Source organism: Metabacillus rhizolycopersici, assembly GCF_020075705.1.
In genome coordinates this window covers 57,672-115,342 of sequence record NZ_JAIQUM010000008.1, presented here as the reverse complement: position 1 = coordinate 115,342, position 57,671 = coordinate 57,672, and the positions used below count along the sequence as shown (strand labels likewise).

Below are 57,671 nucleotides of genomic sequence, written 5' to 3'. Positions count from 1 at the left end.
AGGAACTGCTGAAAATCTAAGTGACCTTTTAATCCAGTTAGATTTATCCGGAGCAACAATAATAGAAGCTGAAGAAAGCTTCGCCGAGAAAGTTGCAAGGTTTGTTACACATCCCGTCGTTGTCCCAATCCTCCTTACAATCGGAAGTATCGGTTTAATCGCTGAACTGTATTCACCGGGTTTTGGAGTCGCAGGAATAATGGGATTGACATCGCTGTTTTTATTTTTTTATGGACATTTAGTAGCTGGTTTAGCAGGTCTTGAATCGTTAATCTTATTTGTCTTAGGAATTATCTTATTAATAGCTGAATTATTTGTTCCGGGTGGTATAATGGGAATATTGGGCCTTGTCAGCATGATTACAAGCCTATATCTTGCTTCTGGTGATTTCGTCCATATGACGATTTCATTAATCATTGCAATTACGTGTTCAATTGTAGTATCTATTATACTAGTAAAGGTGTTTGGGAAACGTATGAATATTTTTAAAAAACTTATCTTGCGAGATTCAACAAATACTGAAAGTGGTTATGTTTCAAACAAATCGCGAATTGATCTTCTAGGTATTGAAGGTGAGGCTTTAACGACACTTAGACCTTCTGGTACTGCAGTAATTGCTGAAGAACGTGTGGATGTTGTAACGGAAGGTAGTTATATCAATCAAGGTAAAAGGGTCAAAGTTGTCAAGGTGGAAGGCTCTCGGATTGTTGTGAGAGAGGTCTAATAGATTGTTAAGTAGGGTAGATAATCGAATGTTAATTTTTCACAACATCAAGTTTTAAAACGGTTTTTATACTAGAGGGCTCAATGACGTTCATTCAAGGTCATAATAGAGCAATCATTAGGAGGATTTATATGGATGGATCAATAATTTTATTAGTTGGACTTGTCATATTGTGTGTGATCTTATTAGGTATTTTCTTTACCTTTGTACCAATTACACTATGGATTTCTGCACTTGCAGCTGGTGTGAGAGTTAGCATCTTTACGTTAATTGGAATGAGGCTTCGTCGTGTAATTCCAAGTAGAGTTGTTAACCCGTTAATCAAGGCGCATAAAGCAGGGCTCGGTATCACAACAAATCAACTAGAAAGTCATTATTTAGCAGGTGGTAATGTAGACCGTGTTGTAAATGCGTTAATTGCAGCTGAACGTGCAAATATTGAATTAACCTTTGAACGTGCAGCAGCTATTGATCTTGCAGGTCGTGACGTTTTAGAGGCTGTACAAATGAGTGTAAATCCTAAAGTCATTGAAACACCTTTTATTTCAGGTGTTGCGATGGATGGGATAGAAGTAAAAGCAAAAGCAAGAATCACTGTTCGAGCTAATATCGAAAGGTTAGTTGGAGGAGCTGGAGAAGATACAATTATCGCCCGTGTCGGTGAAGGTATTGTCAGTACGATTGGATCGCAAAAAGATCATAAAAAGGTATTAGAAAATCCAGATATGATTTCTCAAACGGTTTTAGGAAAAGGTCTTGATTCAGGGACTGCTTTTGAAATTCTCTCAATTGATATTGCAGACGTTGATATCGGCAAAAACATTGGTGCAGAATTACAAACAGAGCAAGCGGAAGCAGATAAGAAAATTGCCCAAGCTAAGGCTGAGGAAAGAAGAGCAATGGCTGTCGCGCAAGAACAAGAAATGCTTGCCCGCGTACAGGAAATGAAGGCGAAGGTTGTGGAAGCAGAAGCAGAGGTGCCACAAGCAATGGCAGAAGCGCTTCGTTCTGGAAATATTGGTGTTATGGACTATATGAACATTCAAAATATTAACGCAGATACAGACATGAGAGATTCAATTGGTAAAACGAATAAAGAAAATAACGATCCTGAACAATATTAATAAATAGACTATACCATCTTAAATAAGGTGGCGGATGGGAGCTAGGCTAGTTGTAAGACACAAAGGCTTACTTAGCTTCGATCCTTTCCTTCATTTAAAAGGAGGGAGCGGCAATGGATATTACAGAACTATTATCAAACCCAATTGTTTGGGGACTTCTCGTCTGGTTGTTCTCACGGTTTTTCACGTCTAAAGACAAAGAAGAAAAGTCTCCAACAACAAAACACACTACTAGACCAGAAAAACCAGTAGACTCTCGACCACCATCAAGGCCGAAACCAAGTCCTGTCATGACGACAGTTGAACATGAGTCTCGAAAACCAAAAAATCAAACGCTACAAACTGTTCAAGAAGCATATGAAAGAATGAAGGCTCGTGAAGTAGAAAAACCTGATCGCATCGAGCTTGTAGAGGCACACGGGCATCAGTCTCATCGCCTTGTTCCGAGAGAAGGGACCTTACCTAAATTAAACCGAAATGTGAAACAGAATCACCTGCTTGTGGATCGCCAAAAAGCGGCTCAGGGTGTTGTTTGGAGTGAAATCTTAGGTGCTCCAAGGTCCCAAAAACCACATTATACAAGAAATAGAAGACATTCGTAACTTCTCGAATAATCGTGTTATAAGACTCCAATTCCTCTCATACATATGAGAGGAAAGGGGGTCTTTTTTTATGGCGAAAAAATGGCGTCAGCAGCTAACAAGATGGATCACAAATACAATCGAATTACCGCCGGATGTCATGATGGATCTTCCTAGAATTACGATGGTTGGACAGCTTCATATTTACATAGAAAATCATCGCGGACTCCTTACTTTTACAGATACTGAACTTCGGCTTTTATTAAAGCAAGGGCAACTGTTAATTAAAGGTGAGGCCTTTGTCATAAAGACGATTCTACCGGAAGAAATCTTACTTGAAGGTAAAATAAATCAGGTTCAATTTCTTGAAGCAACGTAAATAGATAGTTTGTCATTGCTGCCTGTTACAACGTATGCATGAGTCGATACGACAGGTGTACGAAAATAGTCGTAGGTGTAATACCGAATGTTTTTAAGGTTTTAAATCGCAAAATGGCTGCTGTGTATTTACTGGAATGAATTTTTTCTTACACAGCAGAAAGATAATGAAAATGACTGAAAGTTGGTAGTGCTATACGATTAGGGGGATGAGGATGAAAAATCAATGGACGAGTCTTTTGTTTGGTATGGTTAAGGTGAAAATCGAAGGAAGAGGTACAGAACGTTTTTTAAATGACTGTATTCGCGGAGATATTATCGTTTGGAATGTAAAAAGAGGGAAAAGTGGTGGAATAAGTTTTTATATTCGTCTAAAAGATGTACATGCTTTACGAAAGGTAGTACGGAAAAATGAGTGTAAATGCCGATTTGAAAAAAGGTTAGGTTTTCCCTTTTTATTGAGAAAATCTTGGCGGAATAGTGGATTTATTATCGGGCTACTTGCCTTTTTAGTTGTTATTTTTGCTTTATCAAACATGATTTGGGGAATAGATGTTGAGGGGGCATCTCCTGAAACAGAGCATTTAATTAAAAAAGAGCTTTCACAGATTGGAGTTAAAAAGGGAAAGTTTCAGTTTTTTGTGGAGGATCCCGATGAAATTCAAAAATCGTTAACTGATAATATCCAACAAATAACATGGGTTGGAGTGGAATTAACAGGTACAACTTATCATCTTAAAGTTGTTGAAAAAAACCAACCAGAAGAAGATGAATTAGTGAGTCCACGGCATATCGTTGCAGAGAAAGAGGCGGTCATTTCTAAAATGTTTGTGGAGCAGGGTCAACCACTTACAACTTTGCATGAGCATGTAAAAAAGGGACAAATATTAGTGTCAGGTTTGATTGGAAAAGAGGATGAACAGAAAAAAGTAGCTGCAAAAGCTGAAATTTTCGGTGAAACATGGTATAAATCAACAATATCAATTCCTTTAAAGACGACGTTTCATGTCTTTACTGGAGAGGCAACGGTTAAACATTATCTTCAATTTGGTTCCTTTAAGCTTCCAATTTGGGGATTTAAAGGTCCGGCGTTTACATCATTTGAAGTCGAAGATGATGTTCGGTATGTGAACTTTTTAAACTTTACAATGCCAATCGCATACGTAAATGAAACTTTTCGAGAGAGGCAGGAAGTAAGTAGAGACTACACAGAAAAACAAGCAAAGGAAGCAGCTTTAGATAGAGGTAGAAAAGATATTGAGAATAAATTAGATAAAGATGAAAAAGTAATTGGAGAAAAAGTTTTGCACGAGACGAATGAGAATGGTAAAGTAAAATTAACAGTACTTTACCAAGTGCTAGAAAACATAGTGAAAACTACACCTATTGTTCAGGGAGATTGAATAAATGCCAGAAGAATTAGTGACCATGAATCAACAATTAGAAAATCCAAATGAAGCAATTGCATTATTTGGTAACAATGATGTTCATTTGAAGAGGATTGAAGAAGAACTCGATGTTTCGATCGTAACGAGAGGTGAGGGGGTTTTTGTCTCTGGAGATTCCATGCATGTTAATCTTGTAGATGATCTGCTTAAATCCTTACTTCTTATTATTCGTAAAGGGATTAACATTAGCGAAAGAGATGTTATCTATGCGATTAGTATGGCGAAAAAACAGCAATTAGATCAATTTGAAAATCTTTATGTCCAAGAAATTAGCAAAACTGCCAAAGGGAAATCGATTCGAGTTAAAACCCTTGGTCAACGTCATTATATTGCTGCGATTCAAAACAAAGATTTAGTTTTTGGGATTGGTCCAGCAGGTACTGGTAAAACATATTTAGCTGTGGTTATGGCAGTAAATGCTTTAAAAAATGGTCAAATTAAACGAATTATTTTAACGCGACCAGCTGTTGAAGCAGGTGAGAGTTTAGGGTTTTTACCAGGTGATCTTAAAGAGAAGGTTGATCCATATTTAAGGCCGCTCTATGATTCTCTCCACGATGTTTTAGGTATGGAGCATACCGAAAGACTGATAGAGAGAGGTACAATTGAAATTGCTCCACTAGCTTATATGAGAGGTAGAACATTAGATGATGCATTTGTTATTTTGGACGAGGCTCAAAATACGACTCCAGCACAAATGAAAATGTTTCTGACAAGGCTAGGATTTGGATCTAAAATGGTTATCACCGGGGATGTTACTCAGGTTGACTTACCGAAGGGTGTTAAATCAGGATTAACTGTAGCACAAAATACACTTGCACATGTTCAAGGTATATCATTTGTCGTGCTAGAGCAATCTGATGTGGTCAGACATCCGCTTGTTGCAAAAATTATTTCAGCATATGAAAACGCAAATGAAGGATAAGTGACCCGAGCCCCCGACGTCGGGTCACTTTTCTTATCGTTTAGAAAACTATAACATTCTTGTACTGTGGATAAGCCCACGACATCCATCTCTAGTGCTTTTGTTCAATAGTATCGATGTACACAGTGAGTGGATTTCAGCTCCAAGGCATCGGATGTGTTAGTGCTGTAAGAATGATGGGCGGTCGTAGGTGAATTTGTTGTAAAAGGTGGTGCATCTTGTGAAGAATAAGAAACAGAAGGACAAACGAAAATCAAATCAATTTATGGAAAAGCTAAAAAACTATAAATTTCTGTATGTTTTTCTTTATGCTATATTAGCTGTGATATTATATGTATCACTTTATAGTAATATAAAGCCAGAAACGATCGATATTGATCTCTTTACGATTTCTCCCGAAACAATCTATGCACCAACAACAGTTGCAGATAAATTCGAGACTGAAGTTAAGCAGCAAGAGGCATATGATTCAGTTGAGGATCAGTATGTTTTAAAAAGGGAAATTTCTGAAAAACAGGTGGATTTAATTTCATCAATCTTCGATACAATCATTGAGGTTAGGAAAGAAGATGAAGTAGAAAATAAAACGCTAGACTCCGCTACGACGACGTTGTCATCTGATGAAATGGTCGATCGTTTACAAGACAAGTTAACACCATCCATAAATGAAAAAATTTCAAAAGAAACCTTTTTGCCGCTAGTCAGTACGACTGATGAGGAATTGGAACTAGCAAAGGATGCGGTGGTTACAGCTGTTAACAATATTATGAACAAGGAAATACCGATTGTTCAGTTAACAGAAGCAAAGGAACAAGTTGTAGAAGAATTACAATATGCACCCCTTCGGAAAGAAGTGCTTCAGTCGGCTACTGAATTGGCTCGTTTTGCGATTACACCAAACTATGTATTCGATTTAGAAGCAACAGATGAAAAACGACAGCAAGCAATTGATGGTGTGAAGGAAGTGCAAATAAAACAAGGGCAAATTCTAGTAGAAGCGGATGAACTAATAAATCGAGAAGCATATCGAAAGCTTGGTCTAGTAGGTTTACTTGATGATCAACAAACCTTCAAACCTTTTATTGGCTTAGGGCTATTAATTTTGTTAATTCTGACAGGTGTTGTGTACTATTTCGAAAAGAAAGACGTTCCTTTCCTTAAGAAAAACAACTCCTTGTTGCTATACTGCATCATTTTTGCCATTACCATGCTGTTAATGAAGATTGTGAGTCTATTCCAGAAGATTGACTACACTTATATTGGTTACATTGCACCAGTTGCAATGGGGGCGATGCTGGTTAAGCTTTTACTTAATGAACGATTAGCGATTTTAACGAGTATGATTTTTGCAGTTTGCGGGAGTGTCATTTTTAATGAGGGAGTGACAGGTAGCTTTAACTTTTCAATCGGGATATACTATTTATTCGGTTGTCTAACGGCAGTTTTATTTTTAGGAGAACATAATCTACGGTCAAAAATACTCCAAGCAGGATTATTTGTATCTGGTATGAATGTCCTTGTGATTACGGCGATTATGTTGATTAGAAATGGTGGCTACTCAAACATTGAAATTGGTTCCTATTTTATTATGGCATGTGTGGCAGGACTTGTTGCTTCTGTCTTAACAGTCGGATTTATGCCATTCTTTGAAACTGGATTTGGTATCTTATCTACAATGAAGCTTATCGAGTTGTCCAATCCAAATCATCCATTGCTAAGAAAAATTTTAACTGAAACTCCGGGTACATACCACCATAGTGTTATGGTTGCAAATTTATCTGAATCTGCTTGCGAGGCTATTGGAGCAAACGGATTATTAGCAAGAGTGGGAGCGTATTATCATGATGTTGGTAAAACAAAACGTCCCCAGTATTTTATCGAAAATCAAATGAATATTGAAAATCCACATAATAAGCTATCAGCACAATTGAGTAAAAATGTCATTCTTGCCCACGTCACAGATGGTGTAGAATTATTGAAAAAGAATAAAATGCCAAAAGAATTTATTGATATTGCAGAACAACATCATGGAACAACTTTATTAAAATATTTTTATCATCAGGCGAAAGAATCGAATGATATGATTTACGAAGAAGAATTTCGCTATCCTGGTCCAAAACCACAAACAAAGGAAATTGCGATCATTTCAATTGCAGATAGTGTGGAAGCAGCTGTTCGTTCAATGTCAAATCCAACACCTGATAAGATTGAAAAACTTGTTCGATCAATCATTTCCGGAAGATTGCAGGACAAACAATTAGATGAATGTGATTTAACGCTCAAAGAGATTGACATAATTGCTAAGTCTTTTTGCGAATCATTAAAAGGAATTTTTCATTCGAGAATTGAGTACCCAGAATTAACTAAAAAACAGAAGGTGAAGTAAGAATGTTATTAACGATTGATTTAATAGACGAAACGAATGAAATATCTGAAGAGCAGCTGAAAACAGTCGAGGATTTACTGCAGTTTGCTGCCGCAGAAGAAAGGATAGCTCAAGGTTCTGAGCTATCCGTCACATTTGTTTCAAATGAACGTATACAAGAAATAAATCGTGAATATCGTGATAAGGATCAACCGACTGACGTCATTTCATTTGCACTAGAAGAAATGGGTGAAGGTGAAATCGAAATCGTTGGATTGGAGCAGCCGCCAATGCTAGGTGACATTATTATATCGATCCCTCGTGCGCATGAACAGGCTATTGAGTATGGGCATTCGTTTATGAGAGAGCTAGGCTTTTTAGCAGTACATGGCTTTTTACACTTATTAGGTTATGACCATATGAATGATGAGGATGAAAAAGTGATGTTTACAAAACAAAAGGATATTTTAGACCGTTATGGACTTAAAAGACCGACGAATCTCTGAGTGGAAGCGATTTTACGAAAGCTTTAAATTTGCTTGGAGCGGTATTTTCCAAACATTTAAAGCGGAGCGGAATTTTCAAATACATGTTTTTATTACGGTTCTTGTTTGTATTGGTGGCTTAGCTCTTCATTTTACAAAGTTTGAATGGATCGTCATCCTGTTTTTAGTCGGTGGGATGCTAGCTTTCGAATTGATGAATACTGCGTTAGAACGTGTTGTTGATCTTGTAACAAAAGAGTTTCATCCCCTCGCGAAGTCAGCGAAGGATGCTGCAGCTGGAGCTGTTTTTATTTATGCGATACTTTCAGTTATAATAGGAATAATTATCGTTTCTAATCACTTTTAATTGGATTGGTTTGTGAGTATATCGTACATATTATTAATCGTTCACCTTGAAAATTCTTACAATTAAATTACATTTATAAAAGAAAACGTGAATTTTTTATGAACATTAGGTAAAATAAAGTAGAGTAATGGTCCTTGACCATGAACGAAAGGAAGAAATTGTGTGAACATCGAACAACTCATCAAAGAAGCAAAAGCAGCACGAGACATGGCTTACACTCCTTATTCTAAATTTAATGTAGGTGCCGCATTGTTAACAAATGATGGTAAAATATACAGAGGGTGTAATATAGAAAATGCGGCATATAGCATGGCAAATTGTGCCGAGCGTACGGCAATTTTCAAAGCTATTTCTGAAGGCGATAAAAACTTCGCTGCAATAGCAGTTGTTGCCGATACAAAAAGACCTGTCCCTCCTTGTGGAGCATGTCGTCAAGTTATCGCAGAGCTTTGTCCAAAGGATATGAAAGTAATTTTAACAAACCTACAAGGTGATATAGAAGAATTAACAGTAAATGAACTACTACCAGGAGCTTTTTCAGCGGAGGATTTACATGAATAATAATCAGCAAGCATACAAATCAGGATTTGTCTCAATTATCGGAAGACCAAATGTTGGGAAATCGACATTTATTAACCGAGTAATCGGTCAAAAGATTGCGATCATGAGTGATAAGCCCCAAACGACTCGAAATAAAATTCAAGGGGTTTATACAACAAAACAATCACAAACAGTCTTCATAGACACACCAGGTATCCATAAGCCTAAACATAAGCTTGGTGATTTCATGATGAAGGTTGCACAGAATACATTAAAAGAAGTGGATATCATTCTTTTTATGATTAATGCTGAGGAAGGTTATGGTCGTGGTGATGAGTTTATCATCGAGCGTTTAAAAGAAACGACCACACCGGTTTTCTTAATCATTAATAAAATTGATCAAATTCATCCTGATCAACTTTTACCCCTAATAGATCAGTACAAAGAGTTATACCCTTTTAAAGAAATTGTGCCGATATCAGCTTTGGATGGAAATAACGTTGACAGATTATTAAATGAAATTGAAAAGTTGCTTCCAGAAGGTCCACAATATTACCCAGAGGACCAAGTAACGGACCATCCAGAACGCTTTATCATAACTGAGTTAATTCGCGAAAAAGTACTCCATTTAACGAGGGAGGAAATTCCACACTCGATAGCAGTCGTTATGGATACACTAGAAAGACGTGAAAATAATAAAGCGATTTATGTTGGTGCAACAATCATTGTTGAACGTGACTCTCAAAAAGGAATCGTTATTGGTAAACAAGGAAGCATGCTCAAGGAAGTTGGAAAAAGAGCACGAGTTGATATTGAAGCACTACTTGGGTCAAAAGTCTTTTTGGAGCTATGGGTTAAAGTTCAAAAGGATTGGCGTAATAAAGCATCACAGCTAAGAGATTATGGTTTTAGCGAAGATGAATATTAGAAAATCGTCAGTACTTTGCTTATCCTGATGTTTATGCACATTATAAGAATTTTATAATTTTCTAAACATCTACGAAAGCATATTTTTCAATAGGATTGTTTTTAACCTAAGTATTCATAAGTATGATTAGCAAAAATTGTTTAACATGAATTTGGGAGTAGAAGGTCAAGATAAAGAATAAAGAAATTGGATATATTGCTTGCTAGTCTTAACAACTGAAAGGTGGGGTTATTATGTTGGATTTTACCTGGAAGGTCTTTTCGCAAACAGGTAGCATTGATACGTACCTTCTTTTTAAAGAGTTAGAAAAGGAGAATGATGACGGACCCGATTCTCAAGATGATGAACTAGCTGAAATGGATTTTCCAATTTCCTGATCTTGCCTAAACCTTGGAAGGTGAGGGAATTTTGCTTCAAAAATGTGAAGGCATTGTTATTCGATCAACGGATTACGGTGAAACAAACAAAATAATAACAATATATACTCGAGAATTAGGAAAAGTTGGGGTAATGGCAAGAGGTGCAAAAAAGCCAAATAGTCGTCTCACCTCAATAACCCAGCTTTTTACGTATGGAACGTTTTTATTTCAAAAATCAAGTGGATTAGGAAGCCTTCAGCAGGGGGAAACAATCCTTTCACTTAGAGGAATTCGAGAGGATATTTTTCTAACTGCTTACGCTTCTTACATAGCAGAGCTACTAGACAAAAGCACTGAGAATTTTGAAAAGAATCCCTATTTATTTGAGTTGCTAAAACAGACACTTGAATATTTAAATGATGAAGTTGATCCTGATATTTTGCTCAATATTTTTGAAATGAAAATGTTAACAGTATTAGGTTTACATCCCCAGCTCGATGGATGTGCTTTATGTGGTAATAAAGATGGCACTTTTCACTTTTCAATTCGAGAAGGTGGTTTTATTTGTCATAGATGCTTCGAGCGTGATCCCTATCGATTACCGATTTCACAAACAACCGTTAAATTATTACGCCTTTTTTATTATTTTGATTTAAATCGATTAGGTAACATATCGGTGAAGCCTGAAACAAAGAAAGAACTAAAAGATGTGATTCAGGCTTATTATTATGAGTTTTCTGGCTTATCGATTAAATCAAAACGGTTTTTAGATCAATTAGATTCATTGAAGGGTAAACTATAGGGTGAAAAGTGTCATTTTTCTATACATAGCGATTTATCCTATTTTTAAGGCTGAAAAAATGTACTGTAGTTTATCCCGCATTAACGGGTAGTAATCCCCCATCTCAAAGCTTGAGTAAGCAAAGAAGCGAAGGTAGGGGATAAAGAAACCCCCCACTGATGGAAGTCTCGCTTTATCTTAAGTTGACATCTACCTGTTTTTAGATTAAGATGCAATTATAATTTAACATTTCTGCGTTGAAGGAAAAGAGTACTTACGATAATCCAATGTAAGCGACCTTAGGATGGTGAAAGCTAAGGATTGGTACGTAACGAAAGGCGTTCTGGAGCAATTTATGAAAGTGGCTTAAAACCTCGAGTAAGTCGAGATAAGCAAATAGGGTGGAACCGCGGGTAAGCTCTCGTCCCTATGTCATTCATTTGACATAGGGACGAGAGCTTTTTTTGTTGCTTAGGAATTTATAAAATTCTTGTACTGTGACTAAGCGCACGACATCCAGCGCAAGCGTCCGGCCCTCTTAGGTCTAAGCCACTTTTGAATTGAAGGCAAAGTACGCCTTCTATTCAAAAGCGCTTTATTTGCCCGAGGTTGATCAAGACGCTTGTGCTTTTGTTCTATATTGTGTTGAAATAATTAGAAGTACGAAAGACAACAGCGGCTCCTCTCCCAAGTTATTTGCAGAACGAGGAGTTTACGTTTTAAAATTACGGAGGTGTATCAAATGAATATTCAACAAATGATTTTAACGCTGCAAAAACATTGGTCTGACCAAGGGTGTATTTTGATGCAAGCGTACGATACTGAAAAAGGAGCAGGAACAATGAGTCCATATACGTTCTTAAGAAGTATTGGACCAGAACCTTGGAATGTCGCTTATGTTGAGCCATCAAGAAGACCTGCGGATGGACGATATGGAGAAAATCCTAATAGACTTTATCAACATCATCAATTCCAAGTTATCATGAAGCCATCACCAGATAATATCCAAGAATTATATTTAGATTCTTTGCGTGCATTAGGGATCGATCCATTAAAACATGACATCCGATTTGTAGAGGATAACTGGGAAAATCCATCACTGGGTTGTGCTGGTTTAGGCTGGGAAGTGTGGCTTGATGGGATGGAAATTACCCAATTTACTTATTTTCAACAAGTTGGTGGTTTAGAGTGTAAGCCGGTATCAGCAGAAATTACGTATGGAATTGAAAGACTGGCATCTTACATACAAGACAAGGAAAATGTCTTTGACTTAGAGTGGACAGATGGCTTCACAGTCCGTGATATTTTCTTAATGCCAGAATATGAACATTCAAAGTATACATTCGAGACATCTGATCCGGACATGCTGTTTCAATTGTTTTCAATCTATGAAAAAGAAGCAAATCGTCAAATGGATGAAGGGTTAGTTCATCCGGCATATGACTACGTTTTAAAATGTTCTCATACATTTAATTTGCTTGATGCCAGAGGTGCTATTTCTGTTACAGAGCGAACAGGTTATATTGGTCGCGTCCGTAATTTAGCACGCAAAGTAGCGAAAACTTTTTACGATGAAAGAGAAAAACTTGGTTTCCCGATGTTAAAAAAGGAAGGAGGAGCACATCATGAGTAAAGATTTCCTGATTGAAATTGGATTAGAGGAAGTTCCGGCACATTATGTTACTGATGCGATGAATCAGTTTTCAGAGAAGATACAAAACTGGCTTAATGAAAAAAAACTTACTTATGGTACGGTAAAGTCTTTTTCAACACCACGAAGACTAGCTGTTTTAGTGAAGGATGTAGCAGAAAGACAGCCTGATATTGAAGAAGAAGCGAAGGGTCCTGCAAAAAAAATCGCGTTAGATGCAGAGGGAAATTGGTCAAAAGCGGCAATTGGCTTTACAAAAGGGCAAGGAGTTTCTGTAGATGATATTTACTTTAAAGAAATAAATGGTGTTGAGTATGCCCATGTGCAAAAGTTTATTAAAGGGCAAGATTCGATTACACTATTAGCAGAAGTTCGCCAATTAATAACAAGTTTAACGTTCCCTAAAAACATGCGTTGGGGTAGTCAAGAAATGCGTTACATTAGACCAATTAAATGGATTGTTGCTCTTTTTGGTAATGAGGTTATTCCTTTTGAAATTGTAGGAGTTACAACGAATTTATATAGCTACGGCCACCATTTTTTAGGTAATAAATTCGAAATTGCTGCACCATCTTTATATGAAGCAAGCCTTTTAGAACAATTTGTGCTCGCTGATCCTGTTAAACGAAAAGAAGCCATCCGTGCTCAGTTGTCACAGCTTGAGGATACACAAAATTGGGTTATTCCAGTTGATGAAGATCTTCTTGAAGAAGTAAATAACCTTGTTGAATATCCAACTGCATTATTTGGGAAGTTTGAAGAGGAATATTTATCTTTACCTGATGAAGTTTTAGTGACATCAATGAAAGAGCACCAACGCTATTTTCCCGTTAGAAACCAAAGTGGTGAGCTTCAACCATTTTTTGTAACAGTACGGAATGGTGATCACAACCATCTTGAAAATGTTGCAAGAGGAAATGAAAAAGTGTTACGTGCTAGACTTTCTGATGCGAACTTCTTCTATAAAGAAGATCAAAAGCTGAAAATTGAAGATGCTGTTCAAAAGCTAGATAAAATTGTCTTCCATCTTGAATTAGGTTCGCTTGGTGAAAAAGTTACTCGGATCAAGAAACTATCTAGCTTATTAGCAGATAAACTACATGTAAGTAATGAGGAAAAGCACGATATCGAACGTGCTGCATCCATCTGTAAATTCGACCTAGTGACAAATATGGTATACGAATTTCCAGAGCTGCAAGGGAAAATCGGGGAAAAATATGCACGGATTAGCGGTGAGAAGGAAGCCGTTTCTATTGCAATAAATGAACATTACAAGCCTCGTCATGCAGATGATGTTGCACCTGCTTCAACAGTTGGGGCAGTAGTAGCACTAGCGGATAAACTTGATACAATTGTAGGATTTTTCGCAATTGGTAAAATTCCAACAGGATCTCAAGATCCGTATGCATTAAGAAGACAGGCGAGTGGTATTGTTCAAATCCTGTTAGCGAAAAAATGGGCGCTTGAACTACCAGAATTATTCGACCTGGCACTTGGATTATATGGTGATAAAGCAACAGCAGAAGCTAAGCAAGAACTCATTTCTTTCTTTAAATTACGTTTGAAATACTTGCTAGCAGAAGAACATATTCGCCATGATTTAGTTGATGCTGTATTGGAATCATCTGTCATGGAAGTTACTTCATTAGTTAATCGGGCAAATGTTCTCGAGACAAAATCTAATCAAGAAGATTTTAAAGAAACTGTTGAGGCTCTTGCGCGAGTGATGAACATTGCGAAAAAAGGCGTAGATTTAGAAATAAATGAGACGTTATTTGAAAGTGAGCTTGAAAATTCACTACATGATGCTTATATCAATGTAATGAATGGAATAAGCTCCCTTAAGATGAGTGGTAAAGAGGAAGAAGTTTATCAATTATTAGCTGATTTAAAAGGGATTATAAATAATTATTTTGATCAAACAATGGTCATGTCTGATGATGAGAAAATCAAGGCGAATCGATTAGCTCAAATGGTAAAACTCTCAAATGTGATTGAATCCTTTGCGAAAATGAACGTAATTATTGTGAAATAATTTAAAAGTGACATACAAATATAGGCGCTTATTTGGGTCTGACTAAATATAGTCAGTCCTATTTTTTTAGAAGATTATTTCACCTACTTTTAACTGGTCTGAAAGAAAGATAGTACAAAGTACTTTTCAAAATGATAATAAAGTATATAATAATTTTATATAGTATAACCTAATTAGGTTTGATCATTTTGAGATTTCATTATCCATAAGTTGGATACTAAAGTATCGCTCTAAAGTAGAAGCAAGGTGGTGAGTAAAATCGAGCTTAGTAAACGACAAGAGAAAATTTTAGAGATTGTAAAAGAGAATGGTCCGATTACTGGAGAACTAATTGCTGACCAGCTTCATCTGACAAGAGCAACGCTACGACCTGATTTAGCAATTTTAACAATGACTGGATATTTAGAAGCAAGACCAAGAGTTGGCTATTATTATACAGGTAAAACGGATACACAGTTTTTATCAGACGAATTAAAAAAACTTCTGGTGAGGGATTACCAGTCAATCCCAATTGTAATAAGCGTAAAAGTTTCGGTATATGATGCGATAACTACCATGTTTTTAGAAGATGTAGGTACATTGTTTGTTGTTGATGATCAATCTTACTTAGTCGGTGTGCTCTCCCGGAAGGATTTATTACGAGCTAGTATCGGTAATCAAGAGCTTACATCAATTCCAGTAAATATGATTATGACAAGAATGCCGAATATCACTGTTTGTCGACAGGATGATCTTATTTTAGATGTGGCGAATGCACTAATAGATAGGCAAATTGATGCCTTGCCAGTTGTAAAGGAATCAGAGAAGGGTCTAGAGGTAATTGGGAGAATTACAAAAACAAACATGACAAAAATCTTAGTAAGCTTTGCTGATGAGGAAGTTATTAGCTAAGTATTTAGAAAAGGGGATAAAATAATGGGGTATCGTTTGATTTATGTAATATCTGATTCTGTCGGTGAAACAGCAGAGCTTGTTGTAAAAGCAGCAGCAAGTCAATTTAATGGTTCTTCAGCCAATACGAAAATAAAACGAATTCCATATGTTGAAGACAAAGGAACCATTTTAGAGGTTCTTTCACTTGCGAAAGAAGATAAGGCAATTGTTTGTTTTACACTTGTTGTACCAGAGCTAAGAGAGTTTTTGATACAAGAGGCAACAAAGCTTGGTGTCGTTTATTATGATATTATTGGGCCATTAATTGATAAAATGGAAACGTCATATGGAAAGGCAGCCAAATATGAGCCTGGTAGAGTTCGTAAGCTTGATGATGATTACTTTAAAAAGGTAGAAGCAATTGAGTTTGCAGTTAAATATGATGATGGAAGAGATCCGAGGGGGATTTTAAAAGCAGATATTGTCCTTGTCGGAGTTTCAAGAACCTCGAAAACGCCATTATCTCAATATCTTGCACATAAACGCTTCAAGGTTGCTAATGTTCCAATTGTTCCGGAAGTCGAGCCTCCTGAGGAATTGTATAAAGTTTCTGCCCAAAAGTGTATTGGTTTACGGATTAGTCCAGAAAAACTTAACAACATTCGTAAAGAAAGATTAAAATCATTAGGACTTAACGATGAGGCATTTTATGCAAATATTAATCGTATTAAAGAGGAACTAGAATATTTTGATAAAATTGTTGAGAAAATAGGATGCAACGTTATTGATGTATCCAATAAAGCAGTGGAAGAAACTGCGAACCTTATCGTAAATTTAATGAATAAGCAAAACGGATAACGATAAAATAGTTGAGGGTGGCTCATGAGTAATTGACACTTACTTAGGAGTCAGCCTTTTCCTTTTTTAAACCTTATTGAAGCTACGCTTATCCCCAGCTTCAACAAGGAAAGGAACAAGGAAGCTCTACACCAAGTAAATGCCTAAAATCATTTCATTAAAAACTGTATTGATACGGGAAAAAAATAAGCGGGTTCCATCTCCTTACCTATCAAAAAACAATAGAAATTTAAATAACTTTGTATTATAATAAAAAATTGTGATAAAAAATTTTTTTTAGGTTTAGAACTTGACATGTAGGAATAAACTATTAATTGTAAACTGTCAAGATTTATTGGAAAATAATTTTCGACAAAGGATTTCAAGGTGATTCCCGCGAATATTAAGTTCTTACAGTTTTTTAAAGAAGGATTTTGTCGGAGTGATGTAGAATAGAGAAACATGGCGAAAAACCAATAAAAATTTATGTTGATGCTGACGCTTGTCCTGTTAAGCAAGAAATCATGAATATTGCAGGCGTACACAACATCGAAGTCATCTTCGTTGCATCCTATAATCATACAACTGACAAAACGTATGGTGGTAGGTGGGTCTTTGTTGATACCGGAAAGGAAGAGGCTGATTTATACATAGTCAATCATGTTCAAAAAAAGGATATTGTCATCACTCAGGATATTGGGTTAGCTGGTCTTTTGCTAAGCAAAGACGTAATTGTTGTTACTCCAAGAGGGAAACACTATACTGAAGCTAATGTTGATACTGCCCTTCAATTTCGCTATTTATCAGCGATGGAGAGGCGCGGTGGTAAGCATTCAAAAGGACCAAAAAAATTCACTGAAGAAGATACTTTGCATTTTATCACAACAATGAAAAAGATTTTGTCGAAAGATGCAGGAGAATGCGATTAAATATCGAATATCTTTAACACGGGGTTGTTAGCATGGGAAATCGAATTCCCGATGAATTAATCGAAAAAATACAAAGAACTTCTGACATTGTTGATGTGATAAGTGAATATGTTCAATTGAAGAAACAAGGTCGTAACTATTTTGGATTATGTCCATTTCATGGAGAAAAGTCTCCTTCATTCTCAGTTTCTGCTGATAAGCAAATTTTTCATTGCTTTGGATGTGGAGCGGGTGGGAATGTGTTTTCTTTTCTTATGCAGCATGAAGGCTACACGTTTATTGAAGCTGCTCAACATCTTGCCGATAAAGAAAATATTGAATTACCAACTTTAGCTCCTTCTGAAAAAACTACATCTGTTTCAAAAGATACAGAAAAAATGATTGCGGCTCACGAGCTATTAAAGAAATTCTATCATCATTTATTAGTTAATACAAAAGAGGGTCAACACGCTTTTGATTATTTGTTAAATCGTGGATTTACAAAAGAAGTCATTGATGAATTTGAGATTGGTTATGCTCTCGATTCTTGGGATTTCATCGCTAAGTTTTTGGTAAAAAGAGGATATGATGCATCCTTAATGGAAGAGGCTGGGTTGTTAGTTAAGAAAAACAATTCAGACGATTATTTCGACCGTTTTCGTAATCGAATTATGTTTCCGATTATGGATCATCATGGGATGACAATTGCTTTTTCAGGAAGAGTATTAGGGGATGAAAAGCCCAAATATTTAAATAGTCCTGAAACAAAAATTTTTAACAAAAGCAAATTACTTTATAATTTTCATCGTGCAAGAGTACATATTCGGAAAAATCAACAAGTCATATTATTTGAAGGTTTCGCAGATGTTATATCTTCTACCCGATCCGGGGTAGAACAGGCAATTGCAACAATGGGAACATCTCTCACTGAAGATCAAGCAAAAATTATTCGTCGGAATGTTTCTGAAGTCACCATCTGCTATGATTCAGATTCTGCTGGAATTGAGGCGACGATCAGGGCATCGAAAATATTAAAAGATGCTGGATGTAAAGTGAAAGTAGCTATGATTCCAGATGGTTTAGACCCTGATGACTACATCAAAAAATTTGGTTCAGAAAAATTCAAAAACGATGTAATAGGGGAAAGCGTCTCATTAATGACATTTAAAATGAATTATTTCCGTAGAGGAAAGAATCTCCAAAATGAAGGAGAAAGACTACAGTTTATTGAAAATGTTATTACCGAGCTTAGCAAGTTAGAAAATGCTGTTGAGAAAGAAATCTTCTTAAATCAGCTTTCAAAGGAATTTGAGCTTTCGATGGAGGTTTTAAAAGAACAACTTCATCAGAAAGAAAAAAAAAGTCAGCATCAACAGGTGCCACAACAAGATAAGAGTGATCTACAACATCGTAAGAGAGCACCAATTCAATCGAAAAGGCTGCTCCCGGCATTTCATACAGCTGAACGAATGCTTATCGGACACATGCTTAGAAGCAAGGATTTTGCTGAAAAGGTGCTCGACCGACTTGGGCTTCAATTTAATATTGAGGAGCATAAAGCAATTGCAACTTATTTATACGGTTATTATGAAGAAGGAAATGAAGAAAATGTAAGTTCATTTCTATCAAAACTCCCAAGTCCAGAGTTACAACATATCGTGTCCAACATTGCGATGATTTCGCTAAACACTGAAGTAAGTGAACAAGAAATATCAGATTATATAAAACAGGTGTTGAATCATCAAAAAATGTTAATGATAAAAGAAAAAGAAGTTGAAAAAAATGAAGCTGAAAGAAACAAGTTGTATAAGGAAGCAGCGCAAATAGCGATGGAAATTATTCAATTAAAGCAAGCTCTCAAATCATAATCATGATTAATCGATGTAAGATTCAAGGATCAATAAGTTTTTAATTGGTGTGTTGCGTTAACAAACTAACTGCAAAGCACAATTTCAATAGAAATAGGATATGACCTTTAATGAGTAATCCGATTGTTTAGTTTAAAATGTGATAAGTTTGGAAGGAGGGGATCCTGTGGCTGATAAACAAACCCATGAAACGGAAGTAACCTTTGAACAGGTGAAAGAGCAATTAACTGAAATTGGGAAAAAACGTGGAGTTTTGACATATGAAGAAATATCAGAACGTATGGCTAATTTCGAAATCGAATCAGACCAAATGGATGAGTATTATGAATTTTTAGGTGAACAGGGTGTCGAATTAATAGGTGAGTCTGGTGAGACAGAAAATAATCCAGATGTGAAAGAACTTGCAAAGGAAGAAGAGTTCGATTTAAACGATTTAAGCGTTCCTCCTGGTGTGAAAATAAATGACCCTGTACGTATGTACTTAAAGGAAATTGGTCGTGTTGACCTTTTATCTGCCGATGAAGAGATTGAGCTTGCAAATCGTATAGAAGGCGGCGACGAGGAAGCGAAACGACGACTTGCTGAGGCTAACCTTCGACTAGTTGTAAGTATTGCTAAGCGATACGTTGGTCGTGGGATGTTATTCCTTGATTTGATTCAAGAAGGTAATATGGGGCTAATGAAGGCTGTTGAAAAATTTGATTTCCGTAAAGGTTTCAAATTTAGTACGTATGCTACATGGTGGATTCGCCAAGCGATTACCCGTGCCATAGCTGACCAAGCTAGAACGATTCGTATTCCAGTTCATATGGTCGAAACAATTAATAAATTAATACGAGTACAACGTCAATTACTGCAGGATCTAGGGAGAGAACCAACACCAGAAGAGATTGGGGAAGACATGGAATTAACCCCAGATAAGGTAAGGGAAATCTTAAAGATTGCTCAAGAGCCTGTTTCATTAGAGACTCCAATTGGTGAAGAAGACGATTCTCATCTAGGCGATTTTATAGAAGATCAGGACGCAACTTCTCCATCTGAACATGCTGCATATGAATTATTAAAAGAGCAGTTAGAGGATGTATTGGATACATTAACAGATCGTGAAGAAAATGTATTGCGTCTACGCTTTGGGCTTGACGATGGAAGAACAAGAACACTTGAAGAGGTTGGTAAAGTCTTCGGTGTTACGCGTGAACGTATTCGTCAAATTGAAGCGAAAGCACTACGTAAATTACGCCATCCTAGTCGTAGTAAGCGTCTTAAGGACTTTTTAGAATAGAATGAGGCGGACAACTTTGTCCGTCTTTTTATCTGGATGGAAAGATGTGGATAAAGGTCAACTATCTGCCATCCATTAAAGGTTAACCAGATATCTTGGGCAAAAAATCATATGCTTATTGCATTAGAAACAGAAATGCAATAAGGAAATTTCAAAATGACGAATGAAAAAAAGAAAATCATTATACAAGAAATTTATTATTGGAAAAATAGTAGACTCCTACCTGAAACCTATTGTGATTTCTTATTAGCACTCTATACCGAAGGCAATCAAGATAAAGAAGAGTTACCCTCGCAAACGCTCAAAAAAAATCAAGGATTCACAGCTTTTCACGGATTAATATATGGCTTACTATTATTATTGCTTCTCGTAACGCTACTTGTCATATATTTTACTGAATTATCTTATGTTTTGCAAATGAGTATTGTAAGTTTTTTCCTTGTAACTTCAATATCTGTTACCGCTTACTTTATAAGAAAACGTGTTTTTTTTCAAGTACCACTAAGTTTATCTTTTATCCAATTATTACTGATATCCTTGTCCTTAGTAGATTATTTTGCAAATGGTGATCGATTTTGGATGGGGACAATTATTGTATTCAACTGTTTACTCTGGATTGTGATGGGGAGAATGACTCGCATACTTTATCTCGTTATTAGTGAAGTAGTTGGGCTAACAATTTTTGTATTAATGGTTATTATTTACAACTACTAATAAAGAAAATTGTCAATGGTATACTAATGAAAGTTATTTGTTTTTCCTTATTTTTGTCTAAAATGTGAAAAACTGGTGATGTTAGAAGATAAGCCTTTTACTTATTGTAAAATTAAAGTAGAATAGTAAGTGTTTACAATATACTTGTACTTATGATTTTATCCCGTAGTAACAGCGAGTATTTCCGCATCTCTCTTTTAGTGAATAAAAGAAGTGAAGGTAGGAAAGAAAGTAAAGAAAGTAAAGCCCACTTGTGGAAGGCTTGCTAGATAACAGGCAATGAATGGAAGAATTAACTGCTTGAAAAAGCTAGATAATTTGAACAAACTTTTTAAAAGCAAGGATTCATATGAATGGAGAGTTACTTATTTACATAAGGGAGGTTACATAATGAATCGCAATCCACTTATTCCGTTTTTACTAATTGCTATTTTTGGAATCGGCCTTATGTTCCTTTTTTCATTTAAAGGTATTGGCGATCGTGAAGAATTAGCAAGCGGTGGCGAAGAGGAACAAACTGAAGATGTTGCAAGCGCTTCACCAGAAGAAATCTACACAAAAAGCTGTATCTCATGTCATGGTCAAAACTATGAAGGTGGTGCAGGTCCAGCCCTCGCAGGTATTGGTGACAAATTAAGTGCAGATGATATTAAAGAAACGATTAAGTCGGGTAAAGGGATTATGCCTGCTGGCTTAGTTCCTGATGAAAAGCTCGACGAAATGGCGAAATGGGTTTCAGAAATTAAATAATTAGTTCTACAGCAAATCTTGAACAGCCTAGGGAAATCTAGCGGTTTTAAGTGTCTTAGCTAGTACAAAAAAATGTCGAGACCATATTAATAAAAAAAGTCCTTTGCATCTGTGAAGGACTTTTTTTATAGGATAAGAAAGAGTATAATTTTTTTGAATTAGTTTTCGTGTCCAGCGCAAGCGTCCGGTCCCTCTTGGGTCTAAGCTACTCAGGAATTGAAGGTAAAGAACACCTTCTATTCCTGAGCGTCTTATTTGCCCGAGGCCGAACAAGGCGCTTGCGCTTTTCTTATACTTAGGATACTGTCAAAAATGATGATGAATGACAATAAATGAAATAGTGGTGAAAATATGAACGAAATGAAGCTATCAAAAAGACTGGAGACAGTTGCAAACTTTATACTAAAAGATACGGTATTTGCTGATATTGGATCAGATCATGCTTATCTCCCGTGCTATTCTATCTTACAAGGAATTGCGAAAGGGGCAATTGCCGGGGAAATTACTGACGGTCCGTTTATTTCAGCGAAAAAGCAAGTAATAAAATGTGAACTTACTGATGTAATATCTGTTCGTCAAGGTGACGGTTTATCCGTTATTAAAGAAGGGGAATCGGTTGACTGTATTACGATTGCAGGAATGGGTGGAGGTTTAATTAAAAAAATATTAGAGGACGGAGCTTCAAAATTAACTGGAGTGAAACGACTCATATTACAACCAAACATTCACGCGAATTTCATTAGACAGTGGATGATTGACAATGGATGGGAATTAATTGACGAAGAAATTATTGAAGAAGACAACAAAATATACGAAATCCTTGTTGCTGAAATCGGAAATCCAATGCGACCATATCAAACAAATTCTTTGCAAGCAGGTTTGTTACTAGGACCACATTTGGCAAAAAAGAAATCAGCTGTTTTTCAAAAAAAGTGGACACAGGAATGCAACCATTGGAAAACAATTGTTCAACAACTTGAACAAGCAGGTCATACATATGAGGCAAATGAAAAATTTAAAGAGCTATCGACTCAAATAAAACTAGTTGAGGAGGTTTTATAAACGTGAAGGTTCCAAATGGCTTTGAAATCATTCAATTATTTGAACAGTTTTCACCAAAAGCTTATGCAGTAGAAGGCGACAAAATTGGTTTGCAAATTGGAAGTTTGAATAAACCAATCCATAATGTCATGATTACTTTAGATGTAGTAGAATCGGTTATTGATGAAGCAATTGCTAATAAAGTTGATTTAATCATTGCCCACCATCCACCGATTTTTCGCCCAATAAAAAATCTAACAACAGATTCAGTATACGGTAGCATGTTAGAAAAATGCATAAAAAATGATATTGCTGTTTATGCTGCACATACAAATTTAGATGTAGCTAATGGTGGTGTTAATGACCTTCTAGCAGAAGCGTTAGAGCTTACAAATGTTGAGGTTCTCGTTCCTACTTATGAAGATAAATTTAAAAAATTAGTTGTGTTCGTACCAAGTAGTCATGAAAAAGCGATTAGAGATGCATTAGGTAATGCTGGTGCAGGGCATATCGGGAATTATAGTTATTGTTCATTTACTGCAACAGGTGAAGGGAGCTTTTTGCCATTAGAGCAATCAGATCCGTTTATTGGTGAAAAAGGAAAGGTAGAGTTTGTAAAGGAAGCTCGTATTGAAACAATCTTTCCGGAATCAATTCAAAAACAAGTGATTCAGGCAATGAGAAAAGCACACCCATATGAGGAAGTTGCTTATGATATTTATTCATTAGATCAACCTGGGATCACTTTAGGATTAGGACGAATCGGAAAACTGCAAGAAACGGTAACCCTTCAAGAATTTGCTGAAAAAGTAAAAAAATCGCTAAATGTTGAGAGAGTTAGACTTGTAGGAAATCCAGATTCCAAAATTAAGAAGGTTGCGGTATTAGGTGGGGATGGCAACAAATACATACAGCAAGCTAAGTTTAAAGGTGCTGACGTATACGTTACAGGTGATTTATATTTTCATGTTGCACATGATGCACTGATGCTTGGTTTAAATGTGATTGATCCGGGTCATCATGTTGAAAAGGTTATGATGAAAGGCGTTTCTTCGAAGCTGGGGGATTTGTGCAAGGGAAAAAACTTTGCAGTAAATGTATTTAGCTCAGAGGTAGATACAAATCCGTTTACGTTCGTTTAAAACGATGAACAAAAGTGCAAGCGCCTTGATCAGCCTCGGGCAAATAAGACGCTCTTGAATAGAAGGTGTTTTTTTTACCTTTAATTCAAGAGTGGCTTAGACCCGCGAGGCAGTCAAGAACGCGACGTCCTGTCGCATTGACTGCACTTGCACGTCCTGTGCTTCGGGGCCGGACGCTTACGCTTGCTGTCGTGCGCTTATCCACAGTACAAAATAATTTATAAATTCCTAAACGATAAATAAAAAGCCCGGCAGTGCAATTTCATTTGCGCTACTGGGCTTTCTCTATATAAAAGCTATCTTATCCTTTTACCTTAACTTTCGGAAGAATCTTTGCTAAAGGAATATAAGAATCTGCATTCCATGTGGACTCATCCTCTGGATTGAATTGTTCAAGAAATTGAATAACCTTCTTTGTAACAGGTGTAGGTGTAGAGGCACCTGATGTAACCGCAACTTTTTTAACATCCTTTAACCACTCAAGTTTAAGCTCACTTAAGTCTGAAATGCGGTAAGCCTTTGTTCCGGCAATTTGCTCGGATACTTGAGCTAGTCGATTTGAGTTGTTGCTTCTCGGATCACCAACAACAATGGTTAAATCTGCTTCTCCAGCTTGTTCAGCAACTGCTTCTTGCCGTACTTGGGTTGCTAAACAAATTTCTCGATGAATTTCAACATTTGGAAATTTCTCTTGAACCTTTACCATAATATCCGCAACATCCCATTGACTCATCGTCGTTTGGTTCGTCACAATTATTTTTTCGTTTTGAATCGTTAATTGTTCTACATCTTCTACTGACTCAACGAGATGGACGATATCAGGTGCAATCCCTATTGCGCCTTCAGGCTCGGGATGACCCTTTTTGCCAATATAAATAATTTGATAGCCTTGTGCTTCCTTTTCTCGAATCAAATCATGCGTTCTTGTTACATCTGGGCATGTAGCATCGAGTGTAACAAGCCCCTTTTCTTTAGCAATTTTTCTTACCTCAGGCGAAACACCATGTGCTGTAAAAACAACGGTTCCGCGGTCAACCTGTTCGAGAATCTCTAAACGATTTTGACCATCAAGGGTAATAATTCCATCCTCTTCAAAAGCATCTGTAACATGTTTATTATGAACAATCATTCCTAAAATGTAGATTGGTCTTGGTAATGATTTATCTAAAGCGGCGTTTTTAGCAATAACCATTGCATCAACAACACCATAACAATATCCACGTGGCGAAATTTTTATTACGTCCATTTCATTGCCTCCTTAAGAGATCAAAAAGGGGATTGCATGAAGTAATAAGATAGTGATACTTCGTCCCTTTTTTCATTGAAAAAAAGCCGCAAAACGGCTCTTTATTCTTATAATCTCTTAATATTATATCGAACATCAGTGAAGAATACAAAGAGGAAAATTAAATATACATCTTTGGTTTTGAACCGCTCGATACTGGGGAACGTTTTTTTCCTTTTTTCGTAGTCTTTGTTTCAGGATTGGAAGCTTCGATTTCAGGTTCAATGTCTGATTGTGATTGTTTTGTTTGTTTTCTAGGTTTTGGCTGCTCTTCTACGGCAACGTCTGACTTTTCGTCCTTGACATCTTCTGTTGTTGTATCATCAGAGTCCCCACTTTTTAATTCACGATAGATTTTTAGCATAGCAGGTAAATTTTTTACTAATGGTCCATATTGTTGTACCATCGGTGTTACCTGTTGAGCCATACCTAGCACTTTTTGAACATTACCAAGCATTCCTGAAATATTTGCTGGATTTGTTAATCCTTGTAGTACTCCACCAGTAGCTCCAGTAGCTCTGGATGCACCAGTGACCCCTGAAATTAATCCTTGTGTGTTTGTAGCACCAGCAGCACCCTGACTACCGGGGATAATTCGTGAGATCAAACCTTTTAATCCGCCAGCACCTCTTGTTGGCATGGGAGAACCAAACTGTTGTCCACCACCCATGAAAGGACTGCGCAATGGTGGTCGACCCATTGGCATTTGTCCTTGCCCAGGAAAGAAACCTCTAGAATTCATCGGAGGCATTGGTCGTTGTTGAAACATAGAAATCCTCCTTTCAAAGTAAGTTACCCTAACCATAGATTATGCAGGCATAGAGAAAATGCTATCCCAACTTTATCGATTAAAATGAACGAGTACAGATAGAAGAATCGGAGGATACTTTTACTGGGAATCTTAATAAGGTCAAAAAACATCTTTGTGATTAAGAAAATCTTTAAATAAGGGGTGTTTCTTTATTGACAAAATACATACTTTATTTGAGTTTTTTCACGAATCGGTTATAATGTAGTGATGGATTGATAAAGTGCGCCTTTTTAAAGGTGTGTCAAAGCTTTATCAAATAAGGAGATGACACGGATGAAACAATCAAAATTTGAACGTTTTTCATTAAAACCGTTTATTATAGAGGCGTTAACGAAGGAATTGAGATTTTTTGAACCGACTGAAATTCAAGAAAGACTAATTCCGTCAATAGTAAAAGGTGAAAGTGCGATCGGACAATCACAAACAGGTACAGGAAAAACACATGCTTATTTAGTACCGTTACTAAACAAAATTGATCCAGATCGAAAAGAGGTTCAGGTCGTTATTACGGCACCTACTAGAGAATTAGCGACACAAATCTATAACGAAGCAGTTAAAATTATTGCCTTTTCACCGGAGGAAATCACTGCGAAATGTTATATTGGCGGAACAGATAAGCAACGGACGATTGATAAGTTGAAATCTCAACCACAAATTGTCGTAGGGACACCGGGGAGGGTTAACGATCTTGTAAAAGAACAAGCGTTAATTGTTAATAAAGTTCGGACATTTGTCGTTGATGAAGCGGATTTAATGCTTGATATGGGATTTATTAAGGAAGTGGATATGGTAGCAAGTCAAATGCCTGACAACTTGCAAATTCTTGTGTTTTCTGCAACCATTCCTGAAAAATTAAAGCCATTTTTGAAAAAATATTTAGAAAATCCAAAGTTTACACATGTGGCTCCTAAGCAAGCTACAGCTGAGAAAATTGAACATGTATTAATACCGACTAGACATCGTAATAAAATCAAACTAGTTCATGATATGCTGGTTTCGTTTAATCCATTTTTAGCAATTGTTTTTACAAACACGAAGAAGAATGCCGACGAAGTCGCAGATGCTCTCATTGAAAAAGGATTAAAGGTGGGGCGCATTCATGGTGATCTATCTCCACGTGATCGTAAAAAAATGATGAAGCAAATTAATGATTTAGACTTCCAATATGTTGTAGCGACAGATTTAGCCGCTCGCGGTATTGATATTAAAGGTGTAAGTCATGTCATAAACTACGAGATTCCGACAACAGAATTAGATTTTTATATCCATCGTGTAGGAAGAACAGCACGTGCAGGTAATTCAGGTACTGCAGTTACCCTTTTTGATACGTCTGACGAGGATGCATTAAACAAATTGGAGAAGCTAGGTATTGAATTTGTAAATAAAGACTTTATTGATGGTGAATGGAAGGATTCCATTGACCGTAAACGACGTCAAAAGCGAAAAAAAGTTGCTGATGAAGTAGACGCCTTGGCAAAAAGTATTGTTCAAAGACCGAAAAATGTTAAGCCGGGCTATAAAAAGAAAATGGGTCGAGAGATGGAACAAATTAAAAAGAGACAGCGAAGATTAAATCGGAAAAGCAAATAGGGGGAAGATGAATGCTTAAAATTGGTTCACATGTCTCGATGAGCGGTAAAAAAATGCTTTTAGCTTCAAGTGAAGAAGCCGTTTCGTATGGCGCAAATACCTTTATGATTTATACTGGTGCTCCGCAAAACACGCGACGTAAGAATATTGAAGACTTAAATATAGAAGCTGGACAAGCTCATATGAAGGAAAATGGAATCGATGAAATCATCGTTCATGCTCCATATATTATTAACATAGGAAATACAACAAACCCTGATACGTTTGAGCTTGGGGTTAACTTCCTACGTTCAGAAATTGAGCGTACAAATGCCTTAGGTGCTAAACAGATTGTCTTGCATCCTGGTGCACATGTAGGTGCTGGAGCAGACGAAGGCATTAAAAAAATTATTGAAGGCTTAAACGAAGTTCTTGAACAAAATCACGAAGTCCAAATTGCTTTAGAGACAATGGCAGGAAAGGGTACTGAATGTGGTCGATCTTTTGATGAACTAGCCAAAATTATCGATGGTGTTACACATAATCAGCATTTATCAATCTGTTTAGATACTTGTCATATACATGACGCTGGATATGATATAGTAGGCAATCTCGACGGTGTTCTACAGGAATTTGATTCAATTATTGGTTTAGATCGATTGAAGGTTCTTCACATTAATGATAGCAAAAATCCAATGGGTGCCAGAAAAGACCGACACGAAAATATCGGATTTGGTCATATCGGATTTGACGCTTTAAATAAAGTTATTCATCACCCTTCATTAACAAGTATCCCTAAAATACTTGAAACTCCATATGTAGGAGAGGATAAAAAAAATAAAAAGCCTCCTTACAAATTTGAAATTAATATGTTTAAAGAACAGATGTTTGATGCTGGGGTATTAGATAAGATTTTAAATCAATAAAATTGAAACTTACTTAAGAAAGAGAACTAGTGTGATCATTAGTTCTCTTTTTTAAAAAGATAAGAAAGTATAAATTTTTTGAATTAGTTTTAGTGTCCAGCGCAAGCGGCCTAGCCCCTCGGGGTCATAAGCCACGCATGAATTGAAGGCAAAGTACGCCTATTCATGCGCGTCTTATGCCATGCCTGAGGCTGTTCAAGGCGCTTGCGCTTTTCTTATATGTACTTATTTCAGAGGAAAAAGACAGAACAATAATGATTGAACTGTCTTTTTATAGTATTTGGGTGTATCCAGTTACGATTAAAGAAGCGAACACAGAAATGATTATAAGACTTTGTATTTTAAGTATATATTAGTTGGTGAATTTCTGGAAAATCTGATTAACCTGTTGAGCTGTTTCTGGAGAGGTAATACGAGCAATTTTTGCTAATAGTTGTTTACGTTCAGTCATATTAAAAATATTAATATTTTGACCCTGCATGGCCTTAACAACCTGTATGGCTTGTGCGCGATCGATCGTAACATTAAATTGCTTTGCGTATTGCATAAGTTCCTCAACTGATATGTTATTAAGCTTTTGGTTAATAATCTTTTGAAATAAAATCATTTTCAAACCTCCTCTAAAACAATGTATGGAGGATTTATTAAAATGTGCTGTTTTTAAAAGTATATTTAATCCTTTACATAATGATGATTTTTCTGTATAATTTTCATGTTATAACCAATCGTTTATTTGTTTACTTCTTGTAAATCGTAACGATTCTTAATTTGAAAAGGATGACGATATATGATACAACCTGTAATTGAAATAAATCATGTAAACTTCACATATGAACGCCAAAGAGTGCTGGAGGATATTCATCTTACTGTTGAGAAGGGGAGTTTTCTCGGACTTGTCGGTCCAAATGGATCTGGGAAGACAACTTTATTAAAATGCCTACTAGGATTATTAAAACCACAGCAAGGTGAAATTAAGTTGTTTGGTCAGCAGATAGAGAAATTTAAAAATTGGCATGAAATCGGGTTTGTTTCACAAAAAGCAAATAGCTTTAACACTGGTTTTCCCGCATCTGTCTTCGAGGTTGTTTCGAGTGGTCTAACGTCTAAGATAGGTTTATTTAAATTTATGACGGCACAAGACCGCAGGAAGGTTTATGATGCGATTGAGTCAGTGGGGTTAACTAAGTTTGCAAAACGGAATATTGGCGAGCTTTCAGGGGGCCAGCAGCAACGGGCATTCATCGCTCGAGCAATCGTAAGCAATCCGAAGTTATTAATCCTAGATGAGCCTACAGTAGGCGTGGATGCGCAAACTGTTCAAAATTTTTATGAAATGCTAACGCACTTGAATAAAAATTTAGGGATAACGTTAATTTTGGTTTCCCATGATATTGGAGCGATTACTGATAAGGTATCACATGTAGCGTGTATTAATAAAAACTTATATTTTCACGGTAATTCTAAAGACTTTGAATCGTTAAAGGATGATGAGATGTCTGAGTTTTATGGACACTCATTGCATGTGTTAACACATGATCACTCCCACTAATGGAGGATGTAAACAATGTTAAGCAGTTTTTTTGAATATGAATTTTTAAAAAATGCATTTTTAGCAGGAATGGTAATCGGGTTAATTGCTCCTCTCCTCGGTGTTTTCATTGTAGTAAGGAGAATGTCTTTAATTGCTGATGCGTTAAGTCATGTAACATTAGCCGGGATTGCCGCAAGCATGTTGCTTGAAAAGAAGGTTAGCATATTCGCAGGTTTGAATCCAATTTACTTAGGAATGGTTTTCTCTGTAACGGGTTCACTCTTTATTGAAAAGCTCCGAACAGTTTATAAACATTATCAAGAACTTGCCATTCCCATTATTTTATCAAGTGGTGTCGGGATTAGCGTAATTTTTATTTCGTTAGCTGATGGATTTAATACAGACCTCTTCAGCTACTTATTTGGTAGTATAAGCGCAGTAAGCCGCACGGATCTCTATGTCATTCTCGGTATAGCCGTATTTGTTATTTTGATGATCTTACTTCTATATAAAGAGCTTTTTTTATTGTCATTTGATGAAGAACATGCATCTGCATCAGGGATTCATGCAAAATGGATTCATTTTATTTTTATTTTAATAGTTGCGTTAGTCATCTCAGCGTCAATGAGAGTCGTTGGGATTTTACTCGTTTCCTCGCTAATGACGTTACCAGTAGCAGCAAGTATCCGAATTGCGAAAGGTTTTAAACAAACGATATTCTTTTCTATCCTATTTGGCGAAATATCTGTTATTATTGGATTAATCCTTGCATATTATTTAGATTTAGCTCCAGGTGGGACAATTGTTGTTTTATCTGTACTCATTCTAATCGTAACAATTTTATGGACAAAAATAAAAAAGGGGAAAGTTTCATGAATGTTCAAGAAGCTCTCGACTTATTAAAAGAAAAAGGTTATAAATATACAAATAAAAGAGAAGAAATGCTACAGCTTTTTGCTGATTACGATAAATATTTGACAGCAAAAGATGTGTTAGAGTCATTAAAAGACGATTATCCAGGCTTAAGCTTTGATACCATTTACAGAAATTTATCGTTGTTTGCAGACTTAGGAATATTTGAAATGACGGAGTTGTCTGGTGAAAAACACTTTAGATTTACATGTGATACAAAGCATCATCATCATCATTTTATTTGTTTACAATGTGGGAAAACGAAAGAAATACCTGGTTGTCCGATGGGGAACTTCGAAGAAAACTTAGCGGGCTATGATATAAGCGGCCATAAGTTTGAGATCTATGGGACTTGCCCACAATGTAATTAAAAGCGTTCTGGCTATTAATGCCAGAACGCTTTTATGTTCGTTTAGGAAACTATAAAATTCTTGTACTGTGGATAAGCGCACGACATCCAGCTCCAGCGCCTAGCCCCTCGGGGTCATAAGCCACGCATGAATTGAAGGCAAAGTACGCCTTCTATTCATGCGCGTCTTATGCCATGCCTGAGGCTGATCAAGGCGCTTGCGCTTTTGTTCTTAAATAACCTTTGTTTCATACCATTGATTTACCCAGTTTTTTGCTTCTAGCCAATGATTGACACGTACGACACCTTTTGGAACAGGGTCTTGGTTATAAGGTGTATTAAATAAAATAACGGGAATTTGATGCTCCTCACTTATCATACAAGCATTATCGTGCTTGTCCTCAAAAAAGATGGATATTTCATTGTTCTTAACAGCTTCAAGCTTATTATGAGTTCCAATTAATTCGATGTTGTGATAATAAAGTTCCCTTTCTTTAAACCAATTGTGGGTAATATCAAATAAATGCTTTCTTCTAGCACTAATAAACAATAACTGATGTTGCTCTTTCCAATCATCTAAAACCGTTTTAGCATGTAAAGCAAGTGGAGCTTCTTTATAAATAATCGGTTCGAATTCGTCCATCCATTGCCAAAAGTCATCTTCAGTAATATTTAATACCTTCGTTAAATCATATTGATTTAAATCATTATATGTTAGAGATTTATTAAATGATTTATTTAAATAAGGGACAAATGTTTCTGGGGCTGTAACTGTGCCATCAATATCAATACCTAGTCGCAACATAAAAAGTTCTCTCCTTTGCTATTTCTACTCTAAGTGTAACATAAAGAATTTTTTATGTATTTGGTTTTCGTGCCTAAAGCAAACACTAAGCTAGTCATAAAAGATAGGTGAGTGAATGAGGATATTTGGACTTTTCGTGAGCACAGAAAAGATTTACAGTAATAGTTTTTTATCAGGTGTTCATAATAATAATGCTCCTTTAATTAAGAAAGGAAGGGATCTTAATGGCAAACGAAAATAAGTTCGATAATCCAGAACGAGATCGTTTTAACGCCCTTGATTACAAGGGAATTACGCCACTAGATCAAGAAATCGAAAGTGACTTCGAGACTGAAACGGCAGCAGAAATCGCAGCACCGGTAAACGTAAGAAGAGACTATGCTAAAGTTGACAGTGATGACGATAAAGTGGTTAGCGGAGGCAAAGGAATAGGTTTCTTAGCATTAGCTCTTTCCATTATTTCGTTGTTTATGTTACCTGTTATTTTAGGAGCGGCAGGTATTATCGTTGGCTTTATTGCACGTAGAAGAGGGGCAAATGCATTAGGGGCTTGGGCGATTGGAATTGGGCTAGTATCTCTAATTTTAGGTATCTTTATAACGCCATTTTTTTAAAATGGACGATATGAAAATCGAAATAAGGGATTGACCATGTTTGGTCAATCCCTTATTTTCTTTATGTAGCATGAATATGCAGTAAAATTCTCACCTCATTATTAATGAGGTGTTGAAGAAAAGGTGTGGATATCTGCATAAGTTTTTTAGTTAGGTCACTCTTTATGAAGGGAAGATGAGAATGAACAGATATGAATTGAACAAAAAGATACAGAATGAATTAAATGGTCAGGTAGCCATTCCTCTGAAACAAGAAAATGAAACGGATACTGCAAACTTTGCGATTGACCATTATTTTAATAATGAAAATAAAGTAGAGGATGATATTGATACTTCACTTTCGATGAACGCTAATATCGGGGCTGTGCTGCTTCCGGAAGACGATGATAAATAAGATGGGTATAATAAAAAGGAATCGGCAAAACCGATTCCTTTTTTGTTATTTAGAAAACTATAAAATTCTTGTACTGTGGATAAGCGCACTGCATCCAGCTCCTAGCCCCTCGAGGTCATAAGCCGCTTTTGTTCTTATGCGTTTAGTTTTGCCTTTTCAGCTGCTTGTTTTGCAAAATGTTCTTCGGCAAGTTTATCAATTTCTTTTTTCAGTTCTTCAACTAATGTTTCTTCAGGCACTTTACGAACGATTTGCCCCTTACGGAAAAGAAGTCCTTCTCCGCGTGCACCAGCAATCCCAATATCAGCTTCACGTGCTTCTCCTGGTCCATTTACAGCACAGCCTAAAACAGCTACTTTAATTGGTGCTTTAATCGTTGAAATATATTCTTCTACTTCATTTGCAATACTGATTAAGTCGATTTCAATACGTCCACATGTCGGACAAGAAATTAATGTTGCAGCATTTGCCGCTAATCCAAAGGACTTCAAAAGCTCACGTGCTACCTTTACTTCTTCAACAGGATCAGCGCTTAAAGAAATACGTAATGTGTTTCCAATGCCTTTGTTTAAGATAACGCCAAGTCCAGCAGCACTTTTTACTGTGCCGGCAAAAAGTGTTCCCGATTCAGTAATCCCTAAATGTAATGGGTAATCAAATGCTTTAGCTGCTTTTTCATATGCTTCGATCGCTAAGTTTACATCAGACGCTTTCATCGATACGATAATATCATGAAAATCTAGGTCTTCCAAAATTTTGATGTGATGAAGTGCACTTTCAACCATACCGTCTGCAGTTGGATACCCATATTTTTCAAGAATCCTTTTTTCAAGAGAACCTGCATTTACACCGATCCGGATTGGAATGCCACGTTCTTTTGCTGCTCTAACAACAGCTTCAACTTTTTCTTTTCTTCCTATGTTACCAGGATTAATTCTTATTTTATCTGCTCCACCTTCAATAGCTTTCAAAGCAAGCTTATAATCAAAATGAATGTCGACAACAAGTGGAATATTGATTCTTTTTTTTATTTCAGAAATTGCATTGGCAGCACGCTCATCTGGACATGCAACACGCACGATCTGACAGCCAGCTTCCTCTAATCGATTAATTTCCGCAACAGTTGCTTCAACATCATGTGTTTTTGTTGTTGTCATACTTTGAATAACAACTTCATTATTTCCACCAATCGTTAAATTCCCCACTTTTATTGGGCGAGTATTAGTACGATGTATGATTTCACTCACGTGTAAATCGCTCCTTAAATAATAAGATTAAATCTTTTTCTAAAATCGTCACCGAATATAATGATACTTTAGTTCGTAATATTTTTCTAGTGTATGTATGTACCAACCCTAATTGTACAGGGAGGAGTACTAATTGACAAGATTCAACGATTAATTATAATCCGGAAAACGATATGTTTGACCATATAAAATTTCCTCTGCCTGTACATTAGAATTCAACGATTCAAAATCATGAACAATTTGATCGATTGAGGTCGGAAGTCGACCATGATGATGTTCAGTAATGGATAGAACTGTATCGCCTTGTTTAATTTTCGTTTCATAGAAGGAGATCGAAGGGTTGCTTTTGTCCTCAACTTGGGCTGCTTGAGTACTGGTAGTACTAATGATATTAACAGTAGGAAGTGTCCCGATTTGTAAGTCATAATAAATGATATAACATAGGAATAGACCAATAATGAATAAAGAAAGTCGTCTCATTTTTCTTCCCCCAAATTTGATAGGTTGATTAACAGATACTTATGCTTGTCCAAATGAAATATTCCTGAACAAATCATAGGAAGATAATAAATAGGAAAAATGATGTATTCGAAATCGATATTAATTATCAAAAAAACACAACTATTAGACTAATTCCAATAAATTTTTACAAAATATTTACACTAACTTAACAATAGACTGTCATAATTTGAATGTAAAATGGGGAATTAGGGGTGGCGGAATGAAACGGATAAGTATTGAAAAAATAATAAATGTTTTCAAACGAGTAAGCATTTTAAAGAATAAACTACCAAAAATCCTGCAGAAAAAACGACTAAAAAAGGTTGAACGTCAAAAAGTTTCGCAAAAAGAGCTACATAAAAGAGATGGACAAACATTTTTTTCAAAAATCTCACTACAAGCAAGAATCATAATTTTAGTTTTATTTCTTTTATTAACATCGATAAGTATCGTCGGTTTCACATCTTATAGCAAATCTAAGGAAACAACGATGGAAATTATTGAAGAAAGGCTTTATCGGGAAGTAAATACGACTGCTGATATCGTGATGAATCTTGCATTTGCTTATATCAGTGATAAGGAAGAATTTTTAAGAAGAGTTGATAAAATTGTTGTAACAGGCCAATCGACTGCATTAATTCGAGATGGATTACCAGCAAAATTTTTCTTAGTGACTGATGAAGGTGCAATGCCAATGAATATAAATAAGGAACCGGGTGTGACGATATCCGATGAAATTGTTGAAGAAATTAGGAAAAAGGATCATGGCGTGTTATATAAGAAGATTGATGGGGTCGAATATACTTTGTCCTTTAAAGAAATACAAGAATTAAGAGGGTTTTATTTGATTCTTGTACCTACAGAGAAATATATGGAGCCTGTCAATGATCTTGCCAATTTTATCGGTATTGTTGTCTTACTTAGTGTAGTGATTACAACCGCTGTTCTTCTCCTGCTTGTAAGAAGTTTAACGAAGCCTTTATTGACGTTACGAAATGCAATGGTCGAAGTTAGAAATGGAGATCTAACAAATAATCTTTCCGTTTCGACTTCTATTCCAGAGGTTCAATCATTAAATAAAAGTTTTATCCAAATGATTGAACAAATGCGTGTAATGATTTCACATATAAATGGAACAACATCAGAACTCTTCACGACTGGAAATCATTTGAAAGAAGCGTCAGAGGATGTACAGCTCCAAAACAACCAATTAGTCGAAGCAATAAAAGTTGTAAAAACAGGTGCTGAGCAGACTGCTTCAAGTTCTGATGCAAACGTCATGACGTTCCAAAAAATGAAAAGCGATATCACACACATTCTTAAGAATATGGAACATGTTTTCAATAGTGCAGCAGATATGGATTCTTCAGCTATTAAAGGGGAAAGTAGTATCTCGCAAATGATTCGGTCAATGAATGACTTTGATCATGAATTCGCAACGATGACGACTACAATCAAAGGGGTAAAGGATAATTCAAAAGTTATTACAAAAGTGGTAGGGATCATTCAATCAATAGCTGAACAAACAAAATTACTCGCTTTAAATGCGACAATTGAAGCCGCTCGCGCAGGAGAAGCAGGGAAAGGTTTTGCAGTTGTGGCGAATGAAGTCCGAAAACTAGCTGATCAATCCTCTAAAGCAACAGAGGATATTACTCAATCGATAAAAATGATGGAGAAAATATCAGATCAAGCTGCTAATGAATTTGAAACAATGTATAGTAATATTAAATTGCATCTAGTTGTAGCAGGCGAATCAAAAGAAGCGTTCGATTTGTTGATGAGTGAGATTTCAACTGTAAATGAAAAGTTATCTGGAATGAAGGAATATTTACATGAGCTAGACGGATCACTACCAAAAATGGAGCAATCTTCAGAGAGCTTTGTCTCGATTTCACAGGAAACGTTAGCAAGTGCCGAGCAAATGCTGTCCTCTTCTGAAGGGCAGATAACACAAATTAACCGGACTCATGAAATTGGATTAATTCTAACAGAATTATCAAAAACATTATCAGATAGTACAAAACAATTTAAAGTGAAATAATAAAAACGCGGAAAGAAACTTCCGCGTTTTTTATGTGATTTTGTTAAGTTCAAGCTGTTTTAGTGGATGGAATTTCTTTTAATGTTAAATAAAGGATAATCAAATGCACAAACCAATTTACTAAAAATCCACCCGGTACAACAACTTGTAAACTATCCATAACAAAGAAAAAGAAGGTCGATAACGTTGTTGCATAGGCTGAAAGTATCCAAACTTGTTTGAATGTTAAAACCCTTTGAAGACTATTTTTAAATGCTAAACCAAAAATCGCTAAAATTGTTATTTCAATAAATTTCACAATCGAGCTGAACAAATACATAACGAAACATAAAATGGAAACAAATATTGGTAGAAACTGATTTACTTGGTCGGAGAACTCAATAATGTCTTGCTTTGAAAATGACATATTCATAAGACTATATTCATATGATTGTGTTTGACCGTTCGTAACAAAAACAAAACGATCTTTTAAAATACCTATAGCGTTACGCTTCGCCTCAACTTCATCTACACCATATGTACCCGTATCATCTAAAATAATGATAAAGTTATCCTTTTTTATTTCGATAGGCTGATCAGCTTCAGCGGATAATGTATGATCTTCGATTGAGAAGAAAGGTAAATCATTACGAAGTGTTTGATCAATTCCTTTTAATCCCGCAGTCAATCCACTAGAAAAATGATAGGCAGTAGGAATGGTGCTTAGTAAGGCTAAAATAAATACGTAGAGTATCGTTTTCCAAATTCCTTGTAACCTAAATGTTGAGATAAGTTTTGGGGAATATAGACTAGAGAAAAGTTGTTTGAATACATTCATTAATAATGGCACATCCTTCTTATTTATCACGCATTACCTGTCAGTAAAGCTCCACTTCTTAGCTTTTAGTAAAACAAAGGAGTGAAGGAGGGGGCATCTCCAATAAAAGCAAAGCTAAGTCTCGTTAACCATTTGTGTGGATATAGTAAATCCTCAACTGATGGGAAATCCCGCTTTATATTCTATATCTCATAACAAGAGAATTCAAGGTTCATACATATAAAAAGAGAGGTTTTCAATTGAAAGCGTATTTATTAATTTAATATTACATTATTGTAAATTTTTAAAAAAAGTTCCTTTACAATAATGTAATAAATCGGTGATAATTGAAATAGTTGTAGTTTTTTGTCGATTAAAGTGGAATGAGATCAAGGAGTTGGGAATCTTGGGAGTTGACTTCCAAAACATAGTATTTGAATTTATCGGTGGACTAGGGATATTTTTATTAGGTACTAAATTTTTAGGGGATGGTCTTCAAAAGTCTGTTGGCTACAAGCTTAGAGATATATTAGAGTTTACAAAGAATCCATATTTGGGTATTTTAGCGGGGATTATTTTTACGGTATTAATTCAATCTAGTACCGGTATTACAGTCATTACTGTTGGGTTAGTGAGTGGAGGATTTATGACACTTAGACAGGCGATTGGTGTCATCATGGGGGCAAATATTGGGACAACCGTTACTGCATTTATCGTCGGTATTCATATTTCAGACTATTCATTGCCGATGGTTTTTTTAGGTGCAGTTTTGCTCTTCTTCTGTCAAAATAAGAGGTTACAAAACTTTGGTCAAATTTTCTTTGGGGCTGGTGCTCTATTCTTTGGCTTACAATTAATGAACGATGGGGTAATGCCTCTAAGTACTGTACCATGGTTTCATGAATTAGCTGTAAATATGAGCGTTAATCCGTTACTAGGTGTTTTCTTTGGAACAGTTTTTACTATTATACTGCAGAGCTCTGGTCTCACGGTTGAGATACTTCAAGACTTGTTTGGCCATGGACTAGTAGACATTCATAGTGCTTTACCTGTGCTTTTTGGTAACAATATTGGTACAACGATTACCCCGGTTTTAGCTACTATTGGAGCCTCAATTGCGGCAAAACGTGCAGCGTTAACCCATGTGATGCTTAATGTGATTGGAACAGTCGTTTTTATGATATTTTTGCCATTATTTACCATTTTTATACAATATCTACAAGCAATATTTGACTTATCTCCTTTTATGACGATTGCATTTGCTCACAGTTCGTTTAATATTCTAAATACAATTATTCTAATTCCACTCATAGGAATGCTCATTTGGATCGTATCAAAGCTAATTCCAGGTGAAGATTTAATGATAGAATATAAAGTAAAATATCTAGATTCAGCCTTTATCGGACAGTCCGTTTCAATTGCGTTGGGACAAGCAAAAGAAGAAATCCTTCGAATGGGGAGATTTGCAGTTCATGGTTTAAAAGAATCAAAAGATTATCAATTAACGTATTCACCAAAAAATTCGGATACTGCCTTGAAATTAGAGGGTGCAATTAATAATTTAGACCATAAAATCACAGAATATTTGGTTTCGTTATCAAAAAACGCCATGTCTAAAACAGAATCTATAGAGCATAGTATCCTTATGAATACAGTCAGAGATTTTGAACGAATTGGTGATCATTTTGAAAATGTCATAAAATTAGTCGATTATCAATTAAGATATAAAGCAAAAATAACGGAATCTGCGAAAAACGATTTGGAAACAATGTTTGAGTTAACAATTGCTACTGTAAAAGATTCGATTTCAGCATTGGATGACAAAGACATAAATCTCGCCACAAAAGTATTGAAATCTGAAGAGGAAATTGATCAAATGGAGAGAATTCTTCGTAAGAAGCACATGTTAAGAATCTATGAGGGGGAATGTACTAGCTCTGCTGGTATCGTCTTTGTTGATATTATTAGTAGTCTTGAACGGATCGGTGATCATTGTGTCAATATTGCCGAGGCTGTTTTGGGTTACAGAAACCAATATTAATCAAGCAAGGTTAAGCTATCCTTACTTATTAATTCAATGCTAAAACTTATTAGAAGAAAAGGTGATTTTTTTCTAATTGGGCACTTAATGGAGGAGCAAATCGATTATTTCAAGTGCCGTCTTCACTTTTTGAGTGCTAGCAAAAATCAGAATTTAATTATTAATGATTGACTGGTTTCTAATTACCATTTTTTAGCGATGGTGTATGAAATGAAAAAAAGTATTTATACATAGAACAAACTACACATGGATAAAATGAATAACGGATTTGTGGGCTTATTATTTGAAAGAACAAGCTAATTTTGGTAATCTAAATTTGAGAGCAAATCTAAGGCTTTTAAAATGTACATATTCTAAGGAGGAAATAAAAATGGCTTATGAATTACCACAATTACCGTATGCATACGATGCACTAGAACCACATATCGATAAAGAAACGATGAATATTCATCACACGAAACACCACAACACATATATTACGAATGTAAATGCAGCATTAGAAGGAAATGCTGACCTTGCAAGTAAAAGTGTAGAAGAATTAGTTGCTAATTTAGATGCTGTTCCTGAAGCTATTCGTACAGCAGTTCGCAACAACGGTGGTGGACATGCTAACCATAGCTTATTCTGGACGATCCTTTCTCCAAATGGTGGCGGAGAACCAACAGGTGAATTAGGTGAAGCAATTAACGCTAAATTTGGTAGCTATGAAAACTTCAAAGCAGAGTTTGCAAAAGCTGCTACAACTCGTTTTGGTTCTGGTTGGGCTTGGTTAGTAGTAAACAATGGTGAACTAGAAGTGACAAGCACTCCGAACCAAGACTCTCCATTAATGGAAGGTAAAACTCCAGTTCTAGGATTAGATGTTTGGGAGCATGCATACTACTTAAATTATCAAAATCGTCGTCCAGACTACATTTCATCTTTCTGGAATGTTGTTAACTGGGATGAAGTAACAAATCGTTACAACGCTGCAAAATAAGAATATGAAGTATGGGAGAGCTGACACATGTTGGCTCTTCTTTTTTGTCTTATAGTGTATTATAAAATTTTTGTACTGTGGATAAGCGTATGACATCCAGCCACAGCGCGGGATGAAGAAACCTCCTACTTACGCGATTCTAGAAATATCCTCCAACTGCATCTAATTATTTCCCTCACCTACTCTCACCAGCAGTACGAAGTTCATCAATTACAATCTAAATACATAACTCCAAATTGATAAGACAGACTATGGAGGAGAAGTCGAAGGGGAGTAATTTTTATGTCGAAATTGCAAAAGGTTATTGGAGATGTAGATATTAATAAAGAATTAGTATTGTTGCTAGCTGTTAGTGGCTTGTACTCGCTAAGTATTGCTCTTTCAAATACGTTTGTGAATGTATATTTGTGGAAGCAATCTGAGGCATTTCTTGATTTGGGTATATACAATTTATCCATTGTTATCATGCAGCCATTAACATTCATATTTGCGGGAAGGCTGGCCAAAAAAGTAGACCGCGTAATCGTCTTACGGCTTGGAGTCATTTTTTTGGCGATCTTTTTCCTTTCAGTATTGATGATAGGAGGATTAGCGTCCAAATTTCTCATACTATTAGGCGGGACTCTTGGAATTGGCTACGGCTTTTATTGGTTAGCCTTTAATCTACTTGCTTTTGAAATATCTGAACCGGAAACGAGAGATTTTTTTAACGGTTTTTTTGGAGTGATGAATTCATTGGCAGGTATGGTAGGTCCAATCATTGCGGGCTTTATCATTTCAAGGCTGAAAAATGTCACAGGCTATACAACAATCTTTACGATATCACTTATCTTATTTGCAGGAGCTGTAGTTTTGAGCTTTTTTTTTAAAAGGAGACCTGCACACGGAGATTATTTATTTAAACAAATTTTTAAAGAAAGGAAAAATAATAAAAATTGGAGATTAATCACAAATGCTCATTTCTTTCAAGGATTTAGAGAAGGGACATTAGCATTTGTCGTTAATGTATTTGTGTTTATTGCAACAGGTAGTGAATTAGCGCTCGGAACATTCGGCTTGATAAATTCTAGTGTAGCTTTTTTAGTTTATTACTTGGCAACAAGACTAATAAAGAAAACAAAAAGGAAAAATTTCATCCTAATTGGGGGCATTCTTCTTTATTTGTCCATCTTTATTCTTCTATTTGATCTAACGTATCAGAAATTACTTATCTATGCAGTTTTGATTGCAATTGGCTATCCTATGCTACTGGTACCTTATTCATCCTTAACATATGATGTAATCGGTCGAGCTAGGAATGCTGCAAAGGCAAGAGTTGAATATATTGTAGTGAAAGAAATATTTCTTAATTCTGGACGAATTGTCTCAATTCTTGGGTTTATTATTGCCGTTACTTTTTTTGATGAAAAACAAAGTATCCCAATTTTATTGGCAATCGTTGGAGTAGGTCATACCGTTATTTATTTTTTGGTAAGAAATATTCACTTGGATGAAAGTAATGAAACAATAGAAGAAACAAAGCAAAAACCAATTCCTAAATCCGGCCTAGTAGATGGTGAAAGTAGTGGATAATTGTATAAAAAAAGAAAGTGGAAAATGTTGTGGGAATCTTAATTCTCATGATGAATAGAAAGATTGTCATTAAAGAACAATAAAATAGATAGTTTAGAGTACCACTTAAATTGTTTAACCCAAAATAAAACAAAATATGACAAACTCCATCACGAATTTACAAAACCTTTACATTGGCTTAAAACAAAATTAATACTCAAGCGTTATTCTAGAACACGTAGGACAAAACCAACATTATTCTAGGGGGAATAAAGAATGAAAAGCTTTAAATTCTTAGCAATGTCAATTATGCTTTCTGCATTAGTCGCTTTTGCTGCAGCATGTGGAAACGCTGAAGATGACACAACAACTGATACTGGTACAGAAAACACTGAAACAACAGAAGAAGCAGGAGAAGAGGCAACTGCTGAACTTGAAGGTGAAGTAGGTATCGATGGTTCTTCTACAGTATTCCCAATCGGTGAAGCTGTTTCTGAAGAATTCAATGCAGAACATCCAAATGTACAAGCTCCAGTTGGTATGTCTGGTACTGGTGGTGGATTTGAAAAATTCCTTGCAGGTGAAACAGATATTTCTCAAGCATCTCGCCCAATTAAAGATGAAGAAAAAGCAACTGCTGAAGAAAACGGAATTGAACTTACTGAATTTAAAGTAGCATTCGATGGTCTTTCAGTTGTAGTTAATAAAGAGAATGATTTCGTTGATCAATTATCTGTTGATCAATTAAAACAACTTTGGATTGAAGATGGAAAAGCTAAAAAATGGTCTGATATTAATCCGGAATGGCCTGCAGAAGAAGTTGTATTCTTCTCACCAGGAGCAGATTCTGGTACTTATGACTATTTTGATGAAATCATTTTAGATGAAGAACCAATTGTTAAAACAGCAACATTATCTGAAGATGATAACGTTCTAGTTCAAGGTGTTACTTCTTCTAAAAACGCTATTGGTTACTTTGGTTATGCATATTACTTAGAAAACAAAGATAATTTAAAAATTGTACCGATTGTAAACGAAGCTGGTGAAGCTGTAGCACCTACTAATGAAACTGTTGAATCTGGTGATTACAACCCACTTTCACGTCCATTGTACATCTATGCTAACAATGCTTCTCTTAAAGATAAAGAGCAAGTGTATGAATACGTAAAATTCTACCTTGAAAATGCTGGAACATTTGCTGAAGAAGTTGGATATGTATCACTTCCAGAAGCAGATTACACATCTCAACTTGAAACTCTTGAGGGTTTAAAGTAATTCATTAAATTAGAGGATGAGAAGCGTAAGGATATCCTTCTCATCCTTCTTCCTATGTTTTGGAAAGGGGTTTTTCAAAATGGCTTTACCAAATAGTCAAAGTGTGCGCGACATAATAAAAGAGAAAAAATCTAAAAATAGCGCAAATCAAATTGTAGAAAAAATGGTTCCAGGTATTTTATTTATTTTAGCATTAATTTCAATCTTAACAACATTAGGTATTGTGTTAACTTTACTTTTTGAAACAGCAACATTCTTTTCTCGTGTTTCAATTGTCGAGTTTTTAACATCAAAAGAATGGTATCCATTCTTTGAAGGTTCAGCATCTTATGGTATTATGGCCTTGGTTTCTGGTACGTTATTAATTACAGTGATTGCAATTATTGTTGCAGTTCCAATTGGTTTAGCATCCGCTATTTTCTTGAGTGAATATGCATCTGATCGTACAAGACGAATTGTCAAGCCGATATTAGAGGTATTAGCTGGAATACCAACAATTGTGTATGGTTTCTTTGCTTTAACATTCGTTACACCACTATTGCAAAATTTAATTCCTGATTTACCACTCTTTAATGCGCTGAGTCCAGGTATTGTAGTTGGGATCATGATTGTCCCTTCAATTGCATCACTTTCAGAAGACGCAATGAGTTCTGTTCCAAGAGCAATGAGAGAAGGCGCATTAGCATTAGGAGCTACAAAATTTGAAGTAACAATGAAAGTTATTGTACCCGCTGCTATGTCTGGTATCGTTGCATCTGTCGTATTAGGTGTATCTCGTGCTATTGGTGAAACAATGATCGTTTCATTAGCTGGAGGTGCAACACCGAAACTAACGTTTGATCCGACTGAATCAATTCAAACAATGACAGCCTATATTGTTCAAGTTAGTTCAGGAGACGCTGGTTTTGGAACAACGGTTTATTACAGTATCTATGCCGTAGGAATGACATTGTTCTTATTTACGTTAATTCTAAACCTCTTAGCACAATTTATTTCTCGACGCTTTAGGGAGGAATATTAATATGAAGATGATAGATAAACAGAAAGTTGCAAAAAAAATGGGTGGACGGTTAGCATTAAATCAGACTTTTAAAGGGATTTTTATTTTTGCAACATGTTTAACTTTAGTCGTGTTAGCAATCCTCTTATATCGGATATTTACTCAAGGATCTAGTCATTTTTCACTGGAGTTTTTCCAAAACTTCGCTTCTAGAAAACCAGAACAATCTGGTATTAAAGCAGCCCTCGTAGGTTCGCTTTGGGTAATGGGGGTTACGATTCCAACTGCATTAATATTAGCAGTAGGTACAGCCATCTATTTAGAAGAATATGCAAAGAAAAATAAACTTACAAATTTTATTCAAATGAATATTTCAAATCTGGCCGGAGTTCCTTCGATTGTATTTGGCCTTCTTGGTTTAACCGTTTTTGTACGTTTCTTTGATTTAGGACGAAGTATTTTAGCTGGTGGATTTACAATGGCATTACTTGTTTTACCTGTTATTGTAGTTGCGTCTCAGGAATCAATTCGTTCAGTTCCAAAACAACTTCGTGAGGCATCATATGGTATGGGGGCAACAAAATGGCAAACGATTTTAAGGGTTGTTTTACCAGCAGCAATACCTGGAATTATTACTGGTAGTATTTTAGCCTTTTCAAGAGCAATAGGAGAAACTGCACCTTTACTTGTTGTAGGTGCATTCGCATTCGTAAATTACTTGCCGCAAAGTGTCATGGATTCATTTACAGTTATGCCAATACAATTATACAACTGGATGGGTAGACCACAGGCGGCATTCCAAGAAGTCGCTGCTGCCGGAATAATCGTGTTGTTTATCTTCTTGATTGTTATGAATTCTGTTGCCGTGTTAATTAGAAATAAGTTTTCAAACCGTTATTAATTCGTTTTAAATGGAGGGGTTTTCGTTATGGAGAGTGTAAATATTAAAAGAGAAAATACACAAAAGAAACATGTAGAAGTTAAAAAGAACGTTGTTTATAAAACAGATAATTTAAACCTTTGGTACGGCAAGGATCAAGCACTGAAAAATATTGATCTTGATATTTATGAAAATGATGTTACTGCGATTATTGGACCATCTGGTTGTGGGAAATCGACTTATATTAAAACATTAAATCGTATGGTTGAACTCATTCCAATTGTTCGTACCTCTGGTAAAATTCTTTATCGTGAGCGAAATATTTTTGATAAATCATATGGAGTAGAAGAGTTAAGAACACAAGTAGGTATGGTATTCCAAAAACCAAATCCATTCCCTAAATCAATTTATGATAACGTAGCATATGGTCCGAAAATTCATGGAATAAAAGATAAAAAACTAATTGATGAAATCGTTGAGAAAAGCCTTCGTGGAGCAGCTATTTGGGATGAGGTTAAAGATCGTCTAAAAGAAAATGCCTACGGTCTATCAGGTGGACAGCAACAGCGTTTATGTATTGCACGTTGCTTAGCTATTGAACCTGATGTTATTTTGATGGATGAACCAACATCTGCACTTGATCCAATTTCTACACTAAAAGTTGAAGAATTAATTCAAGAATTAAAACAAAACTATAGTATTATTATCGTTACACATAATATGCAGCAGGCAGCTCGTATTTCTGATCGTACCGCTTTCTTCTTGAGTGGAGAAGTTGTAGAGTACACTGATACAGATACACTTTTCTCAAACCCATCTGATAAGCGTACAGAAGACTACATCACTGGTCGTTTCGGTTAATATATTCAAAAAACTTCGTGTTAAATTATAAAGCGGGAATTCTCTTAGATCTGATATCTCATAAAAGGGCAGTCAAATCTCTCCACTAAGCTTGAGTGAATCAAAGAAGCGTAGATTGGGGAGAAACTGCCTATAAAATCTAAATGAAGGGGAAGCCTCGCTCTAGTGATATCCAACCCGAACTTAAATAATTTAGGAAATATGAAGTATTTAAGTTTGGGTTTTATGGGATCACGTCATAAAGTAAATGTCCAAGTCTCGTATCTATTGGACATTTATTTTCAACAACAATTTTTAAAGCGTTTGCAATCAGACGTAGCAAAATGTTGAAAGGGATTTATCCAATTCTTAACGGGAAGCCAACAGTTGGAGGAAAGAAAATCTCACTGTCAGAAGTCGCACTGCATGAGGTGCATTTTTTGCAGTAAAATAATTTTGGGGTGGTATGTTAAATGTCTGTTAGGGAAAAATTTGATTTTGATTTAAAAAATCTAAGAGATAAACTGATTGAAATTGGAAGTCTTACAGAAATTGCTTTAAGTAAAGCGATTGATGCATTGGAAAAACAAAATATTGATGCGGCGCTTGAAATCATTGAAGAAGACAACAGAATAGATGATCTTGATGAAGAGATAAATAATTTAGCTATTTTATTAATTGCAAAGCAACAGCCAGTAGCTGTGGATCTTAGAAGGATTGTTGTTGCGATAAAGATATCTAGTGATATTGAAAGAATGGCAGACTTTGCTGTTAATATTGCTAAATCAGCGATTAGAATTGGCAATGAGCCTTTAGTTAAACCGATTAATCACATCAAAAAAATGCACAAAATTGCGCTAGAAATGCTGTCACTTTCAATTAAAGCATATAATGAAGAAGATATTGTTTTAGCTAAAAATGTAGCTGATATGGATGATCAAGTTGATGATCTTTATGGAGAAACGTTACGGGATATTCTTGAACTAATGAGCACTAGTAAAGATGATTTCCAACAACTAACACAACTATTATTCATTTGCCGTTATCTTGAAAGAACGGCCGATCATGCAACGAACATATCTGAAAATACAATGTTCCTAGTAAAAGGTCAACACTATGATTTAAATAGCTAAATCGGTTCCTTACGATCATCTTTGTAATGAAATACGTAATATACAAAAAACAGCCATTGAACTAAATCAATGGCTGTTTTTAATGTTTAATCTGTTAAAATATGTGCTAGCTGATAAAAGTCCATTCCCTTACGTACTTCAAATGAGCCAAGTTGTATTTTTCTATGGAAATCATGTTTAATTAGATATTGATCAAAAGCAAAGGAATCACTAATAATTCCATTTTGCTCTAATACGTTGGAAATCTCATACGTTGACATACCAGCTGTAACTTTAACTGTGTATTTAACAACCTCTTCTTGCTTTTCTTCGACTTTCTCTGGTTGTTCAACTGGCTGCTTTAGGGCCTTATCTTTTACCGCCAATAATTCCTCGTATTCGTCAGTCGGAATTGAAATTCTTCCGTTCGATGTTAAAAATGATTCAACTTCGCTTTCCGAGACTTCTTTTTTTTCTATGTCTGCCGATGCTGATTGTTTATCAGATAAAAAATAAGTACCACCTAATAAAGATGTCGCCACGATCATTCCAGCCGCAAATGCCTGAAATCCGACTTTACTCATGTTAAAACCCTCTCATTCTGTTTAACAATAGTGCTGATCTCCTCAGCTGACGTACCTTCTGATAATGCAATCGCATCAAGTGACATACCTTGACTATACTTTGCTAAAATGCGGGAAGTGTTTGTTTGTTCATTTTCGCTCGTGTTTTTTGTTTCTACTTTCAAAGGTGTATCAGATTGCAAAAGTTCCTCTTCTACAAGTTTCATTTTCTTTTTTAATTTATAAATTTCTTGCATCGCTGACAATTGCAGATGACCTAGTTCCTGTTCTAGTTCCTTTACATTATCACGTTGTAGGAATGAAAAACCAATTAGCACAATGCTTATAATAAACAAAATGATAATCATTATTGTCATTTTACTTCACCTTCTATTGAGTATTTTCTTTTACCTTTATATCATAAATAGCCATGCTTTTGTAGTTTTTTGACGAATTTTCTTTAGATTGTCATGAAGTATTAACAATCTTTACATGATAAGATTGTTAGTAGCATGAAAAGTGAAAGAAGAGGACAACGATGAAGTCAATTGACAACAGTCAAACCAATAATTATACAATTCGAATGCAATCGGCATTCTCTGAGGATAGAATAAAAATAATTGAATATCCAACATTTCTTCTTATAACATGGAGTCTTTCGACGACAACAAAAGGAATGTTAGGGAATATTTTAGGTGAGGAATATGATGATTTACTGATAATGCTTACACTATACAGAAAGAGTAATCAACAGCATTTTACTGATTTTATTATTCAAGATTCAAGCGGTGTCCTAAGGTTATTCGATCTTCCAACTGGAACGTATTACTGTGAGATTGTTGGATGTAACTCTCGAAATGAAACAATTACAGTTAAACGCTCTAATACGGTCCATAATGTCCAATCCGAGAATAAAGCATGTACAGAATTTCACTGGGAGCAACGCTCTAACGAAAAGGTAGCGTGGATGCAAGCTTACTCAGGTTATACAGTGTATGAGTGAAAAGGTGCCTTTATTGAATAATCGTTCTAATTTAACTGTTTTGCTCCTTACAACAGAATATAAGGATCAGATCATTGGCGGTCTCGGTAGACATGTTACGGATTTAGTGTCAGAGGGTACAAAAAGAGGACTACATTTTATTGTAATAACAATTTCAAAAACGAATGAGGAATCCTATAAGATAGAAGATGGTGTACATGTATTTCGTTTGCTTCCTTGGCAGAGGAATGCAAAAGACTTTCTTGAGTATATCCACAATCTTAACTTTCGTTTTTCGCAATTTGTTTTGCAGGAATTACATCTTCCATTCAATCTTATTCATGTCCATGATTGGTTAACAGGAATAGCTGGAATTCAGTTGAAAACGTTCATGAATCTGCCACTTCTTACAACCATCCACGCAACTGAAAATGGGAGAAAAAGTGGTAAGGTTGATAAAGTATCAAAAAGGATAACCGAATATGAAACAATGCTCATTCACAAATCTGATCAAATAATTGTCTGTAGTCAGTTTATGAAAAACGTATTACTAGATGAATTTAAATGCCCTATAAAGAAGGTTGAAGTGATCGCGAACGGAATTATTCCAAAAAATTATCAATCTGTTATCTTTGAGGAGGATGCAATACACGGTTTCTCCCATATTAAAGCTCCATATTTACTTGCGATGGGAAGACATGTAAAGGAAAAAGGGTTCCAACATCTCATTCAAGCATTCGTAGACATTCAGATGGATTTTCCAGATTTAAAACTCGTAATCGCCGGTAGTGGTCCTGACAGTAAGCATCTAAAGCAATTAACGAAAGAATTAAGTATAGACAATAGGGTTATTTTTCCTGGATTTGTCCAAAATCAAGAAAGAAACATGTTGCTCCATCATTGCGAAATGCTGGTCATTCCAAGTTTATATGAACCGTTTGGAATTATTGCACTAGAGGGAATGATCACGAAGAAACCAGTTGTTGCCTTCACTCTAGGTGGATTATCAGAAGTTTTGGCAGATGACAGGGGGATTTTAGTTAACGAAGCTACTAGTAAATCGCTTGCTAACACACTTCAATTATACTTATCACAGCCTAGTCTATTAAAAAGAAATGCCATGGTCGGTTATGATGCAGCAATTACGAATTATAATTGGTCATATATTATAGAAGAAATGGCAGATTTATATTCGAAGTTGGTGAATACACGAAGAGAAAAAGAGTAAAATAAAAATATAATGAAATACATGTGGAATTAGTTCGGAAAAAATGGTATTATACTAAAGTCTGATTAGATTTTTTAGTTTTTTATGTTTGGAGGGAAAGAAACATGCGTGTAAATATTACATTAGCTTGCACTGATTGTGGCGATCGTAACTATATTTCTAAAAAGAATAAACGTAATAACCCAGATCGTCTTGAGCTTAACAAATATTGCTCAAGAGAGAAAAAGAAGACTCTACACCGCGAAACAAAGTAACAGTAGGAATGTTTTATTCCTACTGCTTTTTTTTTTGCCTTTTTTTTGTGGAATTGTTGATTATGGCGGAAAAGATAGAATGAAGGATATCTTTAACCCAATGGAGGAAAAAACCGGTCTAGTGGTTGATAAGCAAAACCATACATAAAGAATTCACAGATTGAAAGGTAAATGATGATTAAAAGTGCAATGCGAAAGAAATTTTCTTTTGAAATCCTCCATTAATGAAGATAACAAGTGATTCCTGTCTACTTTTCCAGCTATAATAAAGGAAAGAGGGAGGGGATCGAATTGGATAAGAACTATCTACGTTCCTTAATAAAGAATAAACTAGCTAATATGACTGATAATGAGTTTTGGCAATATTCTGGTGACATACATAAACAGTTATTTTCTTTGCCGGAATGGAAGATTGCTCAAACGATTGCTGTGACAATTTCAACTGGTCGCGAAGTTGATACAACACATATTATTGAAAAAGCATGGCAAGAGAAGAAAAATATTGTTGTTCCAAAATGTCATCCAGAAATGAAAACAATGGATTTTAGATTAATAACATCATTTAATCAGCTTGAACGTGTATTTTTTGGATTGTTAGAGCCAAAGGTAGAAGAGACGGAAAAAGTAAATCCAAATCAAATAGAGCTAATGATTGTACCAGGCATTGTTTATGACCGTAGAGGCTATCGCATTGGTTATGGCGGCGGTTATTTTGATCGATATTTACCTCACTATAAAAATCAAACATTGTCATTAGCGTTTTCATCTCAAATTGTGGATATAGTCCCTACAGAAGCCCATGATATTGCTGTTTCAGCATTGATTACGGAAGATGGGGTAATCAGTTAGTATGCTCGATATTCAATTGGTTGTGGCCGTTTTATTTATTTTAGTGATCTCTTTTGTAGGCTGGAAGATGAAATCGTTAACTGGAAGCGGTGCAATTGGAGCAATCGTAGTAGGGCTGTCCATTTATCTTGGCTTTTCGATACAGGGATTATTACTATTAGGTTGTTTTTTTGTCAGTTCAAGCTTATTAAGTAAATTTCAGAGCGTAAAGAAATCAAACCTCCACGATATTTTAGAAAAAGGAGATCGCAGGGACATCGTCCAGGTATTGGCAAATGGAGGAGTTCCCGCTATTCTTAGTCTTGTTCAAGCTACAGGACAATCGTTTGGCCAAGTTGTATTACTTGGGTTTTGTATATCAATCGCTGCAGCAAATGCTGATACATGGGCTTCCGAAATCGGTACGCTCAGTAAACAAAATCCAAGATTATTATTAACATTTAAGAAAGTAGAACGAGGTACGTCTGGTGCGGTGTCTTTACTAGGAACGTGTGCGGCGGTAGTTGGATCTGCTTTTATAGCTATCGGTGCTGGACTCCTATTTTCTCTTTCATGGTATCCAATCGCATTGGTTATACTGTTTGGCTTCATCGGGAATTTACTAGATACTTTATTAGGGCAAACGATTCAAGTGAAATACATATGTACGGTTTGTGGGAAATTAACAGAAAAACAAAACCATTGTCATAATCGGGGATTGAAGATGAAAAAGTTCAGCTTCCTAAATAATGATGGAGTGAATTTCCTATCAATCGCCTTAGCGACAATGTTAGGTTTGATTATTCTTTCATAAAGTGTTCACTCTTTACTTCACCATAAATGAAAAAATAATGTAAAATAAAATTGTGAAGTAATTCACAAACTGATTATGATTAGTTTGTGAAAAATATTTTGAGAGGGCTGGTAGTAAATGGCTAATAATGTGAATCGTGTCGCTTTGATTGGTACAGGTTTTGTTGGCTCTAGTTATGCATTTGCGTTGTTGAATCAAGGTGTAACAGAAGAGCTTGTATTAATTGATCTAAATAAGGAGAAGTCTGAGGGTGACGCGATGGATCTTAATCATGGCTTAGCCTTTGCTCCAAGTTCTACAAAAATCTGGTATGGTAGCTATGACGATTGTAAAACGGCAGATCTTGTTGTCCTTTGTGCTGGTGCGAACCAAAAGCCAGGTGAGACCCGTTTAGATCTTGTAGCTAAAAACTTAAAAATATTTAAAGCAATCGTAACTGATGTGATGGAAAGTGGATTTGATGGTATCTTTATCGTAGCTACAAATCCCGTTGATATTTTATCTTATGCTGTTTGGAAGTATTCAGGCTTACCACAAAGTCGTGTAATTGGATCTGGAACCATTCTTGACACAGCAAGGTTTCGTTATCTGATAGGTGAACATTTTAAAGTAGATACACGCAATGTTCATGCATATATTATCGGCGAGCACGGTGATACCGAGCTCCCTGTTTGGAGTCATGCTGATATCGGTGGATTACCAATATTAGATTCAATAACAGATGAGAAGGAAAAGCTTGATGAAATTTTCGTGAATGTGCGGGATGCTGCCTACCATATTATTAATCGTAAGGGAGCTACCTACTACGGAATTGCAATGGGTCTTGTTCGATTAACGAAAGCGATCCTTCAAAATGAGAACTCAATCTTAACTGTTTCTTGTTATTTAGCAGGAGAGTATGGTGAAGATGATGTCTATATTGGTGTACCTGCGATTGTGAATCGTAATGGCGTTCACAAAGTTATCGAATTGCGTCTCAATGAACAAGAGAAAAAACAGTTTGCCCATTCTGCAAGTGTATTAAAAGAAACGATGGATCCGTTTTTTAAAGGATAAAAATAGATCTTCCTACTAAAACTAGAGGTAGGAGGGATTGATATGAGACGAATTCTTGTATTAGCGGCTGGTTCACTTGCTTTATATCGTTATCGGTATAAAATTGTGAATATTATTTTAGGCCAACCAGCATTACGGAGATATTTTATCCAACTATCAATGAGAGTTCCATTTTTAAAAGAACTGTTTATAAATCGTGCATTTCACTAAAAATTGTACCTACTTTACTGAAAAAAGCTGACTTTGTGATTTATGAGTTAGCTTTTTTTATCGTTTAGTAAACTATAAAATTCTTGTACTGTGGATAAGCGCACGACATCCAGCTCCAGCGCCTAGCCCCTCGAGGTCATAAGACGATCAGGAATAGAAGGTAAAAAACACCTTCTATTCCTGATCGTCTTATGCTATGCCTGAGGCTGATCAAGGCGCTTGCGCTTTTGTTCTACTCGTAAAAAAGCAGGATTCTTCATTTTCTCGTAAATTAATTGGTATAATGAAGAAAAAGTGAATTCGGAGCGGATACTATGGTCATAGAGCAGGATTATTTATATTGGTCATTAATTGAGCAGCTTGTTGTTAAACAGAAGTATACCATTCTTGCCTTATCACAGGACGGACGAGAAGTATTACTTGAGCCTTTTCGAAATAAACAATTTACGATTGTTCGATTAAGACGAATGGATGTCGATTGGGGAAATACACTTACAATAGATATCGAGCGAGCAAGTCAAAAGTTTAAACAACTTTTAAAAAATGGAGTAAAAGGTCCCATTCGTGTCATGAATATTTATGTTTCAAGCTTACCACCAGTAGACGATTTGCCTGATTCATTTAGTAGTGGCTATAGCGAATTAAACGGGAAAATTGATATTACGTCCACCTTGCTTGTTAAAAACGAATGTGAGGAAGGACTTCAAAAGTTAGAAAGCGTATTGAATATCCAATTTGAAGATGTACATGAGCAACTTAAGCCAAACATAGAGATGCAAGATATTCAACATTTGCGCAATCGGGTTATTCAGTATCATAACCAACAAAGAGAGGAAGAAAGAAGAATCTTTCAAAATGGTAAGCCATTTCTTACATATATTTTTCTTGGTTTACAAATTTTAATGTTCCTCTTGTTAGAACTGTCCGGAGGTAGCACGAATACTGAAACGTTAATCCGTTTTGGTGCAAAATTTAATCCGCTCATTTATGATGGAGAATGGTGGCGATTTTTAGCTCCGATTGTGTTACATATCGGTTTCCTCCATTTGTTAATGAATAGTTTTGCCCTCTATTACATTGGACCTGCAGTTGAACGAGCATACGGATCTCTTCGATTTTTGTTTATTTATTTAGTTGCTGGTATATCTGGTACGGTTGTAAGTTTTGCATTTAGTCCCTTTTTATCTGCAGGAGCATCTGGTGCAATATTCGGTTGTTTCGGAGCCTTATTATATATAGGTGTGCAAAATAGAAAAGTATTTTTTCGGACGATGGGCTCAAATCTCTTGGTTATCATTGGGATTAACTTGGCAATGGGCTTTGTGATTCCAAATATTGATAATGCAGGACACATTGGTGGGTTAGTCGGTGGTTTTTTAGCAGCACTTATTGTTCAGTTACCAAAACAGAAACAAGTACTCCTCCGGTTAGTAGGCTTAGTGGCGACGATCTTTTTAATGATTGGGTTGTATCGATATGGGATCGGCCATGCTGAAGTACAGTATTCAGAGTATACAATCGTCAAAGGACAAGAGTTAATCCAGGCTGAAAAATATGAAGAGGCTTATTCCTATTTGAATGAAGCGATAAACGGTGAGAAAACCTCAAATGATCATTTGTTTTTGTTATCAGTTGCTGAAATCGAATTAAAGAAATACGATCAAGCGATTCACCATCTACAACAAATTATCTCAACAGATGATACCTATCATCAAGCACATTATAATCTTGCTGTATTATATGCCAATGGAGGCGACATGACGCTTGCGAAAGAAGCAGTAGGCAAAGCCCTTGAACATGACCCTACAAATGAAACTTATCAAGCATTTAGGAATCAGTTGATAAATTAAAGCGAAGTTTATTTTCTGATAGCTTCTCGTAATCTTGTTGTGGTAGGGGATTTTTTTACGATTAAGTATAAAAGCATGGTGCTATCATTACCATGCTTTTTGTGCTTCTAGAAAACACAAAACAAATTAATTATTACAGGTATGTATTTCCAGTGTTTCGTCGAAGATGGTAACAAATTGTGAGACGAAATGGAGAAATCGTATGGTGCACGGAATAGAGAAGAAAATTATTTCAAAAGATTTTCAAGAAAATATCTCCTATTTGTCTGAACGACTAGGAGTGAAAAAAAGCTTTGATGTCCTTCAGCTAGATGTAGAGTATGCTGGGCGAAAGATGGCTCTTTTCATGATTGATGGATTTGTTAAGGATGATATCCTTCATTATTTAATGAAATATTTATCAGAGCTAGCTCCCGAGCAACTAGAGGAAAATACGCTAGAAAAGCTGTTAAAGACATATATTCCTTATGTGGAGGTAGAAAATACAGATGACTTAAATACGGTCGTAAGTACTGTATTAGCGGGCCCAACGGCTCTTTTAGTAGACGGCATTGATAAGGCTATTTTTATTGACGCTCGTACTTATCCTGTCCGGGGGCCACAAGAGCCAGATATGGAGCGGGTTGTTCGCGGTGCAAGAGATGGCTTTGTCGAAACAATTGTCTTCAATACAGCGTTGACAAGGAGAAGGATCAGAGACCGTTCACTACGAATGGAGTATTTACAGATTGGCAGAAGGTCAAAAACCGATGTCGTTGTTTGTTATCTAGAAGATATTGCTGATTTAAATCATGTAGAAGATCTAAAAAAATCATTAGAAGCGATTGATACAGACGGTTTACCGATGGGAGAAAAAACAGTTGAAGAGTTTATCTCAGGAAGCCATTTCAATCCATATCCCAAAGTACGATATACTGAGCGACCTGATACGGCTGCATCTCATTTGTATGAAGGGCATGTTATCGTTTTCGTTGATGGGTCACCAAGCGCACTGATTACACCAACGACATTTTGGCATCATCTCCAGCATGCTGAAGAATATCGTAACAAACCAGTAGTTGGTGCATATTTGCGAATCGTACGGTTTATAGCGGTCTGGGCATCGATTTTTCTATTACCACTTTGGTACTTACTTGCGCAAAATCCAGGACTTCTACCACCAGGACTTGAGTTTATCGGCATTAATGAGCAAGGTCATATCCCACTACTCATTCAATTTTTGCTGATTGAGATCGGGATAGATGCGTTAAGGATGGCAGCGATTCACACCCCGACATCATTGGGGACCGCATTAGGGTTAATTGCTGCCTTGATGATTGGGCAGGTAGCTGTTGAAGTCGGGCTTTTAACTTATGAGGTCGTGCTTTATTTAGCAATCGCGGCAATTGGAACATTTGCAACACCGAGCTATGAGTTAGGACTTGCGAATCGTATCTATCGGATTATTTTATTACTCTTTACCGCATGGTTAGGGGCAATTGGTTTTATGATTGGAATGACAGGCTGGATTATTATGCTTACTCGAATGAAATCATTTAATGTGCCATATCTCTATCCACTCATCCCATTTAACTATCGAGCAATGCGTGATGTATTATTTAGATCACCAATGCCACTAAAAAATAGACGACCAACATTTTTACATCCACAGGATCCAGATCGCTAATGAATGACGTTAGGCAGACTTATTCTAAAAAGAATTCGTCTGCTTTTTTAAATGCTTAGGAACTTATAAAATTCTTGTACTGTGGATAAGCGCACGACATCCAGCGCAAGCGTTTTATTTGCCCGAGGCTGATCAAGGCGCTTGCGCTTTTTTTTTGAAGTTGGACTTAACGTTTTCTTGACGCTAAAAGCAATTCCTATATACTTAAAATAGAACGGATTTTATGGTGAAGTTGCATGTTAATGGGCATAAGCTCCCTTTCCAAGACTTTAAAAGGATGCTGAAGTCAAACTAGAGGATAAATGCCCAATAAGGTCATGCATTAGCATTTAACTACTCATGAATAGATAAAACGGACAAATGTAAGTAGGTGATCACATGAAAACAATTTATGATGTTCAACAGCTTTTAAAAAAATTCGGCACAATTATTTATATTGGCGATCGAATTGCAGATTTAGAATTAATGGAGGAAGAGGTTAAACAATTATTCCAATCAAATCTAATTGAAACACAAGACTATCAAATGGCCATTCTTCTCTTAAGACAAGAAGTACAAAGGCTTAAACGATAACTTATATTTCATTGACAATGAAATAAATTGCAAAGATTAATAGGAACGATGCAATTTAAAAATGGTTTTAATCATACAT

At 36.0% G+C, this 57,671-nt stretch carries 59 protein-coding genes and 1 other annotated feature (1 of these 60 only partly in view); of the genes, 50 read left to right on the top strand and 9 right to left on the bottom strand.

Features of this window, described 5'->3' with window-relative positions:
- The 24 genes from K9V48_RS05955 to K9V48_RS05840 all read left to right on the top strand — a co-directional run.
- Positions 1-724: the 3' portion of an NfeD family protein gene (locus K9V48_RS05955; protein ID WP_410429582.1), read on the top strand. 593 nt of this gene lie to the left of the window's left edge; 724 of the gene's 1,317 nt are visible here — the last part of the coding sequence; the start codon falls outside the window, past its left edge; the stop codon is at positions 722-724.
- 131 nt (positions 725-855) lie between these two features.
- Positions 856-1,848, top strand: a complete 993-nt coding sequence (floA, locus tag K9V48_RS05950) for a flotillin-like protein FloA (RefSeq protein WP_224137722.1) — start codon at positions 856-858, stop codon at positions 1,846-1,848.
- Between the two features lie 113 nt (positions 1,849-1,961).
- Positions 1,962-2,450 (top strand): YqfB family membrane protein, encoded by a 489-nt coding sequence (locus tag K9V48_RS05945; RefSeq protein WP_224137720.1) that lies wholly within the window; start codon positions 1,962-1,964, stop codon positions 2,448-2,450.
- Between the two features lie 70 nt (positions 2,451-2,520).
- A complete protein-coding gene (gene yqfC, locus K9V48_RS05940) occupies positions 2,521-2,808 on the top strand; it encodes a sporulation protein YqfC (RefSeq protein WP_111613900.1) in 288 nt (95 codons plus the stop codon).
- Positions 2,809-3,022: 214 nt separating this feature from the next.
- Positions 3,023-4,210, top strand: coding sequence for a sporulation protein YqfD (gene yqfD / locus K9V48_RS05935; RefSeq protein ID WP_224137718.1), 1,188 nt, complete (start codon positions 3,023-3,025; stop codon positions 4,208-4,210).
- A 4-nt stretch (positions 4,211-4,214) separates the two neighbouring features.
- On the top strand, positions 4,215-5,180 hold the full coding sequence (locus tag K9V48_RS05930; RefSeq protein ID WP_224137716.1) for a PhoH family protein: 966 nt from the start codon (positions 4,215-4,217) through the stop codon (positions 5,178-5,180).
- 265 nt (positions 5,181-5,445) lie between these two features.
- Entirely contained in the window at positions 5,446-7,566 is a 2,121-nt protein-coding gene (locus tag K9V48_RS05925) for an HD family phosphohydrolase (RefSeq protein WP_224137775.1), read from the top strand.
- Positions 7,567-7,568: 2 nt separating this feature from the next.
- Positions 7,569-8,051, top strand: a complete 483-nt coding sequence (gene ybeY / locus K9V48_RS05920) for an rRNA maturation RNase YbeY (RefSeq protein ID WP_224137714.1) — start codon at positions 7,569-7,571, stop codon at positions 8,049-8,051.
- A complete protein-coding gene (locus K9V48_RS05915) occupies positions 8,023-8,397 on the top strand; it encodes a diacylglycerol kinase family protein (RefSeq protein WP_224137713.1) in 375 nt (124 codons plus the stop codon). The genes ybeY and K9V48_RS05915 overlap by 29 nt, the downstream gene beginning before the upstream one ends.
- A 162-nt stretch (positions 8,398-8,559) precedes the next feature.
- Positions 8,560-8,958, top strand: a complete 399-nt coding sequence (locus K9V48_RS05910) for a cytidine deaminase (protein ID WP_224137712.1) — start codon at positions 8,560-8,562, stop codon at positions 8,956-8,958.
- Positions 8,951-9,865, top strand: coding sequence for a GTPase Era (era, locus tag K9V48_RS05905; RefSeq protein WP_224137711.1), 915 nt, complete (start codon positions 8,951-8,953; stop codon positions 9,863-9,865). The genes K9V48_RS05910 and era overlap by 8 nt, the downstream gene beginning before the upstream one ends.
- Positions 9,866-10,098: 233 nt before the next feature.
- A complete protein-coding gene (locus tag K9V48_RS05900) occupies positions 10,099-10,242 on the top strand; it encodes a YqzL family protein (protein WP_066334717.1) in 144 nt (47 codons plus the stop codon).
- A gap of 31 nt (positions 10,243-10,273) precedes the next feature.
- Positions 10,274-11,026, top strand: coding sequence for a DNA repair protein RecO (recO, locus tag K9V48_RS05895; RefSeq protein WP_224137710.1), 753 nt, complete (start codon positions 10,274-10,276; stop codon positions 11,024-11,026).
- Positions 11,027-11,253: 227 nt separating this feature from the next.
- Positions 11,254-11,437: a binding site (T-box leader), on the top strand.
- Positions 11,438-11,747: 310 nt separating this feature from the next.
- Complete coding sequence (gene glyQ / locus K9V48_RS05890) at positions 11,748-12,638, top strand: glycine--tRNA ligase subunit alpha (protein ID WP_224137709.1); 891 nt, start codon at positions 11,748-11,750, stop codon at positions 12,636-12,638.
- On the top strand, positions 12,631-14,691 hold the full coding sequence (gene glyS / locus K9V48_RS05885; protein WP_224137708.1) for a glycine--tRNA ligase subunit beta: 2,061 nt from the start codon (positions 12,631-12,633) through the stop codon (positions 14,689-14,691). Before glyQ ends, glyS begins: the two co-directional genes overlap by 8 nt.
- A 249-nt stretch (positions 14,692-14,940) precedes the next feature.
- A complete protein-coding gene (gene ccpN, locus K9V48_RS05880; RefSeq protein ID WP_111614663.1) occupies positions 14,941-15,582 on the top strand; it encodes a transcriptional regulator CcpN in 642 nt (213 codons plus the stop codon).
- Positions 15,583-15,606: 24 nt separating this feature from the next.
- On the top strand, positions 15,607-16,422 hold the full coding sequence (locus K9V48_RS05875; RefSeq protein ID WP_224137707.1) for a pyruvate, water dikinase regulatory protein: 816 nt from the start codon (positions 15,607-15,609) through the stop codon (positions 16,420-16,422).
- 503 nt (positions 16,423-16,925) lie between these two features.
- Positions 16,926-17,330 (top strand): YaiI/YqxD family protein, encoded by a 405-nt coding sequence (locus tag K9V48_RS05870; RefSeq protein ID WP_251524873.1) that lies wholly within the window; start codon positions 16,926-16,928, stop codon positions 17,328-17,330.
- A 32-nt stretch (positions 17,331-17,362) separates the two neighbouring features.
- Positions 17,363-19,177, top strand: a complete 1,815-nt coding sequence (gene dnaG / locus K9V48_RS05865) for a DNA primase (protein WP_224137706.1) — start codon at positions 17,363-17,365, stop codon at positions 19,175-19,177.
- A 166-nt stretch (positions 19,178-19,343) separates the two neighbouring features.
- Positions 19,344-20,459: an RNA polymerase sigma factor RpoD gene (rpoD, locus tag K9V48_RS05860; protein ID WP_111613913.1), complete on the top strand. Its 1,116-nt coding sequence runs from the start codon at positions 19,344-19,346 to the stop codon at positions 20,457-20,459.
- Between the two features lie 156 nt (positions 20,460-20,615).
- Entirely contained in the window at positions 20,616-21,173 is a 558-nt protein-coding gene (locus K9V48_RS05855; RefSeq protein WP_224137705.1) for a hypothetical protein, read from the top strand.
- Positions 21,174-21,563: 390 nt separating this feature from the next.
- Positions 21,564-21,923: a cytochrome c550 gene (gene cccA / locus K9V48_RS05850; RefSeq protein ID WP_224137703.1), complete on the top strand. Its 360-nt coding sequence runs from the start codon at positions 21,564-21,566 to the stop codon at positions 21,921-21,923.
- A 351-nt stretch (positions 21,924-22,274) separates the two neighbouring features.
- Positions 22,275-22,985, top strand: coding sequence for a tRNA (adenine(22)-N(1))-methyltransferase (locus K9V48_RS05845; RefSeq protein WP_224137701.1), 711 nt, complete (start codon positions 22,275-22,277; stop codon positions 22,983-22,985).
- 2 nt (positions 22,986-22,987) lie between these two features.
- Positions 22,988-24,106 (top strand): Nif3-like dinuclear metal center hexameric protein, encoded by a 1,119-nt coding sequence (locus K9V48_RS05840; RefSeq protein WP_224137700.1) that lies wholly within the window; start codon positions 22,988-22,990, stop codon positions 24,104-24,106.
- A 301-nt stretch (positions 24,107-24,407) separates the two neighbouring features.
- Here the strand turns inward: K9V48_RS05840 and K9V48_RS05835 are convergent, their stop codons facing one another.
- The gene (locus K9V48_RS05835) at positions 24,408-25,352 is read right to left on the bottom strand and encodes a 4-hydroxy-3-methylbut-2-enyl diphosphate reductase (protein WP_224137698.1); all 945 of its coding nucleotides are present in this window, start codon (positions 25,350-25,352) and stop codon (positions 24,408-24,410) included.
- A 160-nt stretch (positions 25,353-25,512) separates the two neighbouring features.
- Positions 25,513-26,160 (bottom strand): VrrA/YqfQ family protein, encoded by a 648-nt coding sequence (gene vrrA / locus K9V48_RS05830; protein WP_224137696.1) that lies wholly within the window; start codon positions 26,158-26,160, stop codon positions 25,513-25,515.
- A 315-nt stretch (positions 26,161-26,475) separates the two neighbouring features.
- On the opposite strand from vrrA, the gene K9V48_RS05825 reads away from it, so the two are divergent.
- Both K9V48_RS05825 and K9V48_RS05820 read left to right on the top strand, forming a co-directional pair.
- Positions 26,476-27,792 (top strand): DEAD/DEAH box helicase, encoded by a 1,317-nt coding sequence (locus K9V48_RS05825; RefSeq protein WP_224137686.1) that lies wholly within the window; start codon positions 26,476-26,478, stop codon positions 27,790-27,792.
- 11 nt (positions 27,793-27,803) lie between these two features.
- On the top strand, positions 27,804-28,697 hold the full coding sequence (locus K9V48_RS05820) for a deoxyribonuclease IV (RefSeq protein ID WP_224137684.1): 894 nt from the start codon (positions 27,804-27,806) through the stop codon (positions 28,695-28,697).
- Between the two features lie 352 nt (positions 28,698-29,049).
- Here K9V48_RS05820 and K9V48_RS05815 read toward each other — a convergent pair whose 3' ends face one another.
- Positions 29,050-29,304: a DUF2624 domain-containing protein gene (locus K9V48_RS05815; RefSeq protein WP_224137682.1), complete on the bottom strand. Its 255-nt coding sequence runs from the start codon at positions 29,302-29,304 to the stop codon at positions 29,050-29,052.
- Positions 29,305-29,484: 180 nt separating this feature from the next.
- On the opposite strand from K9V48_RS05815, the gene K9V48_RS05810 reads away from it, so the two are divergent.
- From K9V48_RS05810 to zur, 3 genes are read left to right on the top strand one after another with little or no spacing between them, the layout of a single operon-like run.
- Positions 29,485-30,246 carry a metal ABC transporter ATP-binding protein gene (locus tag K9V48_RS05810; RefSeq protein WP_224137678.1) on the top strand — a complete coding sequence of 254 codons (762 nt, stop codon included), beginning with the start codon at positions 29,485-29,487 and terminating at the stop codon, positions 30,244-30,246.
- Positions 30,247-30,261: 15 nt separating this feature from the next.
- Positions 30,262-31,104, top strand: coding sequence for a metal ABC transporter permease (locus tag K9V48_RS05805; protein ID WP_224137677.1), 843 nt, complete (start codon positions 30,262-30,264; stop codon positions 31,102-31,104).
- Positions 31,101-31,511, top strand: a complete 411-nt coding sequence (gene zur / locus K9V48_RS05800; protein WP_224137676.1) for a zinc uptake transcriptional repressor Zur — start codon at positions 31,101-31,103, stop codon at positions 31,509-31,511. Before K9V48_RS05805 ends, zur begins: the two co-directional genes overlap by 4 nt.
- 210 nt (positions 31,512-31,721) lie before the next feature.
- Here the strand turns inward: zur and K9V48_RS05795 are convergent, their stop codons facing one another.
- Entirely contained in the window at positions 31,722-32,294 is a 573-nt protein-coding gene (locus tag K9V48_RS05795; RefSeq protein ID WP_224137675.1) for a hypothetical protein, read from the bottom strand.
- A gap of 224 nt (positions 32,295-32,518) precedes the next feature.
- Between K9V48_RS05795 and K9V48_RS05790 the strand changes: the two genes are divergently transcribed.
- On the top strand, positions 32,519-32,908 hold the full coding sequence (locus K9V48_RS05790) for a DUF4190 domain-containing protein (RefSeq protein ID WP_224137674.1): 390 nt from the start codon (positions 32,519-32,521) through the stop codon (positions 32,906-32,908).
- Positions 32,909-33,089: 181 nt separating this feature from the next.
- Positions 33,090-33,302 (top strand): hypothetical protein, encoded by a 213-nt coding sequence (locus K9V48_RS05785; protein ID WP_224137672.1) that lies wholly within the window; start codon positions 33,090-33,092, stop codon positions 33,300-33,302.
- Positions 33,303-33,436: 134 nt separating this feature from the next.
- Here the strand turns inward: K9V48_RS05785 and ispG are convergent, their stop codons facing one another.
- Positions 33,437-34,549 (bottom strand): flavodoxin-dependent (E)-4-hydroxy-3-methylbut-2-enyl-diphosphate synthase, encoded by a 1,113-nt coding sequence (gene ispG / locus K9V48_RS05780; RefSeq protein ID WP_410429581.1) that lies wholly within the window; start codon positions 34,547-34,549, stop codon positions 33,437-33,439.
- Positions 34,550-34,699: 150 nt separating this feature from the next.
- Entirely contained in the window at positions 34,700-35,029 is a 330-nt protein-coding gene (gene yqfZ, locus K9V48_RS05775; RefSeq protein WP_224137670.1) for a protein YqfZ, read from the bottom strand.
- Positions 35,030-35,270: 241 nt separating this feature from the next.
- Between yqfZ and K9V48_RS05770 the strand changes: the two genes are divergently transcribed.
- A complete protein-coding gene (locus K9V48_RS05770) occupies positions 35,271-37,094 on the top strand; it encodes a methyl-accepting chemotaxis protein (protein WP_224137668.1) in 1,824 nt (607 codons plus the stop codon).
- 49 nt (positions 37,095-37,143) lie between these two features.
- On the opposite strand, the gene K9V48_RS05765 is transcribed toward K9V48_RS05770, so the two are convergent.
- Positions 37,144-37,911, bottom strand: a complete 768-nt coding sequence (locus K9V48_RS05765; RefSeq protein ID WP_224137666.1) for a DUF1189 domain-containing protein — start codon at positions 37,909-37,911, stop codon at positions 37,144-37,146.
- A 382-nt stretch (positions 37,912-38,293) separates the two neighbouring features.
- Here K9V48_RS05765 and K9V48_RS05760 point away from each other — a divergent pair, with 382 nt between their 5' ends.
- The 8 genes from K9V48_RS05760 (at position 38,294) to phoU (ending at position 47,589) form a co-directional block, all read left to right on the top strand.
- Positions 38,294-39,931, top strand: coding sequence for a Na/Pi cotransporter family protein (locus K9V48_RS05760; RefSeq protein ID WP_224137762.1), 1,638 nt, complete (start codon positions 38,294-38,296; stop codon positions 39,929-39,931).
- A gap of 370 nt (positions 39,932-40,301) precedes the next feature.
- On the top strand, positions 40,302-40,910 hold the full coding sequence (sodA, locus tag K9V48_RS05755; protein WP_111613933.1) for a superoxide dismutase SodA: 609 nt from the start codon (positions 40,302-40,304) through the stop codon (positions 40,908-40,910).
- A 282-nt stretch (positions 40,911-41,192) separates the two neighbouring features.
- Positions 41,193-42,482, top strand: a complete 1,290-nt coding sequence (locus K9V48_RS05750) for an MFS transporter (protein ID WP_224137663.1) — start codon at positions 41,193-41,195, stop codon at positions 42,480-42,482.
- 255 nt (positions 42,483-42,737) lie between these two features.
- A complete protein-coding gene (locus K9V48_RS05745; protein WP_224137661.1) occupies positions 42,738-43,736 on the top strand; it encodes a PstS family phosphate ABC transporter substrate-binding protein in 999 nt (332 codons plus the stop codon).
- A gap of 79 nt (positions 43,737-43,815) precedes the next feature.
- A complete protein-coding gene (gene pstC, locus K9V48_RS05740; protein WP_224137659.1) occupies positions 43,816-44,757 on the top strand; it encodes a phosphate ABC transporter permease subunit PstC in 942 nt (313 codons plus the stop codon).
- Between the two features lies 1 nt (position 44,758).
- Positions 44,759-45,637 (top strand): phosphate ABC transporter permease PstA, encoded by an 879-nt coding sequence (gene pstA, locus K9V48_RS05735; RefSeq protein ID WP_224137657.1) that lies wholly within the window; start codon positions 44,759-44,761, stop codon positions 45,635-45,637.
- Positions 45,638-45,664: 27 nt separating this feature from the next.
- Entirely contained in the window at positions 45,665-46,477 is an 813-nt protein-coding gene (gene pstB / locus K9V48_RS05730; RefSeq protein ID WP_224137655.1) for a phosphate ABC transporter ATP-binding protein PstB, read from the top strand.
- 452 nt (positions 46,478-46,929) lie between these two features.
- On the top strand, positions 46,930-47,589 hold the full coding sequence (gene phoU, locus K9V48_RS05725) for a phosphate signaling complex protein PhoU (RefSeq protein WP_224137653.1): 660 nt from the start codon (positions 46,930-46,932) through the stop codon (positions 47,587-47,589).
- Positions 47,590-47,675: 86 nt separating this feature from the next.
- Here phoU and K9V48_RS05720 read toward each other — a convergent pair whose 3' ends face one another.
- Both K9V48_RS05720 and K9V48_RS05715 read right to left on the bottom strand, forming a co-directional pair.
- Positions 47,676-48,152 carry a hypothetical protein gene (locus K9V48_RS05720; protein WP_224137651.1) on the bottom strand — a complete coding sequence of 159 codons (477 nt, stop codon included), beginning with the start codon at positions 48,150-48,152 and terminating at the stop codon, positions 47,676-47,678.
- Positions 48,149-48,508, bottom strand: coding sequence for a hypothetical protein (locus K9V48_RS05715; protein ID WP_224137649.1), 360 nt, complete (start codon positions 48,506-48,508; stop codon positions 48,149-48,151). The genes K9V48_RS05720 and K9V48_RS05715 overlap by 4 nt, the downstream gene beginning before the upstream one ends.
- A 161-nt stretch (positions 48,509-48,669) precedes the next feature.
- Here K9V48_RS05715 and K9V48_RS05710 point away from each other — a divergent pair, with 161 nt between their 5' ends.
- The 10 genes from K9V48_RS05710 (at position 48,670) to K9V48_RS05665 (ending at position 57,592) form a co-directional block, all read left to right on the top strand.
- Positions 48,670-49,134, top strand: coding sequence for a hypothetical protein (locus tag K9V48_RS05710; RefSeq protein ID WP_224137647.1), 465 nt, complete (start codon positions 48,670-48,672; stop codon positions 49,132-49,134).
- A complete protein-coding gene (locus K9V48_RS05705) occupies positions 49,127-50,341 on the top strand; it encodes a glycosyltransferase family 4 protein (RefSeq protein ID WP_224137645.1) in 1,215 nt (404 codons plus the stop codon). Before K9V48_RS05710 ends, K9V48_RS05705 begins: the two co-directional genes overlap by 8 nt.
- Positions 50,342-50,445: 104 nt before the next feature.
- Positions 50,446-50,595: a 50S ribosomal protein L33 gene (gene rpmG / locus K9V48_RS05700; protein WP_111613944.1), complete on the top strand. Its 150-nt coding sequence runs from the start codon at positions 50,446-50,448 to the stop codon at positions 50,593-50,595.
- 291 nt (positions 50,596-50,886) lie between these two features.
- Positions 50,887-51,444 carry a 5-formyltetrahydrofolate cyclo-ligase gene (locus K9V48_RS05695; protein WP_224137643.1) on the top strand — a complete coding sequence of 186 codons (558 nt, stop codon included), beginning with the start codon at positions 50,887-50,889 and terminating at the stop codon, positions 51,442-51,444.
- A 1-nt stretch (position 51,445) separates the two neighbouring features.
- Complete coding sequence (locus K9V48_RS05690; RefSeq protein WP_224137642.1) at positions 51,446-52,237, top strand: DUF92 domain-containing protein; 792 nt, start codon at positions 51,446-51,448, stop codon at positions 52,235-52,237.
- A 117-nt stretch (positions 52,238-52,354) separates the two neighbouring features.
- Entirely contained in the window at positions 52,355-53,293 is a 939-nt protein-coding gene (locus K9V48_RS05685) for an L-lactate dehydrogenase (RefSeq protein ID WP_224137640.1), read from the top strand.
- Between the two features lie 42 nt (positions 53,294-53,335).
- Entirely contained in the window at positions 53,336-53,503 is a 168-nt protein-coding gene (yqgO, locus tag K9V48_RS05680; RefSeq protein ID WP_224137639.1) for a protein YqgO, read from the top strand.
- A gap of 314 nt (positions 53,504-53,817) precedes the next feature.
- The gene (locus K9V48_RS05675; protein WP_224137637.1) at positions 53,818-55,353 is read left to right on the top strand and encodes a rhomboid family intramembrane serine protease; all 1,536 of its coding nucleotides are present in this window, start codon (positions 53,818-53,820) and stop codon (positions 55,351-55,353) included.
- 202 nt (positions 55,354-55,555) lie between these two features.
- Complete coding sequence (locus K9V48_RS05670; RefSeq protein ID WP_224137636.1) at positions 55,556-57,019, top strand: spore germination protein; 1,464 nt, start codon at positions 55,556-55,558, stop codon at positions 57,017-57,019.
- Positions 57,020-57,397: 378 nt separating this feature from the next.
- Positions 57,398-57,592, top strand: a complete 195-nt coding sequence (locus K9V48_RS05665) for a YqgQ family protein (protein WP_111613949.1) — start codon at positions 57,398-57,400, stop codon at positions 57,590-57,592.
- Positions 57,593-57,671 lie beyond the last annotated feature (79 nt).

Coding starts and splice junctions, on each gene's coding strand:
- floA (WP_224137722.1), top strand. CDS start 856: ATGGATGGATCAATAATTTTATTAGTTGGACTTGTCATATTGTGTGTG.
- K9V48_RS05945 (WP_224137720.1), top strand. CDS start 1,962: ATGGATATTACAGAACTATTATCAAACCCAATTGTTTGGGGACTTCTC.
- yqfC (WP_111613900.1), top strand. CDS start 2,521: ATGGCGAAAAAATGGCGTCAGCAGCTAACAAGATGGATCACAAATACA.
- yqfD (WP_224137718.1), top strand. CDS start 3,023: ATGAAAAATCAATGGACGAGTCTTTTGTTTGGTATGGTTAAGGTGAAA.
- K9V48_RS05930 (WP_224137716.1), top strand. CDS start 4,215: ATGCCAGAAGAATTAGTGACCATGAATCAACAATTAGAAAATCCAAAT.
- K9V48_RS05925 (WP_224137775.1), top strand. CDS start 5,446: ATGGAAAAGCTAAAAAACTATAAATTTCTGTATGTTTTTCTTTATGCT.
- ybeY (WP_224137714.1), top strand. CDS start 7,569: ATGTTATTAACGATTGATTTAATAGACGAAACGAATGAAATATCTGAA.
- K9V48_RS05915 (WP_224137713.1), top strand. CDS start 8,023: ATGGACTTAAAAGACCGACGAATCTCTGAGTGGAAGCGATTTTACGAA.
- era (WP_224137711.1), top strand. CDS start 8,951: ATGAATAATAATCAGCAAGCATACAAATCAGGATTTGTCTCAATTATC.
- K9V48_RS05900 (WP_066334717.1), top strand. CDS start 10,099: ATGTTGGATTTTACCTGGAAGGTCTTTTCGCAAACAGGTAGCATTGAT.
- glyQ (WP_224137709.1), top strand. CDS start 11,748: ATGAATATTCAACAAATGATTTTAACGCTGCAAAAACATTGGTCTGAC.
- glyS (WP_224137708.1), top strand. CDS start 12,631: ATGAGTAAAGATTTCCTGATTGAAATTGGATTAGAGGAAGTTCCGGCA.
- K9V48_RS05875 (WP_224137707.1), top strand. CDS start 15,607: ATGGGGTATCGTTTGATTTATGTAATATCTGATTCTGTCGGTGAAACA.
- K9V48_RS05870 (WP_251524873.1), top strand. CDS start 16,926: ATGAATATTGCAGGCGTACACAACATCGAAGTCATCTTCGTTGCATCC.
- dnaG (WP_224137706.1), top strand. CDS start 17,363: ATGGGAAATCGAATTCCCGATGAATTAATCGAAAAAATACAAAGAACT.
- K9V48_RS05855 (WP_224137705.1), top strand. CDS start 20,616: ATGACGAATGAAAAAAAGAAAATCATTATACAAGAAATTTATTATTGG.
- cccA (WP_224137703.1), top strand. CDS start 21,564: ATGAATCGCAATCCACTTATTCCGTTTTTACTAATTGCTATTTTTGGA.
- K9V48_RS05845 (WP_224137701.1), top strand. CDS start 22,275: ATGAACGAAATGAAGCTATCAAAAAGACTGGAGACAGTTGCAAACTTT.
- K9V48_RS05835 (WP_224137698.1), bottom strand. CDS start 25,352: ATGGACGTAATAAAAATTTCGCCACGTGGATATTGTTATGGTGTTGTT.
- vrrA (WP_224137696.1), bottom strand. CDS start 26,160: ATGTTTCAACAACGACCAATGCCTCCGATGAATTCTAGAGGTTTCTTT.
- K9V48_RS05825 (WP_224137686.1), top strand. CDS start 26,476: ATGAAACAATCAAAATTTGAACGTTTTTCATTAAAACCGTTTATTATA.
- K9V48_RS05820 (WP_224137684.1), top strand. CDS start 27,804: ATGCTTAAAATTGGTTCACATGTCTCGATGAGCGGTAAAAAAATGCTT.
- K9V48_RS05815 (WP_224137682.1), bottom strand. CDS start 29,304: ATGATTTTATTTCAAAAGATTATTAACCAAAAGCTTAATAACATATCA.
- K9V48_RS05810 (WP_224137678.1), top strand. CDS start 29,485: ATGATACAACCTGTAATTGAAATAAATCATGTAAACTTCACATATGAA.
- K9V48_RS05805 (WP_224137677.1), top strand. CDS start 30,262: ATGTTAAGCAGTTTTTTTGAATATGAATTTTTAAAAAATGCATTTTTA.
- zur (WP_224137676.1), top strand. CDS start 31,101: ATGAATGTTCAAGAAGCTCTCGACTTATTAAAAGAAAAAGGTTATAAA.
- K9V48_RS05795 (WP_224137675.1), bottom strand. CDS start 32,294: ATGTTGCGACTAGGTATTGATATTGATGGCACAGTTACAGCCCCAGAA.
- K9V48_RS05790 (WP_224137674.1), top strand. CDS start 32,519: ATGGCAAACGAAAATAAGTTCGATAATCCAGAACGAGATCGTTTTAAC.
- K9V48_RS05785 (WP_224137672.1), top strand. CDS start 33,090: ATGAACAGATATGAATTGAACAAAAAGATACAGAATGAATTAAATGGT.
- yqfZ (WP_224137670.1), bottom strand. CDS start 35,029: ATGAGACGACTTTCTTTATTCATTATTGGTCTATTCCTATGTTATATC.
- K9V48_RS05770 (WP_224137668.1), top strand. CDS start 35,271: ATGAAACGGATAAGTATTGAAAAAATAATAAATGTTTTCAAACGAGTA.
- K9V48_RS05765 (WP_224137666.1), bottom strand. CDS start 37,911: ATGAATGTATTCAAACAACTTTTCTCTAGTCTATATTCCCCAAAACTT.
- sodA (WP_111613933.1), top strand. CDS start 40,302: ATGGCTTATGAATTACCACAATTACCGTATGCATACGATGCACTAGAA.
- K9V48_RS05750 (WP_224137663.1), top strand. CDS start 41,193: ATGTCGAAATTGCAAAAGGTTATTGGAGATGTAGATATTAATAAAGAA.
- K9V48_RS05745 (WP_224137661.1), top strand. CDS start 42,738: ATGAAAAGCTTTAAATTCTTAGCAATGTCAATTATGCTTTCTGCATTA.
- pstC (WP_224137659.1), top strand. CDS start 43,816: ATGGCTTTACCAAATAGTCAAAGTGTGCGCGACATAATAAAAGAGAAA.
- pstA (WP_224137657.1), top strand. CDS start 44,759: ATGAAGATGATAGATAAACAGAAAGTTGCAAAAAAAATGGGTGGACGG.
- pstB (WP_224137655.1), top strand. CDS start 45,665: ATGGAGAGTGTAAATATTAAAAGAGAAAATACACAAAAGAAACATGTA.
- phoU (WP_224137653.1), top strand. CDS start 46,930: ATGTCTGTTAGGGAAAAATTTGATTTTGATTTAAAAAATCTAAGAGAT.
- K9V48_RS05720 (WP_224137651.1), bottom strand. CDS start 48,152: ATGAGTAAAGTCGGATTTCAGGCATTTGCGGCTGGAATGATCGTGGCG.
- K9V48_RS05715 (WP_224137649.1), bottom strand. CDS start 48,508: ATGACAATAATGATTATCATTTTGTTTATTATAAGCATTGTGCTAATT.
- K9V48_RS05710 (WP_224137647.1), top strand. CDS start 48,670: ATGAAGTCAATTGACAACAGTCAAACCAATAATTATACAATTCGAATG.
- K9V48_RS05705 (WP_224137645.1), top strand. CDS start 49,127: ATGAGTGAAAAGGTGCCTTTATTGAATAATCGTTCTAATTTAACTGTT.
- rpmG (WP_111613944.1), top strand. CDS start 50,446: ATGCGTGTAAATATTACATTAGCTTGCACTGATTGTGGCGATCGTAAC.
- K9V48_RS05690 (WP_224137642.1), top strand. CDS start 51,446: ATGCTCGATATTCAATTGGTTGTGGCCGTTTTATTTATTTTAGTGATC.
- K9V48_RS05685 (WP_224137640.1), top strand. CDS start 52,355: ATGGCTAATAATGTGAATCGTGTCGCTTTGATTGGTACAGGTTTTGTT.
- yqgO (WP_224137639.1), top strand. CDS start 53,336: ATGAGACGAATTCTTGTATTAGCGGCTGGTTCACTTGCTTTATATCGT.
- K9V48_RS05675 (WP_224137637.1), top strand. CDS start 53,818: ATGGTCATAGAGCAGGATTATTTATATTGGTCATTAATTGAGCAGCTT.
- K9V48_RS05670 (WP_224137636.1), top strand. CDS start 55,556: ATGGTGCACGGAATAGAGAAGAAAATTATTTCAAAAGATTTTCAAGAA.
- K9V48_RS05665 (WP_111613949.1), top strand. CDS start 57,398: ATGAAAACAATTTATGATGTTCAACAGCTTTTAAAAAAATTCGGCACA.